The sequence below is a fragment of the Micromonospora mangrovicola genome (assembly GCF_047200535.1).
Taxonomy (GTDB): Bacteria; Actinomycetota; Actinomycetes; order Mycobacteriales; family Micromonosporaceae; genus Micromonospora.
Genome location: NZ_JBJZOG010000048.1, coordinates 1 through 49844, shown reverse-complemented (window position 1 = coordinate 49844; position 49844 = coordinate 1). Strand labels below are relative to the sequence as shown.

Sequence of the window (49844 nt, the reverse complement as noted above, 5' to 3'; positions counted from 1 at the left end):
CCATTAGGCACGGCTATGGCCTGGTCCATCGCGGACGTGGCCCGGATGTCCGGGGTGACGTCCCGGACGCTGCGGCACTACGACGAGATCGGGCTGCTTGTTCCTGCGTACATCGGAAGCAACGGCCACCGCTACTACGAGGAGGCAGAGCTGCTGCGGCTGCAGCAGGTCCTGCTGATGCGGGAACTCGGTCTGGGACTGCGCGAGATCGCGGCGGTCCTGGAGCGCCAGGTCGACCAGGTGGCCGCGCTGCGGGAGCACCACCGGAGGCTGCTGGCGGACCGGGAGCGGCTTGATGTGCTGGCCGCCACAGTCGGCCGCACCATCGCCGAACTTGAGGAAGACAAGGACACCCACGACATGGCGAAGATCAGCAGGCCGGAGAACCTCTTCGAGGGCTTCGATGCCGCCCGATACGAGGCGGCCGCCGGCGAGCAGTGGCCTGACGAGGTGGAGCAGTCGAGGCAGTTCGCCGGCACGCTCACCGACGAGGACCAGGCGCGGCTGCAGCGGGAGGCGACCGCGGCAATGGTCCGCATGTCCGAGTTCGCGGCATCCGGCACGCCGGCGACCGACCCGGCAGTGCAGGCTGAGGTCGATGCCCACTACCGGGGCATCTGCCGGATGTGGACCCCGAACGCGGCCGCGTTCAAAGCCCTCGGGCAGACGTATGTCGAGGATCCACAGTGGCGCGCGGCGTACGACCGGGTCGCTGACGGGCTCGCCGCCTACCAGCGGGACGCGATGGCCGCCTACGCGGACGCCCGCCTGAGCTGACCGGGCTACCGGCAGCTGGAGGGCTGCAGACCTCCAGCTCGGGCATCTTCCACGCGATCTGATCCACCACTCGGCGATGCCCTGTCCACGCGATGCGGCATCGCCGCACACCCATTGGAGCATCCGCCGTGATCCCCGCCCACTGGGCCCGCCACCACCGCCGTGAGGACAGCGAACTCCTCGGCTACCTGCGCCCGGTCGACGACAACCCGCTTCTGTTCACCCCGGTCACCGTCTTCGGCCACCCGCTCGGCGCACCCACCAACGAGCATCACGCCCGCCAGTGCCTTGACCGCATGGGGCTGAGCTACCTGGCCCAGGACTGGCTGCTGTCCCTGCCCGGCCGCCCGGACCCCATCGCCGTCCAGATCGTCGAAGCCACCCCGCAACAACTCCGAATGAAAAACGTCGACTATGGCTACGCAGACGCGAACATCGGCCACATCTTCGTCCTCGACGTTCCCGCCGCCGGGCAACTCCACCCGCGCTGACCCCAGCCCAGCAGCCCCGGTCGCATCAGCAACGCTGGACGGGACGAGAGCGGCGGCACCACAAGTCGGCGTCATCCCCTCCCGGAGATCTCGTGCCCGTCCTGCCGTCCTGCCGGCTCGAACCCTTGTGGGACCAGTTCGCGGCGTTGCTGCCTGAGCATGTGGACACACACCCGCTGGGCTGCCACAACCCGCGCATACCCGACCGGGTGGTCTTCGACCATGTCATCGCCGCGCTGGTGCACGGCCCCGGCTACGAACGCATCGCCAGTCCCGGCTGCTCGGACCGCACCATTCGACGCCGCGTCAAGTACTGGGCCCAGCTGGGAATAGCCGAGCAGATCCACGCGCTCGCCCTGCAAGCGTATGACCGCATGATCGGCCTGGAGCTCGACGAGCTGTCCGTGGACGGCTGCATCACCAAGGCCCCGTGCGGCGGCGAGGCCGCCGGGCGCTCCCCGGTGGACCGGGGCAAACAGGGCCTAAAGCGCTCAATGGCCGCCGAGGCCACCGGCGTCCCGCTCGGCATCGTCTCGGCTGGGGCCAACCGTCACGACTCCCCGGTGCTCGTGCCCACCCTCAAGGCCGCCGACGAGCAGGTCGGCGGGCTTCCCGACCAAATCAACGTGAACCTGGACCGCGGCTACGACAGCGACAAGACCCGTTGTGCCCTACGGGAGTTGGGCTTCACCGGCGAGATCGCCCGCAAGGGCGTCCCCGCCTCGATCCGGGCCGGCAGGAGGTGGGTGGTGGAACGGAGCCACGCGTGGATGAACGGCTTTGGCAAGCTGCGGCGCTGCACTGAGAAGCGCAGCCGCGTCGTGGATTTCTACCTCTACCTGTCCGCCGCGATCGTGACACTGCGTATGCTCATCCGCCGCGCGACCCCGCGCTACCGCTGGGACGGCCGCCCCACCACCAAGCGCTTGAAGTGACGCCTACTGCCGGGCGCTCTAAGGTCTCGTCCGGCCGTCGGTACGGCGGCTGGCCGACACGGGGAGGTGTCGTGCGGCGTCGTCAACTGCTGGCATCCGGGATGCTCGCGGCGATCGGGCGCCGGGGAGCTACTGAAAGCGGCACCGGCCGCCGCCGAGGCTTCCGTGCTGATGACCGCGCCCCGCTGATGCGGAAGTACCGCGACCAGTGAGGTGCTTCGGCGGGGATGCAACCGGCCCGTTGATCGCGCCGGCACGCGTAACCGGAAATCCTTGCCAGACCGGTGTGGTTGTGCACGGCGGTGGCCGCACGGGCGTAGGGTCGGTGCCGTGGCGGGGCCGGGGCGTCGATACCGGTACGTCGGGCCGGCGGAGGTGCGGGCGTCGGTCGCCGACGCTCCCGAGGGCTGCCCGATACGATCACCGGCCGACCTCGACACCTACCTGGCGGCCGCGGATCCGCGCGACCGTGACGAGCCGTTCACGTACGTCATCGACCCTGCCGGTACGTTGCGGCTCGCGCCGAGACGCAGCGAGCACGTCGCCTGCGCCGGCGGTGGGGAGGTCCTCGGCGCGGGGGAGATCGCCCTCACCGGCGAGCGGGACGGCTGGGTCGTGGCCGAGGTGAGCAACCAGTCCACCGGCTACTGCCCCGATCCCGTTTCATGGGCGGCGGTGGCGGACGCCCTCGACCGGGCAGGTATCGGCCGCCCGGAAGGCTTCACCGCGGCTGTCGTCTTCCGGCGCTGCCTTGACTGCGGCGAGCGCAATGTCGTCCGCGACGACGACTACATCTGCGCGCTGTGCGGTGCTGAACTGCCAAAGGATGTGGAACCTCGGCTGACGGCCCAGCCGTCGACCGACCAGCGTCGGCGATGACGAGCACTCCGCGAGGCAGCGCCGGTGCCAGCGGGCCAACCCCACCCACTGGCCCGCGGGCGGTCCTGAGCCAGCGGCGCGCCCGCCCGGCCCGGCTGGCTGTCAACGGTCCCCGCGCGGCCGGGCTCTCCTCGGCGACGCCAGCGTTTGGTGACCATGTCGGCGGGAACTTCGCGGATTTGCGACAACAGGGAGAGGAAGCCGCATGACGTCGACGAGCCTGCCCGGCGGGACGTTCAGGATGGGGGATCTGCCGGTCACCCGGATGGGGTACGGCGCGATGCAGCTGGCCGGCCCGCACGTCTTCGGTCCACCGGCCGACCGCGCCGCTGCCGTCGCCGTGCTGCGCGAGGCCGTCGACCTGGGGATCAACCACATCGACACGGCCGACTTCTACGGCCCGTACGTCACCAACGAGATCATCCGGGAGGCTCTGCACCCCTATCCGGATGATCTGCACATCGTGACCAAGGTCGGGGCGCTGCGGGACGCCGAGGGCAACTGGCCGCAGGCCCTCGCGCCGGAGCAGCTGCGCCAGGCCGTGCGCGACAACCTGGACCGCCTCGGGCTCGACGTGCTCGACGCGGTTAACCTGCGCGTCGGCGGGTTCGACCGGCCCACCCCCGGCTCGATCGAGGAACCGTTCACGGTCCTGGCGGAGCTGCAGCAGCAGGGGCTGATCAAGCATCTCGGGCTCAGCACGGTCAACGCCGAGCAGGTCGCCGAGGCGCAGTCCATCGCGCCGGTGGTGTGCGTGCAGAACTTCTACAACATCGCCAACCGGGACGACGATCCTCTCGTCGACTCCCTCGCGGCGCAGGGCATCGCCTACGTGCCCTACTTCCCGCTCGGCGGATTCTCCCCGCTGCAGTCCGAGGAAATGCACGCGGTCGCCGCCCGCCTTGAGGCCACCCCGATGGCGGTGGCGCTGGCGTGGCTGCTGCACCGGTCCCCGAACATCCTGCTCATCCCCGGCACCTCGTCCGTCGCCCACCTGCGCGAGAACGTCGCCGCTGCCGCACTGGCCCTCCCCGACGACGCGCTGACCGAACTGAACATCATCGACTGAGAGCTACCGGCCGAGCGGGCGCTGACGGGCCGTGGACCCGGTGCCGTCGGGGTCGACAGCTGGCCGCGAACCCTGGTCGGGGTGGAGGGGCCGGGCGACGACGCCGGGCATTCCGTATATCGCGGGCATATCCAAAAGTGCATACGCCACAGCAACAGCCCTGCGTCTGTAATGGGTGCATGAACCAGAGTGCATCCCTGTCAGGGCCGCCCCGCCGCACGCGCAGGATCGTGCTCGTCGGCCTGGCGATCCTCGGCCTGGCGGGCGCGGCGTTCGTCGTGCGGCGGCCGCTGCTGATGTCCGCTCCGAGGTGCATGGCCGGGCGGTGGCACGGCTGCTTCGACACGTTCAACGGGGTGCTGCTCATGATGCTGGTCGGCCTGCCGTTGGCCGCTGTGCTGGTGGGGGCTCTGGCGCTGCGCCGGCGTGCTGCCGGCGTCACCTCGGCGTGGCGGATGTCGCTGGCCGAGGTGGGCATGGTCTACGGGACGGTGCCGTTCGTGTGGATGACCTTGATGCCGGGCCCGGGGGCCGGCGTCGTCCCGGGTCGGGTGAGCCTGGTCCCGCTGCGGGATCTGGTCACGATGGGGCCGGTCGGGATCGGCGGCAACCTGCTGATCTTCGCGGCGTTGGGGTTCTTCGCCCCGATGCGGTTCGCGGTGCTGGCGTCCGTGCCGCGGATCCTGGCGCTCGGGGCGGGCTGCTCGGCCCTGGTGGAAACCGCACAGTACGTCCTGCGGCTGGACCGGGTGTCGTCGGTGGATGACGTACTGGTCAACGCGGCCGGCGCCGCGTTGTTCGGGCTGGCGTCACGCCACTGGTGGCGTACCACGGCGCAGGTGCCGTCGGACCAGCCGCGTCCCGCGCCGCCGTCGACCGGATGAGTCGCGTGCCCGGTGCCGGCACGTAGGGTTCGGGCATGCGCGTACTGATCGTGGAGGACGAGCCCTACCTGGCCGAAGCCGTCCGTGACGGTCTGCGGCTGGAGGCGATCGCCGCCGACATCGCCGGCGACGGCGGCTCCGCCTTGGAACTGCTCAACGTCAACTCCTACGACCTCGCGGTCCTCGACCGTGACATTCCCGGCCCCTCCGGCGACGAGGTCGCCCGGCGCATCGTCGCGTCCGGCAGCGGTATGCCGATCCTCATGCTCACCGCTGCCGACCGGATCGATGACAAGGCTTCCGGGTTCGAGCTCGGCGCCGACGACTACCTCACCAAACCGTTCGAGCTGCGCGAGCTTGTCCTGCGGCTGAGGGCGCTCGACCGCAGACGCGGGTACGCCCGGCCGCCGGTCCGCGAGATCGCCGGCCTGCGGCTCGACCCGTTCCGCCGGGAGGTCTTCCGCGACGGACGCTACGTGCCGCTCACCCGCAAACAGTTCGCCGTGCTGGAAGTCCTCGTCGCCGCCGAGGGCGGGGTCGTCAGCGCCGAGGAGTTGCTGGAGCGGGCCTGGGACGAGAACGCCGACCCCCTCACCAACGCCGTGCGCATCACCGTCTCCGCGCTGCGCAAGCGGCTCGGCGAACCCTGGATCATCGCCACGGTGCCCGGCGTCGGCTACCGCATCGACACAGCACCCCACACGAGGGCGTGAGGGAGTGCCGTGGACAGAGCCCCTGGTCTGAGTGTTCGCCTCAAACTCACCGCCAGCTACGCCGGCTTTCTCATGCTCGCGGGTACGTTGCTCCTCGCGGCCGTGTGGGTGTTCCTCCTGCGATACGTACCCGAGGCACCCGCCGTACAGCCATTGATCCGCCACCGCGAACTTCCCCCGCTGGCAGGTCCCAGCCGCGACGACCTCCTCCGCGCTTTCGCCCCACGGGCAGCCGAGGTGTTCGTGTTCCTGTTGATATTCGGTCTGCTGGGAGGGTGGCTTCTCGCCGGCCGGATGCTCGCCCCCCTGATTCGCATCACCGACGCCACCCGCACGGCCACGACGGGGTCGCTCTCCCACCGGATCCGGCTGCCGGGCCGCCGGGACGAATTCCGCGAACTCGCCGACGCCTTCGACACCATGCTCGAACAACTCGAATCCCACGTCGCCGAACAGCGGAGATTCGCCGCGAACGCCTCCCATGAACTGCGCACCCCGTTGGCGATCTCCCGGGCGCTCCTCGACGTCGCCCGCAAGGACCCGACGCGGGACCGGGACGAACTCATCGAACGCCTGCACGCTGCCAACACGCGGGCGATCGACCTCATCGAGGCCCTCCTGCTGCTCAGCCGCGGCGACCGCGGAAACTTCACCCGCGAGAGCGTGGACCTCTCTCTCCTCGCCGAAGAAGCCGCCGAAACGTTGCTCCCCCTCGCCGAGCAGCGCCGGATCACGCTGGACGTCACCGGCGGGGCGGCCCCGACCAGCGGCTCCGCCGAACTCCTGTCGCGGATGGTGACAAACCTCGTCCAGAACGCCATCGTCCACAACCTCCCCGCCGACGGCGCCGTGACGGTCCACACCGAGGCGCACCGCGACACCACCGTGCTGCAGGTCGAGAACACCGGTCACCCGATCCCCCCGGAACTCATACCGACCCTCGTCGAACCGTTCCAGCGCGGCACCGAACGCGTACGCACCGACGAGCACGCCGGCGTCGGCCTCGGCCTGGCCATCGTGCACAGCATCGTCCGCGCCCACCACGGGACCCTCGACCTCGTCCCCAGCCCCAACGGCGGTCTCCTGGTCACGATCCGGCTGCCCGGCACGCCGTAGGCGTCCCGAGCCGCCACCCGGTCAGCCGGGGCGGCGGGCGCCGCTGTACGGCATGTTCGCCAGCTGCGCCATGCGGACCACGTCCCCGGTGTGCGGGGCGTGGACGATCAGCCCGTTGCCGACGTAGACGCCCACGTGGTGGTGGTCGGAGTAGAAGAAGACCAGGTCACCCGTGCGAAGGTTCGCCTTGCTCACCGCCACACCCGAGGTCCACTGGTCACCGGTGTAATGGGCCAGCTGCACTCCGGCGGCAGCCCAGGCGTACTGGGTCAGGCCGGAGCAGTCGAACGAGTCCGGGCCGTCGGCCGCCCACACGTACGGCTTGCCGATCTGCTTGCACGCCGTCTTCGCCGCGACGCCACCGCTGCCGGTGATGGCGACGGCGGGACACTGCCCGCCGATGAACAGCGAACTGGTCGACGTGATCGGCGAGGTGCCGCTCGACGTGGCGGCCGACTGCGCGGCGGCTGCGGCCCTGGCCGCCGCGGCCTCCGCGGCCGCCTTGGCCGCGTCAGCCGCGGCGATCTTCTTGCGGAGCGCGTCCAGCCGCTTGATCTCGGCGTCGATGGCCTTCTTGCGAGCCGCCAGCTGGGACTGCTGCCGCTGCTGGATCGCGATCAGCGCGTCGACCTTCTCCTTGTCGGCGTCGTAGCTCGCCTGCTGGGTCGACAGTTGGGTGATCTGTCGCTGCTCCGAATGTGCGACCTGATTCACGAGCGCAAGCTGATCCCCCAACGCGGTCGGCGGCGAGCCGGGGGACAGCAGAGCGTTGAATGTGGAAAGTGACTTCTCCCGTTTGTAGTACCCCGACACAATCTCCTGGACCCGGGCCCGGCCGGCCTCCACCGACTTGCCGAGTGGCTCGATCCGCCGGCTGAGTTCGGCCGATCTCCGCTGGTTCGCGGTCAGGTCCGAGCGGACCTTGTTGTACTGCTCGATGACGGGTTCGAGCTTCTGCGACTCCGCTTCGATCTGCTGCTGCACCTCGGCGGCCGACGGTGCGGCGTGGGCGTGGGCCGCCGGCGCGACGGCCACCATGGCGGCCACCGCGACGGCGAGGATTCTGGCGAGCAGACTTGATCCGGCGGGCCGGGTGCGCACGGATGGCAACGGGTGCGGCTCCTTCCACATCCGGGGAACTCCAGATGGAGACCGACATCCGGAACGGACGCTGGCCAACATTAGTGAGCATGGCCCGAGGAAATCAACGAGCCGGTGAAACCAATTCCCTGCGCGGTCAGGCGGGCACATCGGGTGCCGGAAATGATGTTTGCGTAAGACTCCGCTAATCGAATCCTTAAACATTTCTAATATCGATTCGAGTGACTAGTCCAGCCTGCGGTGGCCCAGGGGCCGCGGTTCGCGGCCGGCGAGCACCCACCCGGCGGCCGCGGCGAGCGCCGGCAGCCCGACGACCGTCGCCGCCAGGTGCGCGACCGGCACGTCGGCGAGCGCGTCGAGGTCGCGGTGCAGCACGCTCACCAACCCGACGTATGCGCCGGCCAGGCCGAGAAGGGCGCCGAGGAACGCGAGCGCCCCGGCGGTCGTGGCGGTCAGGGTGCGCCGGATCCGCCGGGGTGCGCCGGTCGCGGCCAGGGTGCGCAGGTCGCCGGCTGCCTCGCCGCGGATCAGGCCGACGGTCATGGCGAGGATGCCGAGGGCGAGCAGCGCGCCGGCGGCGACCGCCCCGGTCCGCAGCGTCCCGAGCGAGGCCCGCTCCCGGCGGGACTCGACGGTGAGGCCGGCGCTGGCGGCGACGTTCTGCGCGGTGGTCAGTTCCGGCCCGGTGAGGGGATGGTCCGCGTCCACGAGCCAGCCGACCCGTGCGGGCTGCCAGCCGTGGCGGGCCATCATGCTCGCGGTGATCAGCGAGTTCGGCATCGAGGAGTAGCGGCTGTCCGGCAGCGCCTGGGTCTTCGGGTAGACGCGGCGTTCGGGGATGTTCACCAGCTCCAGCGCCCCGGTGCGGACGGTGAGCACGTCGGTGTCGGTGGCGACCGCCGCAGGGTCGAGCCGGTAGAGCCGGAGCAGTGCCGGAGTGGCCACGTAGAGGGGATACGAAGTCATCGTCTGGCCGTCGGCGACCGGAGTGCCGATCTCGACGGCCGGATGGCCCGGCTCGCTTCCGGGCTGGCCCGGCTCGGTGTCCGCAGCGACCACCGCCATGTCGAGCGGGGTCACGGTGGGTGTGCCGAGCCGGCCGGCGATCGCGTCGAGCTGGGCCTGCAGGCTGCCCAGTTCCGCCGGGGTGCGGTCCGGGATCACCGGGCCGGGCCGGCCGATGCGGACCAGGAGCTGGCTGTCGGCCAGGTTGCCCAGCCCGGCCGCGCGCTCGGCCTGGTGTTCGGCGGCGGCTGAGCCGGCGACGACCGCCACGGAGATCCCCAGGGCGAGACTGATCGCGGCGAGTGCCGCGCCGGCCCGGGCCTGGTAGCGGACCAGGTCGGTCAACGCCAGCCGGACGGCCACCGGCATCCCGCCGCGCGCCGCGGCCAGCACCCGGATCGCCGCCGGCCCGGCGAAGAGCACCCCGGCGGCCGTGGCGGCGGTACCCGCGGGGATCAGCAGCGGGTTGGTCCCGCCGGACAGGGTCAGGCAGGTGACGCCGGCGGCGAGCAGGACCCCGGCGGCCGTCGCGGTGCGTCGGGCCGGTCGGGGCCGCGGCGGCCGGGCCGACAGCGCACTCATGATCGGCGTACGCGCGATGGCCCGCGCCGGCCACCAGGCGGCGGCGGTGGCGGTCGCCACGGCCAGCAGCATCCCCGCGCCGATCGTCGGCCAGGGCAGGTCGAACCGGTCGATGCGGTGCCCGGCGGCGGTCTCCACCCGCCCGGCCACCAGCAGCCAGGCGGCGACGCCGATGGCGGTGCCGAGCACCGCCGCGACCGCGCCCACGACGGTGCCGTTGGCCAGCAGCACCAACCGCAGGTGCCGCCGGGTGGCGCCCATCGCGGCGAGCATGCCGAGCTGCCGCAGCCGGCGTTGCGCCACCACGACGAACCCGGCCGCCGCGACCAGCGACACCAGCAGCAGGCCGACGGTGGCCAGCGCCAGGGTGACGGCGGCGATCACGGTACGGGTCGTGCCGGGCCGTGACTCACGTACGAGGGGACCGTCGATCGTGCTGCGGAACGCCTCCAGGGCGGCCCGGTCCCCGGCGACCAGCACGGTGACGGTCTGCGGCGGGTCGGCGTGCGCCGGGTCCACCAGGGCGAACTCGTCGGTCAGGTCCTCGGGGTTCTCCACCACCCCGACGACCAGCCGGTCGTGGCCGTCGATGCTGACCCGCCGGCCGAGCCCGGTCCGCAGCGTACGCGCCACCCCGTCGGTGACCGCCACCTCGCCGCCGCCAGCCGGGTACCGGCCCTGCCGCACCGCCAGCATCGGCGCCCCGTACGCGCCGTGCGGGTCCTGGGCCCGGACGTCGACCGGGTCGAACCGGCCCGGCACCTCCAGGTAGCGGTGGCCGATCGCGTCGATCGTGCCGAACCAGGCTCGGGCGGCGGCGAGCCGGGAGTCGAGTTCGGCCGGGTTGCCGCCGTCGAGCCGGAGGAGGTGGTCGGCGCGCCCGAACGTCGCGTCGCTCGTCGAGGCCATGTTGTAGGTCGCGGAGACGGCGAAGGTGGCCCCGATGACAGCGACCGTGAGTAGCGCGAGGGTCAGCACCTGCTGGCGCCATTCGCGGTGGAACAGCCGTACCGCCCAGCGGATGACGGCCCGGCGGGATGGCAGGCCGCCGCCCGGGGCGCGGCGGGACGCCGGTCGGCCGGTGGCCGGCGGGGTGGTGGTCGCGGTCACGGGGTGACGTCCCCGGCGAGCAGGGTGTCCGGGCCGACCGACGGCGCGGTCTGGTCGACGATCCGGCCGTCGCGCAGGAACACCACCCGGTCTGCCCAGGACGCGAGCTGCGCGTCGTGGGTCACCAGCACGCCGGCGATGCCGCGCTTGCAGGCCGCGCGGAGCATCCGCATGACCGCCTCGCCGTTGGCCGAGTCCAGCGCGCCGGTCGGCTCGTCGGCGAGCAGCAGCCGCCGGTCGCCGACCACGGCGCGGGCGATCGCGACCCGCTGGCGTTCGCCGCCGGACAGGTCGTCGGGGAAGTGCGCGGCCCGCTCGGCCAGCCCCAGCTCCTCGAGTACGCGCAGGCCGGTGGCGCGGGCGGCCCGCGCGCCCAGGCCGTCGAGTTCGAGCGGCAGCGCCACGTTCTCCACGGCGGAGAGCCCGGCGAGCAGGTTCAAGTCCTGGAAGACGAAGCCGATGGCGCGGCGGCGTATCCGGGCCCGCGCGTCGGCGGACATGCTCGACACATCGTCCCCGCAGACCCGCACCGCGCCGTCGGTCGGCTCCTCCAGAGTGCCGGCGATCGTCAGCAGGGTGCTCTTGCCGGAGCCGCTCGGGCCCATGATCGCCACCAGTTCACCGGCTTCGACGGTGAGGTCCACCTGCCGCAGCGCGTGCACCGCGGCGTTGCCCGCGCCGTACACCTTGGACACCTGGCTCATGCTCAGCACGGCGCTCATCGACGGGCCCCCTCGCGGGCGGGCGTGGATCCCGTGGCGTCCGTGCCGGCGGGCTTGGCCCGGTCGCTCGGCGCGTCGGCGGCGGGTGTGGCCGGGAGGCGGCGTAGCCGGGCATCGGCCGCGTCGAGCCAGCGGACCACCGATTCGAGCCGGAACAACTCCGCGTCCACGACGAGACCCAGCGCGATGTCGTCCGGGTCCGCCTCGGCCTTCAGGTGGGTGTACCGCTGCATCTCCTCGACCAGACGCCGGCGGTGGACCTGGAGGATCTCCCGTACGTCGACACCGGGCATGCGCACCGCCACCTGCACTTTGATGACGAGTTCGTCGCGCGGTGGGGGCGTGGCGCCGGGCGGGGTGCGCAACCACCGGTCCAGTTCGCGCTGGCCGTCGGCGGTGATCCGGAACCGTCGCTGCGCGCCGTCACGCCCGGCCTCGTCCGACTCGACGTGCCCTTCGCGTTCGAGGCGCTGCAGCGTGGTGTAGACCTGCCCGACGTTGAGCGGCCAGACCTCACCCGTGCGGGCCTCGAACTCCTGCCGTAGTTGCAGGCCGTACTTCGATCCCTCGGTCAGTAGTGCCAGCAGCGCATGGCGAATGCTCATGGTCCACCACCCAGCGTGAGTATACCGGGTATCATACTCGGTATACTCACGCTGTCCAGCCACTGTGGCCTGAAGCTGTCAGCCCACCGAAGGGTCAGCGGCTCGCCTTCGCGACCAGCGGGATGCCCTCGCGGTAGGTCGGCACCGCCGGAGCCCAGCCCAGCTCGCGCTTGGCCTTGGCGTTGGAGACGCGCATCGAGGTGGTCATCATCGCGTGGGCGTACGGGATGGCCCGCAGCATCCAGCTCGGGACCCGCCACGGCCGGCGCGCGCCGAGTCCGGACGCGAGCGTGTCCAGGTAGTCCCCCCAGCGCACCGGCTCGTCGTCGACGATGTTGTACGCCTGTCCGGCGCGCCCCTTCTCCAAGGCGGCCACGGTCGCCGCCGCGGCGTCCTCCAGGTAGATGAAGTTGGCGAAGCCGCCCGACGAGGGCACCGGCAACCGGCGCTTGCGCAGCAGGTTGACCATCATGTCGGTCATGCTGTCCTGGCCGTAGAAGAATCCGTAGCGCAGCGCGATGCCCTCCATCTCGTCGGCCGAGAACACCTGCTCCTCGGCGGATCGCATGGCTGCGACGGCGTCTCCGAGCTTGCCGCCCACGGGTTCGCCGAACGCAGCGTCCTCGGTGATCACGTGCGGGCCGTGGTCGCGGTAGCCGTACCCGAGCACGATCGACTGGGTGAGGAAGCGGTGGGCGCCGACCGCCCGGGCGGCCGCGAGGAGGTTGGTCGTTCCGGTGGTACGCAGGTTGTTCGTGCCCTGAAGCGCCTCCCGCATGTTCGTGGTGCCCAACGCGGTCAACTCGTGGATGACCGTGTCGGCCCGCACGCCCCTCACGGCGGCGAGCAGCTTCTCGCGGTCCATCACGTCGGCCACCACGGCCTCGGCGCCGGCGTTGCGCAGCCGCTCGGCGTTGGTCTGGCTGCGGCTGATGCCGACCACCTCGTGGCCGGCGGCGATGAGCTGGCGGGTGAGCGGCCTACCGACGGCGCCCGAGGCGCCCGCGAGCAGAACTCTCATGGTTGCGGTTCCCTTCTGCAGGTCTCACCCCTCTGGACGAAGTACCGGTCCGGCATGTGATGACCCGGCGGTGTGTTGCCCCGCACAGCCGGCATCGGCCCTGGCTGCCCTGGCCCCGGGCCGCCAGACGGGTCGCTCGTGACGAGCAGCGGAGAAAGCGTCGGCTCGGGAAACGGGTTCGGGTCGCCCGCCGGCCGTGGTTAGGATCGGATCATGGGCCGGGCCTTCGACATCATCACCCCGCCGCGCTCCTGAGCGGGGCGCCTCTACTCACCGTGGCCAGCCTGTCCCGGCTGGGCGCGCGGTCCGTGCATCGCTGAGTTCGGTACGCCCCGCTTCCGCGACCCCATTCCTCTCGTCGCAGGAGCGATTTCTTCATGCTTGTCTCCGAACAACCGGTGGCCGCCGCCCGACGCTCCGCCACCGGCCTGTGGTCGCTTGTCCTCGCAGGCGTGCTGTGGGGCACCGGTGGCCCCACCGGCAGCCTCCTCGCCCACGAAACGGGGCTGTCACCGCTGGCAGTGGCGGCCTACCGGCTCGCCGCCGGCGGCCTGCTCGTCATCACCTGGCCCTGCGCGGCCCGGAAACCGCTGCCCCGCGGCCGGCGCGCCTGGGCCCGGATGGTTGTGAACGGGGCGCTCGCCGCGCTCTTCCAGGCCTGCTTCTTCGCCGCGGTGTCACTGACCAATGTCAGCCTCGCCACCCTGCTCACCATCGGCGCCTCACCCGCCCTGGTCCTGTCCGCCGAATGGGTCGCCGGACGGCGGCGGGTCAGCGCGTCGATGCTCGCCACGATGGCGCTGGCCGTGGGCGGGCTGGCGCTGCTCGTCGGCACCCCGTCCGGCGGCATCACCGCCACGAGCCTGCTCGCCGGAGCCGGACTGGCGCTGCTGTCGGCAGCCGGCTTCGCCACGATGACACTCATCGGCACCCGGCCCGTCGCCGGTCTCGACGATCTCACTGGGACCGGCGTGAGCTTCGCGATCGGCGGTGCCGTGCTCGCCGCCGCGGCCATGGTGACATCCGGCATGGACTTCGTCCCGACCCCGGCGTCCGTGGGGCTGCTGCTCCTGCTGGGCACCGTACCCACCGCGATCGCGTACGCCCTGTACTTCCGGGGCCTGCGTACCACCCCGGCCAGCACGGCAGCGTTGATCGCGCTGCTGGAACCGCTCGTCGCCACCGTCCTGGCCATCCTGTTCCTCGGCGATCGCCTGAGCGCGACCGGGCTCATCGGCGCCGGGCTGATCACCACGGCCATCGTGCTGAACACCCGCGGCACGCACCGCTGACAAGAGGGGGCCCGGGCAGGACCAACAGGTCCTGCCCGGACCCCTGGTCTCTCAGGCACCTACCGTGGCCTGCCCGAGGGCCGGCTCGTCGTCCCAGGCCAGGGAACTCATCTTCCAACCCGACGGGGTTCTGACGAACTGGGTCGTCTTCATGCCCCGGCCCTCGAACCATTCGCCGTTGAGGTAGCCCGACTTGCGGTACTCGCTGAACCGGTGCGCGATCGAGCCGTAGATCTCGGTGGTCTCCGAGGTTTCCCATTCCCGGAACTCGGTCAGCGTCCCGTCGGTGAGGATCTTCTCGCGAGGTTCGACGAACCGGCGCAGATCGTAGATCACCGGGGTCGCGTCGGCGTTGCTGATGATCATCCCTTCGGGGATGAACACCTCTTCGATGGCCTCGACGCCCGGCCTGGTGCCACCCGGGTTGGCGAAGGCGCCCAGGAAGGTGGCCATCAGGCCGTCGAGTTCGGCCTTCACCTCAGCGGACCTGATGCCCCTGGTGGTGGCAGGGCCCGGTCGGCCGGCGCGGCGGGCCCGCCACTCGTCGGCCAGCACGGACCAGATCTCGAGATCGGTCCGTCCGCCCTCCCCGTCCGGGTGGACCTGACGCAGCGTTCCGTCGCGACTCATGCCCAGCCGCTGCGCGACCGCGATGCTGCGCGCGTTGCGCGACTTGGTGCGCCACTCGACTCGAGCAATGCCGCGTTCCTCGACGGCCCAGTCGATGATCTGTCCCGCGGCGCGGGTGATCAGGCCCTGGCCCTGCGCGCCGGGCTCCAGCCAGCAGCCCGCTTCACAGACACCCAGCGCGGTGTCGAAGGAAACGAACATGACGCCGCCGACCAGGCAGCCGTCCAGCCAGATGCCCCAGATGCCGCCGCTGTCCTGAGCCCGCTTGTCCGCGTAACGCCGCAGCACCGCGCGGGCCTCGCCGACGTCGCGGGCGACGAACGCGGGCGAGACCCACGGCGCGATGTGCTCGCGCGCCCGGTCCAGGTGGGCGAGGAACTCCTCGGCGTGCCCCGGCTCGAGCGGGCGCAGCATGGCCGAGGGGGCGAGGGGCAGCGCGATCATCACAGCCTCCGTACATAACAAACGTTTGGCATGTACGCTAACAGGCCATGACCCCCGCACGAACCGACCACGACTCCCGCCGCCAGGACGTCTCGGAGGCGGTCTGGCAGGTCCTGGCCGAGCACGGCTTCGGCGGTCTCACCATGCGCGCCGTCGCGGCGGCCCTCGGCTCCTCGACCGGACTCGTCACCCACTACTTCGCGGGCAAGCGCGAACTGATCGCCCACGCCCTCGACATCCTCGAGGTACGCACCGCGCAGCGCCCCCGGCAAGCCGCCCCCGCGCCCGGACTGGCCGCACTGCGCACGCAGATCCTCAACATCCTCCCGCTGACCCCCGACGCGGCGGCGATGAACCGGATCTGGGTCGGCTCCTGGGACGTCGCCCTCTCCGACCCCGACCTGTTCGCCGCCCAAGGTCTCCGCTACGAGCGCATCCGGGCAGGCCTGCGCACCGCCATCGAGGAGGCCCAACGGCTGGGCGAGCTTCCCGACGGTGACCCGGGCAGGCTCGCGACGACCGTGTTGGCGTTCACCCACGGCCTGGTGGTCCAGGCGCTGTTCGACCCCGAGCGGCTGCCGGCCGCGAGGCAGACCCGACTCGTCGACGACTTCCTCGCAGCGCTCACCCGCTGAACCGCGACGGGCAACACCCCGGCACGGAAAACGGCCGGCAATCCCGGCGAGCCGACCGGGTGGACCCGGCGGCAGCCCCGAGCAGCAGGCCCGTTACGACGCCGGTTCCGGTTCGGCGGGCAGGCTGTCCATGAACGAGCTGACCGAGAAGACCGCTCGGCCTGGGCCGGCCGGGCCGTACCCGGGCGGGCTGGACAGGCCGTTGGCCTTCATGGTCGCGGCGTAGGCCTCCAGCAGCCGGATGTGGTATTCCAGCGGCGCGCCCTGCGGGTTGGTCCGGCCGAGCGGGGTGGTCGGCTCGGGGCACCAGGTGGTGAACCGTGGGGTGATGCCGCGGGACATGAAGTACCGCAGGCCCTCGGTGGTCGAGTCGATCGCCTCGTCCACGCTGGTGAAGCCGTACGGGGCAGCCATCTCGACGCCGGCGACGAAGTTCGGGATGACGTTACGCGGCCCGAAGACCTCCGCGGAGTCGAGGATCCGCCGGTGCCACTCCTCCCGGCCCACGTACCGCTCCTTGCCGGGGCAGTAGAGCTCGAACAGCCGCTTGTCCCACACCTCGTAGTTGGGGTGGTAGATCCGGATGCCGTAGTCGTGGAACCGCTGCACGTCGGCCCGGGGCAGCGCCTGGGCGACCACCTTGCCGATCCACCGGCCCGGGAACCGCTCCTCGATCGCCTGGGCGTACCGGCCGTAGAAGTCGGCCTCGGCCAGCCCGTCGACCTTCGACGTGATGCTGCCGCCGGTCAGGGTGTAGGCCTGCGACGCGCCCGTGGTGTCGTGCCGGTCGATGATCTCCAGCGCCTCCAGCACCTCATCGACGGGCTTGACCCCGGTGTACGGGCGGCCGGCCTGCTTGTGCTGACGCCAGTTGTGGTTGATGTCGCAGTACTGGCACTCCTCCTTGGCGCCGAAGTACTGGCAGACCCGGAACACGGTCAGGTAGATGAGGTAGCCCCACTGGATCGTCGGCGCCACCTCCATCACCGACTTCCCGTTCGCGAGGGTGTGCCGGTAGTAGTCCGGCATCGGGGGCAGCCCGACGTCGGCGACCGGCCGGCCGTCCAGGAACAACCGCAGCCGGCCGTCGCCGTCGTCCTTGACGCGGTACGGCGAGTCGGGATTGGTGCGGACGGAGACGACCGTGCGGCGCAGCCCGTACGGGCCGCCGGTGAGCACGATCTCCTCCGGCGGCCGGCGCAGCGCGGCGGTGCCCAGGTCCGGCAGGGTCCGGTGGTCGAAGGAGAAGATGAAGTACGACTTGGGCTTGACCGCCCCGCTCTCGTTGTCGGTCAACGCCGAGTCGTCGAAGGCCAGGCCACCACGCAGCAGGTCCTCCTTGATGACCGCCTCTTTCGGCACGTGGGGAAAGCGCCCCATCAGGTCCTCGATGAGATCGGTGCGCGACTGCATGCGCCCTCCCTGGCGGTAGTGCACGAAGACCCCGATGCGGTGCGCGAGGCCTGAGGTGGGTCGGGGGCGACTCCCTGGAGCCTCCAAGCTAGTCAGCCTACGTTGGCCGGCCGGGTCGGCCGGCCGAAGGTTGTTCCCTACGTCACGTCCGGCCAGGGTACGACTCCTACTTGCCGTGCGGGTCGGCCCGGTTGAGGGTCGCCACGACCTGGTCGTAGTCGCCGCGCGCCTCGCCGTACCGGAGGAACTTCACCCGCTCGACCTGGATCTCCTTCGCGTCGGGCTGCGCCTCGATCAGCCCGACCACCTCCGCCACGAACTCGTCGAGCGGCATGGCGAACTCGCTGGTCTCCTGGCCGGGCAGCAGCGCGGTGCGCACGGCCGGCGGCTCCAGCTCCACGACCTTCACGCTGGTGTCGGCGAGCTGCAGCCGGATCGACTCGCTGAGCATGTGGATCGCGGCCTTCGAGGCGTTGTAGCTCGGGGTGACCTTCAACGGCGCGAACGCGAGACCGGAGGAGACCGTCATGATCGTGGCGTCCGGCTGTGCCCGCAGGTGCTCGACGAACGCGGCGATGAGGCGGATCGGGCCGAGCACGTTGGTCGTGATGATCGACTCGGCCGAGGCGAGGAAGGTGTCGGGCTGGTGCCAGTCCTCGACGCGCATGATGCCGGCCATCGTGACCAGCACGTTGAGGTCGGGGTGCTTCGCCAGCACCTCCTTCGCGGCGGTCTCGATGCTCACGGCGCTCGTCGTGTCGATCGCCACGGTGTCGATGTCGGGGTGCTCCGCGGCGATCTGCTCGAGCAGGTCGGTGCGCCGCCCGCCGACGATGACCGTGTTGCCCTTGGCCCGCAGCTCCAGGGCGAGGGCGAGGCCGATCCCGGTCGTCGAGCCGGGGATGAAGATGGTGTTCCCGGAGATGTTCATGTCCCGAGCATGGCCGGTGGCCGGGTGCCGGGGGCAGAGATCGCTTGTCGGGGGATCCGCGATCCCTGGTTGGCCCGCGTGACCGGCGGATACTGGGGCCATGGACCGTGCAGAACTGGCCGATTTCCTGCGCCGCCGTCGCGAGGCGCTGCAGCCCGGGGACGTCGGTCTGGCGGCGGGTGCCCGCCGGCGCGCGCCGGGCCTGCGGCGGGAGGAGGTCGCCGCCCTCGCCGCCATGTCGACCGACTACTACACCCGCCTCGAACAGCAGCGCGGCCCGCAGCCGAGCCCGCAGATGCTCGCCTCGCTCGCCCGGGCGCTGCGGCTGACGGCCCACGAGCGGGACTACCTGTTCCGGGTGGCGGGGCACAACGCCCCGGCGTCGGTGTCCACGGCGACGCACGTCGCCCCGGCGTTGCTGCGGGTGCTGGACCGGCTCGACGACACCCCGGCGCTCATCCTGTCCAACCTCGGCGAGGTCCTGGTGCAGAACCGGCTGGCCGAGGCCCTGTTCGGCGACAGGTCCGGCTACACGGGCCTGGCCCGCAGCGAGATCTACCGCTGGTTCACCGACCCCGCCGAGCGGCTGCGCTACCCGGAGGACGACCGCGACCGGCAGAGCCGCGCCCAGGTCGCCAACCTGCGCGCCGCGTACGGGTCGATGGGCCCCCGGTCGCGCGCCGGTGAGCTGGTGCGCACCCTGCAGAAGCTGAGCCCGGAGTTCGCCGAGCTGTGGGAGCGGCACGAGGTCGCCCAGCGCTTCGCCGACCACAAGACGCTCGTCCACCCCGAGCTCGGCCCGATCGAGCTGGACTGCCAGGCGCTGTTCACCGAGGACCAGTCCCAGGCGCTGCTCGTGCTCACCGCGCCGCCGCGCAGCGAGGGCCACGAGAAGCTGCAGCTGCTCGCCGTGCTGGGCCACGAACGCTTCCCCGCCGACATGGGACCCCGTTAGCTCCGGGATTGCGCCGACACCAACCCTAGAACTACTATGCATTGCAGTTCTAGGGTTGGGGTGGTTACATGCGCATCACCAAGGATCTGGTCGCCGCTTCGGCGACCCCGCTCGTGCTGGGGATCCTCGCCGAGGGCGAGAGCTACGGCTACGCCATCCTCAAGCAGGTCAACGAGCTGTCGGACGGGCAGCTGGAGTGGACCGACGGCCTGCTCTACCCGCTGCTGCACCGCCTGGAGCGGCTCGGCCACGTCGAGTCGGCCTGGGAGACCCCGCCCGGGGGACGCCGCCGCAAGTACTACCGCATCACCGACCAGGGCCGGGTCGAGCTCGCCGAGCAGCGCCGGCAGTGGGCCACCGTCGTCGACGCCCTGCGGGGCATCTGGACCACGGCCCAGTCCATCAAGCCGATCCCGGCACCGGTCTGGGAGGCAGGGCGATGACCGTCGACCGCGACCACGATCTGGAGGGCCAGATCGCCGAGTGGCGGGCCTACATGCACCGCCGCCGGGAGCTGCACCACACCGACGCCGAGGAGCTGGAAGACCACCTCCGCAGCCGGATCACCGAGCTGACCGAGGGCGGCCTGCGAGACGACGAGGCGTTCCTCATCGCCGTCAAACGCATGGGCAGCCTCGACGAGCTGTCGCGGGAGTTCGCCCGCGAGCATTCCGAGCGGCTGTGGAAGCAGCTCGTGCTGCCGGGGGAGCCGGACGCGGCCACCGCCGCCCGGTCCCGGCGCGAGCTGCCGGTCATGGTGCTGTGCGCGGCCGTCGCGGCGCTCGCGATCAAGGTGCCGGGCTGGTTCGGGTTCGACCTGTCAGCGGACGACGACGTCGCCTTCTACCAGCGCAACTTCAGCCTCTTCGCGCTGCCGGCGCTGGCCGCGTACTTCGCCTGGCAACGCCGGCTCGGCCCGCGCGTCATCGGGGTGCTCGCGTCGCTGTTCGTCATCGGCGCGGTCGCCGCGAACGCGTATCCGCTGGCCGACGACTCGCAGAGCAGCACGCTCACGGCGATCCACCTGCCGATCGCGTTGTGGCTGTTGGTCGGCGTCGCCTACATGGGCGGGGACTGGCGTTCCGGCCGGCGGCGGATGGACTTCATCCGGTTCACCGGGGAGTGGCTGATCTACTTCGCCCTCCTCGGGCTGGGCGGCGGCGTGCTCACGGCCTTCACGGCCGGCACCTTCCGCGCCATCGGGGTCGACGCCGAGGAATTCATCGGATCGTGGCTGCTGCCGTGCGGCGCGATGGCCGCGGTCGTCGTGGCGGCCTGGCTGGTGGAGGCCAAGCAGAGCGTCATCGAGAACATGGCACCGGTGCTGACCCGCGTCTTCACGCCGCTGTTCGCGGCCACACTGCTGGCCTTCCTGGTCGCCATCATCTGGACCACCAGCGGCATTCACGTCGAGCGCGACGTGCTCATCCTCTTCGACCTGCTGCTCGTCGTCGTGCTGGGCCTGCTGTTGTACGCCATCTCCGCCCGCGACCTCACGGCCCGGCCCGGCCTGTTCGACCGTCTGCAGCTCGCGCTGGTCGTCAGCGCTCTGATCATCGACGTCATGGTGCTGCTGGCGATCACCGGTCGGATCACCGAATTCGGCTTCAGCCCCAACAAGACGGCGGCTCTGGGCGAGAACCTCATCCTGCTCACCAACCTGGCGTGGTCGGCATGGCTGTTCCTCGGCTTCGTGCGTGGCCGCATGCCCTTCGCCCGGCTGGAACGCTGGCAGACCCGCTACATGATCGTGTACGCAGCGTGGGCCTGGACGGTCGTCCTCGCCTTCCCGCTCGTGTTCGACTTCGCCTGAGCCGGGCCGGTCCCGGCGGCCGGTTCGACCGGGCAGACGGCCGGGTAGGGTCCCGAGGACACACGTTCGGGGAGGTGGCGTCGATGCGCACCGGGATCCAGGTGCCGCCCGCCGTCGAGGCGGAACGGGTGATCACCGCCGTGCTGGCCGACCTGCGCGCCGGCGACCACCGGGGCGTCGTCGTCGACTCCCCACCCGGCGCCGGCAAGTCCACCCTCGTGGTCCGCGCCGCCACCGAACTCGCCGCCACCGGCGACCCGCTGATCATCGTCGCGCAGACCAACGAGCAGGTCGACGACCTCATCGACCGGCTCGCCCGCAAGGCCCCCGAGCTGCGCATCGGCCGGCTCTCCGCGACCGACTACCGGCCGTCGGACCGGGTGAGGGAGCACGCCACCGTCCGGGTCGCCGCGAAGGTCGCCGACCTCGGCGGTCCGGCCGTCGTCATCGGTACGGCCGCCAAGTGGGCCACGGTCCCCGAGGGCACCTGGCCGTGGGCGATCGTCGACGAGGCGTACCAGATGCGCTCGGACGCCCTGCTGCGCGTGGCCGGACGGTTCGAGCGGGCGCTGTTCGTCGGCGATCCCGGCCAGCTCGACCCGTTCTCCACCGTCGAGACCGCCCGCTGGACCGGGCTGACCTGGGACCCGATGCAGTCGGCGGTGGCCACCCTGCTGCGGCACAACCCCGAGCTGCCCGTACACCGGCTGCCGGTGTCGTGGCGGCTGCCCGCGACGGCGGCGCCGGTGGTCGCGGCGGCGTTCTACCCGTTCACCGGGTTCCGGGCCGGCACCGGGCCGGCCGACCGGGCGTTGACGTTCACCGGGGCCGGGCCCGGGGATGCGATCGACGCGACCGTCGACGTCGCGGCGAGCACCGGCTGGGGGCTGTACGAGCTGCCGGCCCGGCACACCCTGCGTACCGACTCAGAGGCCGCGGCGGCCTGCGCGGAACTGGCGCTGCGGGTGCTGCGGCGCGGCGCGGTCGCCGTCTCCGAGCAGGCCCCCGGCGGCGCGCCGGTGACCGCGGACCGGATCGCCGTCGGCGCCGCGCACCGCGACCAGGCGGCGGCGATCCGGTCGCAGCTCGGCGCGGCCGGCGCCGGCATCACCGTGGACACCGCCAACCGCCTGCAGGGCCGGGAGTACGACGTGACGATCGTGCTGCACCCGCTGTCCGGGCGGCGCGACGCCACCGCGTTCCACCTGGAGTCGGGGCGGCTGTGCGTGCTGGCGTCGCGGCACCGGCACGCGTGCCTGGTGGTGGCGCGGGCCGGGATCCCGGAGCTGCTGGACGCCCACCCGTCGACCGAGCGGGTACACCTGGACGCGCCGGTGAAGTTCCCGGACGGCTGGGAGGCCAACCAGACGGTCCTGGCCCACCTGGCCGCACACCGCCCCCACTGACCGCGCGGGCCGGACGCCGAGCCGCCCCCGCCGGGGCTTGACTGTGACGTCACGTCACAGTCGACACTGGCCGGGTGCGCATCAAGGAGCTCGCCGCTCTGACCGGCACCACCGTCCGCACGATCCGGTACTACCACCAGATCGGCCTGCTGCCCGTCCCGGCGCGACGGGACGGGGCCCGCGACTACGACATGACGCATCTCGCCCGGCTCGTGCGGGTGCGCTGGCTCGGCCAGGCTGGGATCCCGCTGGCCACCATCGCCACGATGCTCGACGGTCAGGCCGCGGCCGGGTCGCGCGCGGACGACGCGGGCCGGGAGTCGGCCCTGGCCGACCTGCGGGCCGGCGTCGCGGCGCTCGACGAGCAGCTCGCCGAACTGTACGCCCAGCGTGAGCGCCTCACCGGGCTGATCGCGGGCGTCGAACGGGGCGGCCAGCTGTCGCCGATGCCGCCCGTCATCGCGCGCTTCTACGACCAGATGGCGGCGCGCGCCACCGACGAGAAGGCGCGGCGGGTGATCCGCCGGGAACGCGACTTCATGGAGCTGGCCTTCTACCGGGGTGACATGCCGGCGGAGTCGGCGATCGTCTATGCCGGGCTCACCGACGCGGGGCTCGCCGAGAGCCTCGACCTGTTCCAGCGGATCGCCGAGCGGGCCGAACGTCTCGAACTGCTCGACGAGCGGGAGATCGCGCGGATCGCCGACGGCGTGGTCGACCGCCTCAGCCGGCAACTGGGGACTGAACTGCCCGGCATCGTGCGGTCACTGGACCTGGACGTGGCCCGCCGGGCCGCCGATCTCTACGTGCGGCTCGCCGACCCGCGCCAGCGCCGGCTGCACCGCGCCATCGCCGACGCGCTGATCGCCGTCATCGAGAAGGGACGAGCAGAGTGACAGAACCGGCCATCCACGTCGCGGGCCTGGTGAAGCGGTTCGGGACGTTCACCGCGGTCGACGGTCTCGACCTGGACGTCGCCGCGGGCACCGTACACGGGTTCCTGGGGCCCAACGGCGCGGGCAAATCGACCGTGATCCGTGTCCTGCTCGGCCTGTACCGGGCGACCGCCGGCCACGTCCGGGTCCTCGGGCTCGACCCGGCCGGTCACGCCGCCGAGGTGACCCGGCGGATCTCCTACGTCCCCGGCGACGTCTCCCTCTGGCCGAACCTCACCGGCCAGGAGGTGCTCGACGCCCTCGCCGGCCTGCGGGGCAGCCGGGACACCCGGGCCGAACGCCGCCTCGTCGACGACTTCGCCCTCGACACCCACCGCCGGGTCGGCACCTACTCCAAGGGCAACCGGCAGAAGGTGGCGCTGGTCGCCGCATTCGCCGCGCGTACCGACCTGCTGCTGCTCGACGAGCCCACCTCCGGGCTCGACCCGCTGATGGAGGAGCTGTTCCGGCGCTGCGTGCGCGAGGCGGCCGCCGCCGGGCGGACCGTCCTGCTGTCCAGCCACATCCTCGCCGAGGTCGAGGAGCTGTGCGAGGTGGTGACCATCGTCAAGGACGGCCGGCTGGTGGAGGCCGGCCGGCTGGCCGACCTGCGTCACCTCGCCGCCTCCACGATCACCGCCCGGCCCGGGGCCGAACACGCCGACGTCGTCGCCGACCGGCTGCGACAGCTCGGGGTCGACGTCCGGCACGAGGCCGGCGTGCTGCGGCTCAGCGTGCCGCGCGACCGGGTGCCGGCGGTGCTCGGGGTGCTCGCCGACGCGGAGGCCGAGGACATCACCTGCACCCCGGCCCGGCTGGAGGACCTGTTCCTGCGGCACTACGCGGTGGCGGCGCGATGACCCTCACCCGCCTGCTGCTGCGCCGGCACCGGCTGCTGCTCGGGTCGTGGCTGCTCCTGCTGGTCGGGCTCGGCGGCACCGTGTGGAGCTACCAGCACACCTACGCCACCGACGGGCAGCGCCGCACGGCCGCCGAACTCGCCCGGCACAACCCGGCCACGACGCTGCTCTACGGCCGGCTGCCCGAGCCGGGCACACCCGCGCAGCTGTTCGCCTGGGAGATGGGCGCCTTCGTCACCATCCTGGCCGCCGTGCTGGCCGTGCTGGTGACGGTGTCGCTCACCCGGGCCGCCGAGGACGACGGCAGCCTCGAACTGGTCCGCGGCTGCGGCGTCGCGCCGCACCAGCCGCTGCGCAGCGCGTCGACCGTGCTGGCCGGCGTCGCGACCGTGCTCACCGTCGGCTGCGCCGCCGTCCCGGGCCTCGCCGCCGGGCACGTGGACGGGATCACCTGGCCCGGGTCGGTGGCGCTCGGCGCGGTCGTCGGGCTGACGTTCCTGCTCGTCAGCGCCCTCACCGCCGGGCTGGCGCAGGTGGCGGCGTCGGCCGGGCAGGCGCGGCTGCTCGGCCTCGCCGCGGTGGGCGCCGCGTTCGCCCTCCGGGCGGTCGCCGACGTGCGGCAGGTCGGGACCTTGAACTGGTTCACCCCGCTGGGGCTGCGGGCGGCGGTCCAGCCGTACACCGGTGACCGCTGGTGGGCGCTCCTGCCCGCCGCGCTCGGCGCGGCGGCGCTGGCCGGGCTGGCCGGGCTGCTGTCCGCCCGGCGCGAGTTCGGGGCCGGGCTGCTGCGCCGCCGGCACACCCGGCCCGGCCGGCTGCGGCTGCGCGGCACGGTCGGGCTCGCCGCGCGGCTCGGCCGGGCGTCGCTGCTCGCCTGGACCGTGGCCGTCGCGGCCATCGGCACCCTCTTCTCCGCGATGGGCTCCGGCGTCGTCGCGCAGCGCCGCGACGGCGACATCGGCGGGTTCCTCGGCGCCCAGCTCGGCGCCGGCGACGCCGCCGCCGGCTACCTGGCCTACTCCGGCACCGTCGTGGGCATCGTGGTCTGCGGGTACGCGGTGCTGTCGGTGCTGGCCGGCGCGCACGCCGAGCGGGCCGGGCTGACCGACGTCGTGCTGGCCGCCGGCGTACGCCGGTGGGCGCCGCTGGCCGCCCAGTTCGCCGTCACCGTCGCCGGCTGCGCGGTGATCCTGGCGGCCACCGGGCTGCTCGGTGCGTTGATCACACCGGTCGCCATCGAGGGCGACGACATCGCGGCGCGGGCGTTCGCCTACTCCGTCGGGCAGTGGCCGGCGGCGGTCGCGACGGCGGGCTGCGCCGTCCTGCTGGTCGGGATCAGCACGCGGCTGGCCGGCCTCGCCTGGCTGCCGCTCGTCGCGAACGCCGGCCTGGCGCTGCTCGGCGACCTGCTCGACGTGCCGCGGCGGGTGCAGGACCTCGGCTTCTTCCGGCACGTGCCGGACATCGCCGGTCCGCAGCCGGACGGCGGGGCGCTGCTGATCCTGCTCGGGCTGGGCGTCACGCTGTCCCTCGCCGGTGTCGCGGCCGTCAACCGGCGCGACGTCGTCACCGGATGACCGGGCCGCCTCAGTTGGCCGGCGCCGGGCTCACCGCCGCGCACGCGGTCAGGGCCGCCTTCGTCTTCGCGTCGGATGCGTCGATCTTGTCGAGGTCGACCCCGCGTCCGCCGAGGCAGGTGCGGTAGGCGGTCTGCCGCCCGTCGTCCTGCCCGCCGCCCGGCGCGGCCGAACCCTCGGGCCCGCCCCGCCGGCCGGGCCGCCCGCTCGGTCGCAGCGACGAACACGCCTCCTGCGCCTTCTGCCAGGTGGCCTCGTCGACACCGTCCGGGCGGCCCATCCCGGGGAACCCGCGGCCCGGCCCACCGGACCCGGACGGCCGCGGGAACCCGGACGGCCGCGCCGTGGGGAAGCCGGACGGGCGGGCGGTCGGGAAGCCGGACGGAAAGCCCGACGGGCGGGCCCCACGGGAACGGGACGGGTCGGCGGACGGCAGGGTCACGCCGTGCTCGCGCAGGCAGGTCTGGTACGCCGCGAAGGCGTTGTCGCCCTGCCCGCCCTCGGCCGCCGTGGTGGGGGTGCCGTTCGAGCCGCAGGCGGCCAGCAGCACCGAGGCGGCGGCGGTCAGCACGGCCGCCAGCAGGCGACCCTTTCCAGTCTTCGACACGGAAACTCCTCGGCCGGTTCCGGGACCCGCCCAGGTAACCGGCCGCAGCTCCGGGCCGCCTCGGACCGGACTGGGAGTTGCCTCGGAGCCTCCCCCGGCGGACACCGGGCCGAGCTGCCGGCGGGCCGCCGCTTTGAGGCAACTCCGAGCTGGGACCGAGCCCGTGGAGAGGAGCGGGCCGCAGACTGACCCGTCATGGGAAACGGCCTGACCCGACTGTGGCGTGTCCGGCGGGTCCGCTGGGGTGCCGCCGTCGCCGCCGGCGTGCTCGCGCTCGGCGCCGCCGGCGCCGTGGCGCTACGCACCGACGCGGGCGAGGCGCCGGCCCGGCCGGTCACCGTCGCGGTCGACCGGGGCGCCGTCGAGGTCGACGTCGCCACCACCGGTACGGTCCAGCCGGCGACCACCCGGGCGCTGGGCTTCGCCCTCGCGGGCACGGTGGCCAAGGTCGCCGTCCGGCCCGGCACCGTGGTGCAGGCCGGTCAGCAGCTCGCCACGCTCTCCGACGCCGACGCCGCCGCGGCGGCGGACGCGGTCGAGCAGGCCCGGCAGGAGTTGGCCGACGCGCAGGACGCGCTCTCCCAGGCGCGGGAGTCGACCGGCGCCGCGACGAACTGCGCGACCGGCGCCGTTCAGCCGGTCGCCTGGCCCCCACCACACACCAGCGCGACCCCGACCCCGACTCCCACCCCGTCCGGCTCCGCCTCCGCCAGCGCTTCGCCGGCCGCCTCCGCCTCCCAGCCCGCCGCCACCCGCCCCGCCCCCACCTCCACCGGCGGCGCCCTGCCTCCCCAGGACCGGCCAGCCACCGGCGCCACCACCTGCTCCGGCGGGTCCCGGGGCGGTGGCGGCGACCCGATCCTCGACGCGGAGCGCAAGGTCAACCAGGCGGAGACCGTGCTCACCGAGGCGGAGGGCGCGCAGTCCGGCACGGAGATCACCGCGCCGATCCGCGGCACCGTGCTGACCGTCGCCGGGAAGGTGGGCACCAAGGTCGGCCGCGGCGCCACCTTCATCACCCTGGCCGACACCTTCGCCATGCAGGTCGGGGCGAAGTTCCCGGAGGCGGACGCCGCCGCCGTCGCCGTCGGTCAGCACGCCACGGTGGGCCTCGCCGACCAGCCGGGCCGCACGTTCCCGGCGACCGTCGTGCAGGTGGACCCCGTCGGCACCGCGGACGGCAACATGGTCCGCTACGGCGTGCTGCTCTCGTTCACCGACGCCCCGGAGCACCTGCTGCTGGGGCAGACCGCGGCGGTGACGGTACGGACCGGCTCCGTCGCCGACGCGCTGCGCGTGCCGTCCACCGCCCTGCACGACGTGACCGACGGCCGGGGCACCGTGCGGCTCGGCGCCGGGGAGTCGCGCACCGTCACCATCGGGCTGCGCGGTGACCAGTACACCGAGGTCACCAGCGGGCTGGCCGCCGGTGACCTGGTCCTGCGGTCGTGGTGACAGCTGGCACACAGGTTCCCCACAGGCCGCGCCGAGGCGGATCCGGTAGGTAATGCCGGTGCGAACCGACATCCTCCGGCCGCCGGGCGACGGCCCGTCCCCGGCCCTCGACGGCTCCACCGGCACCGCCCGGGTGCTGGTGGTCGACGACGAGCCGAACATCTCCGCGCTGCTCGCCGCCACGCTGCGCCTGGTCGCGTACGACACCCGGGTGGCCGCCACCGGCCGGGCCGCACTGGCCTGCGTCGAGGAGTTCGACCCACACCTGGTCGTCCTCGACGTGATGCTGCCCGACCTCGACGGGTTCGAGGTGGCCCGGCGGTTGCGCGCGGCCGGCCGGCCGGTGCCGGTGCTCTTCCTCACCGCCCGCGACAGCGTGGAGGACCGGGTGACCGGGCTCGTCGTCGGCGCCGACGACTACGTCGCCAAGCCGTTCAGCCTCGAAGAGGTGGTGCTGCGGATCCGGGCCATCCTGCGCCGCAGCCGGCCGGAGACGCCGGCCGCGCCGGAGGAGAACCCCACCCTGCGCTACGCCGACCTGGAACTCGACGACAACGCGCACCAGGTACGCCGCGCCGGCCAGCCGGTGGAGCTGTCACCGACCGAGTTCCGCCTGCTGCGCTACCTGCTGCTCAACGCCGGCCGGGTGGTGAGCAAGGCGCAGATCCTGGACCGGGTGTGGCACTACGACTTCGGCGGCGACGGGCGGATCGTCGAGTCGTACGTCTACTACCTGCGCCGCAAGATCGACGTGCTCGGGCCGCCGCTCATCCACACCGTCCGTGGCGTGGGCTACACCCTGCGGCTGCCGCACGGGGACGAGTGAACCGCCGGCTGCGGGGGCTGCGCCCGTGGGCGCGCTGGACCCTGCGTTCCCGGCTGGTCCTCGTGCTCGGTGCGCTCACCACGGTCGCCCTGCTCGGCGCGAACACGGCCGGTTTCATCCTGCTCCGCGGCTACCTGCTGGAGCGGGTCGACGACCAGCTGGCCACCCAGGCCCGGCCGTTGCGCGCCGGACCCCGGCCGGGAACGCTTTCCGGCGGTCCGCCGTCGATCGCCGAGCCGTCCGCGCGCCCGACCTCCGGCGGGGAACCGGCGTCCGGCACCGGCCGGGGCCTGGCCGGCCGGTTCGCCCGCCTGGGCCAGGACCAGCTGGTCGTGCTCTACCGCGCCGACGGCAGCCGGGACACCGAGCGCAGCAGCACACCCACCGCGGCCGGCCCGGATCCGGGCACGTTCGCCGAGGTCACGAGGCGAGCCGCGACCGGAGGGCCGTACACGGTGCCCGGCGGGGACGGCGCGGCCGAGTGGCGGCTGCTGGCCGTGCCGCTCGGGCGGGACGGCGCGGTCGTGGTCCTCGGGGTGTCGCTCGGGGAAGCCGACCGCACCGCCGACAGGCTGCTCCTCATCGACGCGGCGGTCACCGGCACCGTGCTGCTCGGGCTGGGCCTGCTCGCCGCCTCGGTGGTGCGGCTGGGCCTGCGCCCGCTGACCCGGATGGAGGGCGTCGTCGCGGGCATCACCGGGGGCGACCTGACCCACCGGATCGACGGGGCCGACCCGCACACCGAGCCGGGCCGGCTGGGCGCGGCGGTGAACCTGATGCTGGACCGGATCGCCGCCGAGATGACCGCCCGGGCCGCCTCCGAGCGGCGGCTGCGCCAGTTCGTCGCGGACGCCTCGCACGAGCTGCGCACCCCGCTCACCTCCATCCGCGGCTTCGCCGAGCTGTACCGGCGCGGCGGCGCGCCGACCGGGCCGCTGCTCGACGAGACGATGAGCCGGATCGAGGGCGAGGCGGCCCGGATGGGCGTGCTGGTCGACGACCTGCTCCTGCTCGCCCGGCTGGACCAGCAGCGGATCCCCACCCTGCGGCCGGTGGACCTACTGGAGATCGCCGCCGACACCATCCGCGACGCGCACGCCCGTACGCCGGACCGGCCGGTCCGGCTGACCACCCTCGCCGACCGGGACGACACGTTCGAGCCGCCGAGCGTGCTCGGCGACGAGCACCGGCTGCGTCAGGTCGCGGCGAACCTGGTCGCCAACGCACTCCAGCACACCGGGCCGGACGCCCGGGTCACCCTCCGCGTCGGGCGGCTGCCCGCCCCGCCGGCCGACCCGGCCGTCCGGTCCGCCCCGCCGCCCGCGCCGACCGCCGGCGGCCTCGCCGTGCTGGAGGTGCACGACGACGGGCCGGGGATCCCGGCGGAGCACGCGGGCCGGGTGTTCGAGCGGCTCTACCGGGCCGACGCCAGCCGGGGCCGGGCCAACGGCGGCGGCTCCGGACTGGGGCTGTCCATCGCGGCCTCGATCGTGCACGCCCACGGCGGCTGCATCGACCTGGACAGCACGCCGGGCTCGGGCACCACCTTCCGGGTGCTGCTGCCCGTCGCCCCCGAGCGGCCCGCCCCGCCGGCCACCACCGACGGCGGCGACCCGGGGCAGCGCACGGGGCTGCGGGCCGCGATTCCAAGCCAGCTCTGAGCTTGCCCGAACCCTCCTCCCAGCCGGCCGGGCGAAGCTGTCGGCCATGCGAGTGCGCCTGCCGGCCGTCCTGCACCGACCTCCCGTGCTGGTGAACGCCGCCCTGGTACTGCTGCTGGCCGCCGGCGGCTACTGGGCCTGGTCCTCGGTGACCGCCGGCTCCGCACCGGCGGAACCGGCCCGGGGCGCCCGGACCGTCCAGGTGTCGCGGGGGACGGTGACCGCCACGGTCACCGCCGACGGCTCGCTCGAGAGCGCCACCACGGCCAGCGCCAGCTTCGCCACCGCGGGCACCGTCACTGACATCCGGGTCCGGGTGGGCCAGCGGGTCAAGAAGGGGCAGCTGCTGGCGAAGGTGGACCCGGCCGCCGCCGAGCGGGCGCTGAACGTGGCCGAGGCGAACCTGGCCGCCGCCGAGGACGCGCTGGACCGGGCCCGCGCCGCCGACAGCGACACGTCGTCCGCCGAGAGCGCGGTGACCCAGGCGAAGCTCGCGGTCGACGAGGCCCAGGCCGGCGTCGACGGCACGAAACTGACCGCGCCGATGGCCGGCACCGTCGTCGCCGTCAACGGCACCGTGGGCAGCTCCTCCGGCGGCTCCGGATCGTCCGGCGGCTCCGGCAGCTCGGGCGGCCAGCAGGGCAGCGGCGCCGGGCAGAGCGGTGGCACGTCGAGCACCTCCGCGGGCTTCGTGGAGCTCGCCGACCTCACCCACCTCCAGGTCAGCGCGGCGGTCGCGGAGGCGGACGCCACCCGACTCAAGACCGGCCAGCCGGCCACCGTCACCTGGAACGCGCTCGCCGGCGCCCGGGCCACCGGCAAGGTGGTGGCGATCGACCCGTCGGCCACCACCAGCAACAACGTGGTCACCTACGGGGTGACCGTCGGCCTCGACGACCTGCCCACGGGCGCGAAGCCGGGGCAGACGGTCAGCGTGTCCGTGGTCACCGGCACCGCCCAGGACGTGTTGCTGGTCAGCTCGGCCGCGGTCAGCGGCACCGGCGACCGGCACACCGTCACCGTGGTCACCGAGACCGGCCAGGAGACCCGCCGGGTGGAGATCGGCCTCGCCGGTGACCAGGCGTACGAGATCACCTCCGGGCTGGCGGAGGGCGACCGGGTCCTGTTGCCCGAGACCAGCACCGGCACCGGCGGCACCGGCACCGGCGGCTTCCGCGGCGGGGCGGGCTTCCCCGGCGGCGGCGGGTTCCCGGGCGGCGGCGGCTTCCCCGGCGGCGGCACCCAGGGCGGCCGGCGCGCCGGCAACGGAGGCGGCTGATGGACCCCCGGGGCACCCCGCGCCGTCCCGTCCTGGACGTCCGCGGGCTGACGAAGGTGTACGGCGAGGGCGACGCGACGGTGCACGCGCTGCGCGGCGTCGACCTCGCGGTCCACGCGGGCGACTACGTGGCGATCATGGGCTCGTCCGGTTCCGGCAAGTCCACCCTGATGAACATCCTCGGCTGTCTCGACGCGCCGACGGGCGGGCGGTACCTGCTCGACGGGGTCGACGTGGGCAGCCTCGCCGACCGGCAGCTCGCGCTGGTCCGCAACCGGCTGATCGGTTTCGTGTTCCAGGCGTTCAACCTCATCCCCCGCACCAGCGCGCTGTCCAACGTGGAGCTGCCGCTGGCGTACGCGGGTGTGCCGGCGGCGCAGCGGCGGCGCCGGGCGCTGGACGCGCTGGCGGCGGTCGGCCTCGCCGAGCGCGCCCACCACCACCCCAACCAGCTCTCCGGTGGCCAGCAGCAACGGGTGGCGGTGGCCCGGGCGCTGGTCACCGAACCGGCCCTGGTGCTGGCCGACGAACCCACCGGCAACCTGGACAGCCGCTCCACGGAGGACATCCTGACCATGTTCGAGCAGCTCAACGCGGCCGGACGGACGATCGTACTGATCACCCACGAGCCGGAGGTCGCCGCCCGGGCCCGCCGGCTGGTCCGGCTCTTCGACGGGCAGGTCCGCTCCGACCAGCGGCAGGACCTGGTGGGCCGGCGCGCCGCGGGGGTGCCGCGGTGACGGTCGCCGAGACCCTCCGCTTCGCCCTGCGCGGGGTGAGCGCGAACAAGCTGCGCTCGGCGCTGACGATGCTCGGCATCCTGATCGGTGTCGCCGCGGTGATCCTGCTGGTCGCGGTCGGCAACGGGTCCGCGCAGGCGATCACCCGCCGGATCGAGGCGCTGGGCACCAACACGCTCACGGTCACCGGCACCAACCGGCAGGCGGGCACCGGCGGGCTCACCCTGGAGGTGGCCGACGCGCTGCTCGACCCGGTGCTGGCCCCCGACGTGCGGTCGGTCTCGCCGCTGGTCACCACCTCGGCCGTGGTCACCTACCAGGACACCGAACACGAGGTCAGCCAGTTCGTCGGCACCCGGCCGAGCTGGTTCGACGCGTCGAACTCGCCGGTCGACAGCGGTGCCGCGTTCAGCGCCGACGACGAGGCGCAGGGCCGGCGGGTGGTGGTGCTCGGGCGTACCGTCGCCGACGAACTGTTCCCCGACGCCGATCCGATCGGGCAGCGGGTCACCGTCGGCGGCGCGCTGTTCACCGTGGTGGGCGTGCTGGCGGCGAAGTCCGGCACCGGGTTCCAGGACGCCAACGACGTCGCGGTCGCGCCGCTGCGGGCGGTACGCGAGGTGCTGACCGGCTACGGCGCGCTCAGCTCGATCCTGGTGGAGGCGGCCGACCCGCAGCAGGTGGACGCGGCCCAGGCGGAGATCACCACGGTGCTCGTCCAGCGCCTGCCCAGCACCCGCGCCGGCAGCACCCCGTACCGGATCCAGAACGCCGCCCAGCTGCTCCAGACCCAGACCGAGACCGCCGACACCTTCACCGTGCTGCTCGGCGCGGTCGCCGCGATCAGCCTGCTGGTGGGTGGCATCGGCATCACGAACATCATGCTCGTCACGGTCACCGAGCGGACCCGGGAGATCGGCATCCGCAAGGCGCTGGGCGCCCGGCGGCGGACCGTGCTGACCCAGTTCCTGACCGAGGCGACCCTGCTGAGCCTGATCGGCGGGGCGCTGGGCGTGGCCGCCGCGCTGATCGGGTCCCGGTTCACCATCGTGGGCGTACAGCCGGTGATCGTGCCCAGCTCCGTCGTGCTGGCCCTCGGCGTCTCGGTCGCGATCGGGCTCTTCTTCGGCGGCCTGCCGGCGGCCCGCGCCGCCCGGCTGCGCCCCATCGACGCCCTGCGCTACGGGTAGCCCATGCGGAGAGACGAGGACATGGACACCGACACCGTCATCTTCGACCGGATCGAGGACGAGCCCCCGGCGGCGCCGGCCCAACCGGCCGACCGGGACCTCACCGCGGCGCTCGCGGCTGCCGCGCCGCGCCGCTGGTGGAACCGGGGCACGGTGGTGCTGGCCGGGTTGCTGCTGGTGCTGGTCGGCTTCCTCGGCGGCACGCAGGTGCAGCAGCGGTGGGGGGAGACGCCGACGGCGGCGCGGGCCGGCCGGGCGGGCGGGTTCCCCGCCGGCCTGTCCAGCGCATTTCCCGGCGCGGGTGCCGGCCGGGTCGGGTCCGGCGCCGGGGCGAGCCCGACCGCCGCCGCGCCCGCCACCACCGGGAAGGTGAAGCTCGTCGACGGCGGCGTCCTCTACCTGGAGACGGCCGACGGCAACGTGGTGACGGTACGCACCGACGACCACACCGCCGTGCGTACCAGCCGGGCCTCCGACCTGGCGAAGCTCAAGGCCGGCCAGACCGTCAGCGTGGAGGGCACCCGCGCGGCGGACGGCACGGTCACCGCCACCGCGGTCACCGCCACCGCGGTCACCGCCACCGGTTGACCGGGGCGGGCCGGGGTCGGCGCGTGCCACCGACCCCGGCCGCCTCCGTCAGCGCAGGGTGCCGGCCGTCGCGGGGGCCGGCCAGCTGTCGGTGAAGACCTGGCTCGTCGTCGCGCTGCGGACGGCGAAGCCGAAGTACGAGTCGACCGCCGCGGCCTCACCGGCGCTCGGGTACGGGTTGGTGCAGCCGGTGCGCGGACTTCCTCGGCCATTGAAATAACTGACTGTGTCGCGATGCTGCCGCGGCCTTCGGCCCGGCTGCGCGGCGGCAGCCACTTGTGAATGCGTGCAAGCTTGATGCCGCCCAATGTGGTGGCTTACTCTCGCAGACAGGACAACAAGTGAACGGCTGCTAGTGAGGAGTGGCGATGAGCCGGCGAGCGCTCGTGGCGGGCGTGGGGATGGTCCCGTTCGCCACGCCGAGGACCAGCCAGCCGTATGACGTGCTGGGTGAGCAGGCCACCCGGGCCGCGCTCGCCGACGCCGGCATCGACTACCCCCAGGTGCGGCAGGCGTACGTCGGCTACGTGTACGGCGACTCGACCTGCGGCCAGGCGGCCCTGTACCGGGTCGGCCGGACCGGCATCCCGGTGGTGAACGTCAACAACAACTGCTCGACCGGCTCGACCGCGCTGTTCCTGGCCCGCCAGGCCGTCGAGTCCGGCGCGGTGGACTGCGTGCTGGCGCTGGGGTTCGAGCAGATGCAGCGCGGCGCGCTGACCACGCACTGGTCGGACCGGCCCACCCCGTTCGACCGCTTCCACGAGGTGTCGGACCGGATCCAGGGCGCCGGCGACGCCCCGCTGGCCGCCCGCTACTTCGGCGGCGCGGGCGCGGCCTACGCCGAGCAGTACGGCACCCGGCCGGAGACCTTCGCCGCCATCGCGGTGAAGGCCCGCCGGCACGCGGCCAACAACCCGTACGCGGTGTTCCGCGACCCGGTCACCGTCGAGGAGGTGCTCGCCTCGCCGCCCATCCACGGCCCGCTGACCCGCCTGCAGTGCTGCCCGCCGACCTGCGGCGCGGCCGCGGCGGTGCTGTGCAGCGAGGACTTCGCCCGCGCGCACGGCCTGCGTACCGACGTGGCGATCCGGGCACAGGCGATGACCACCGACTACCCGTCCACCTTCGACAGCGGCGACCTGCGCCTGCTCGTCGGTTACGAGATGTCCCGGGCCGCCGCCCGGCAGGTGTACGAGGAATCCGGGGTGGGCCCCGAGGACCTGCGCGTGGTGGAGCTGCACGACTGCTTCACCACCAACGAGCTGCTCAGCTACGAGGCGATCGGGCTGACCCCGGAGGGCACCGCCGAGAAGTTCATCGCCGACGGCGACAACACCTACGGCGGCCGGGTGGTCACCAACCCGTCCGGCGGCCTGCTGTCCAAGGGGCATCCGCTCGGCGCCACCGGGCTCGCCCAGTGCGCCGAACTGGTCTGGCAGCTGCGCGGCCAGGCCCGGGCCCGGCAGGTCGACGGCGTCACAGTCGCGTTGCAGCACAACATCGGCCTCGGCGGGGCCGCCGTGGTCACCCTCTACGAGAAGCGGAGCTGAGGCGATGCCCCTCGACCCCGACAAGGCCCGGGCGCTGGCCTTCCCGCCGGTCACCGTCACCGTGGAGCGTGGCCGGCTGCGGTTCTTCGCCCAGGTCGTCGGCGAGACCGACCCGGTGTACGTCGACCCGGCCGCCGCCCGCGCGGCGGGCCACCCGGACCTGCCGGTGCCGCCCACGTTCTTCTTCAGCCTGGAGATGGAGTCCCCGGACCCGTGGTCGTACGTCGCCGAGCTCGGCGTCGACCTCCGCCGGGTGCTGCACGGCGGCCAGGAGTTCAACTACCACGCGATGGTGTACGCCGGGGACACCGTCGAGCTGCGGCCCCGGATCGTCGACGTCTACACCAAGAAGGCCGGTGCGCTGGAGTTCCTGGTCAAGCGGACCGACGTCCTGCGCGACGGCCACCTGGTGGCCGAGGCGACCGCCGTCATCGTCGTACGCAATCCGGAGGTGGCCGGGTGACCACGATCGACGACCTCCAGGTCGGCGCCGAGCTGCCGCCGCTGCGGCTCCCCCCGATCACCCGGACCACGCTGGCGCTGTTCGCCGGCGCCTCCGGTGACCACAACCCGATCCACATCGACCTCGACGTGGCCCGCTCCGCCGGCCTCGACGACGTGTTCGCCCACGGCATGCTCTCCATGGCGTACCTCGGGCGGTTGCTGACCGGGTGGGTGCCGCAGCACCGGATCCGCAGCTACCGGGTCCGGTTCGCCGCCATCACCCCGGTGCACGCCGAACCGACCTGCACCGGGCGGGTGGTGTCCGTCGCGGACGGGCTGGCCACGCTCGAACTCGCCGTCACCCTCGCCGACGGCACCACCACGCTGACCGGCGACGCCGTCATCGACCTCAACTGACCTCCGCGTACGAAAGGGCCGCCCATGGCAAAGCTCGACGGCAAGGTCGCCATCGTCTCCGGCTCCGGGCGCGGCATCGGCCGGGAGATCGCCCGTAAGCTCGCCGCCGAGGGTGCGGCGGTCGTGGTCAACGACCTCGACGAGGAACCGGCCGCGCAGACCGTCGCCGACATCGAGGCCGCCGGCGGCCGGGCGGTCGCCTGCGTCGGCAGCGTCACCGACGGCGGCTTCGCGGACCGCTTCGTCGGCACCGCGGTGGACCGGCTCGGCGGCCTGGACATCATCGTCAACAACGCCGGCTACACCTGGGACACCGTCATCCAGAAGATGACCGACGAGCAGTGGGACGCCATCCTCGACGTGCACCTCAAGGCGCCGTTCCGGATCCTGCGCGCCGCCCAACCGGTGATCTCCGCCGCCGTCCGGCAGGCCCGGACGGCCGGCGGCCCGGTCCCGGTGCGCAAGGTCGTGAACATCTCCTCCGTCGCCGGTCTGCACGGCAACGCCGGCCAGGTCAACTACGCCGCGGCCAAGGCGGGCGTCACCGGACTGACCCGGGCCCTGGCCAAGGAGTGGGGCCGCTACCAGGTCACCGTCAACACGGTCGCGTTCGGGCTGATCCGGACCCGACTGACCGAGGCGACCGCCACCGCCGACAGCACCATCGACGTGCAGGGCCGGCAGATCAAGGTCGGCGTCAACCCCGACCTGCTCGCGGCGGCGGAAACCATGATCCCGCTCAACCGGGCCGGTACCCCGTCCGACGCGGCCGGCGCCGTCTACCTGCTGACCATCCCCGAGTCCGACTACGTCACCGGCCAGACCCTGGTCTGCGACGGCGGATTCATGATTTGACGGCCCGCCATGCGACGGAGGCTCTTCGCGACGGCGCACCAGGCTTACCGGGCCAGCGTGCGGGTCCTGCTGGAGCAGGAGGTCGTCCCCCACTTCGCGCAGTGGGACCAGGACGGCAGCACGCCCCGCGAGCTGTTCACCAAGCTCGGCGCGCTCGGGGCGCTGGGCTTCGGGGTGCCCGACCGGTTCGGCGGCACCGGCATCACCGACTTCCGCTACAACACCGTCCTGTCGGAGGAGGCCGCCCGGCTCGCCGTGGCCCCGGCCGTCCTCGGCCCCAGCCGCCAGGCCGACATCTGCGTGCCGTACTTGCTCGACCTGGCAGACGACGAGCAGAAGGCGCGCTGGCTGCCCGGCATCACCTCCGGCCGGCTCGTCACGACCGCCGCGACGACCGAGCCGGGCACCGACTCCGAGCCGCCCGGCATCCGCGTGACGGCGCTGCGCGGCGGCGACCACTACGTGCTCGACGGCCACACGACCTTCTTCTCCGACGGCAGCAACCCGGACCTGGTGATCGTCCCGGTCCGCACCGGCGAGCACCCGCACCACGGCATCAGCCTGATCGTGGTCGAACGGGACACGCCCGGCCTCGCCCGCGGCCGCCGGATGAAGAAGGCCGGCCCGCACGATCGGGACAGCGTCGTGCTCTCCTTCACCGCGGCCCGCGTCCCCGCCGCCAACCTGCTCGGCGGCGAGGGCGAGGGGTTGCGCGGCCTGACCCGCAACCTCGCCCGGGAACGGCTGTCCGGCGCGGTCGCGGCCATCGCCCAGACCGCGGCGGCACTGCGGTGGACCATCGACTACGTCCGCCAGCGCCACGCCTTCGGCAACCCGGTCGGCACCCTGCAACACACCCTGCTCACCCTCAGCGAGCTGGCCACCGAGATCGACATCACCCAGGCGTACGTCGACCTCTGCGTGCTCGCCCTCAACGCGCGGGAACTGGACCCGGCCGACGCGGCGAAGGCCAGATGGTGGAGCACCGAACTGCAGGGCCGGGTCATGGAGACCTGCGTCCGGCTGCACGGCGGACCCGACTACCTCACCGAGTACTGCATCGCCCGCGCGTGGCTGGACTCGCGGGCCTCACGGATCTGCGCCGGCACCACCGAGATCATGAAGCAGATCATCGGCCGGTCGCTGCACCTGGGAGCGTCATGACCCCGCACCTCGCCCCACCACCCGCCCGCCCGCCGCGCGGCACCCGGCCCCGCAACCGGCGCGGCCTGATCATCGCCGCCGCCGGGGAACTCTTCCACCGCCGGGGGTACGGCCAGCTCACCATGGGCGACCTGGCCGAGGCGGTCGGTGTCGGCCCGTCCGCCCTGTACCGGCACTTCTCCGGCAAGCAGCACCTGCTGCGGGAAGTGCTCACCGCCGGGCTCGCGCCGGTGCGGGAGCTGCTGACCGGCCTCGACCTGACCGACCGGCCGACCGCGCTGCGCCGGCTCGGCGCCCTCGCCCTCGACCACCGGCAGCTCGGCCTGCTCTGGCAGCGGGAGGCCCGACACCTGACCCCCGAGGACCGCGCCGCCTTCCGCCCCGAACTGCACGGCATCGGCGGCCTGTTCACCCGGCAGGTACGCGCCGCCCGCCCGGACCTGGACCCGGCCGCCGCCGAACTCCTCGCCTGGGCGATGATCAGTGTCCTGACCAGCGTCTCCTTCCACCGGCTCGATCTGCCCCGCCCCGCCTACGACGAGCTGATCGCCGAGCTGTGCGGGGCCGTGCTGGATGCGCCCCTGCCCGATCCCGGTGCGCCGCCACCACGACCGGAGCCGGCCGGCCTGGTGCCGGCCTCGCGCCGTGAGGCCCTGCTCTTCCAGGCCGTGCGGATGTTCGCCACGCACGGCTACACCGAGGTCGGCATCGAGGACATCGCCGCGGCGGTGGGCATCGCTGGGCCGAGCGTCTACCACCACTTCCCCAGCAAGCTGGACCTGCTCGTCACGGCCCTCCGGCGCGGCGCGGCCGTCCTGCTCACCGACGTCGCCACCGCGTACCGCACGGCCACCGACCCCGCCGACGGGCTGCGCACGCTCGTCCGCGGTTACGTCGGCTTCACCCAGGCCCACCACGACCTCGTCGGCCTGCTGATCACCGAGGTGGATCACCTGCCGGAGGACGAGCGGCGCAGCAGCCGGCAGACGCAGTACGACTACATCAGCGAGTGGGTGCACCTGCTGGGGGCCGGCCGTCCCGGGCTCGACCCCATCGCCGCCCGGGTGCGGGTACAGGCGGTGCTCACCGTCGCCAACGACGCCGCGCGCACTCCTCGCGTCCGCGCGTACCCGGCGCTGCCGGCCGCGCTTGAGGTCATCGCCGCGCACCTGCTGCGGCTGCCCTGACAGTGGGAGCTGCCCGGCCACCGGCGGCACCGTCCGGTGACCGGGCAGCCGTGGTGCCGGCGGGCGGCCGGACCGCGCCGGCCACCCGGCCGGCTCAGCGCGAGATCGCCTCCAGAGGCCGGTGGCGGGTCTCGATGCCCGCCGCCACCACCACGACGAGCGCGACGGCGCAGGCGAGCGCGAAGGACAGGAACACCGCCCCGGCCCCGAGGCTGGTGCCGAGCAGCGCGCCGACGAGCAGCGGCGAGAGGATGCTGGCCAGCCGGTTGAGGCTGCTGCACGTCGAGGTGGCCCAGGCGCGCATCCGGGTCGGATACAGCTCGGCGGTGTAGAGGTAGAGGGCGCTGGTCGGCGCGGTGCCGCCGACGGCGAACAGCGCCGCGGTGGCGAGCAGCATCGGCCAGGCGTGCACGCCCAGCACGCCGACCCCGACGAACCCCACCAGGGCGCCGGCCGTCATGATGACGAAGCCCCAGGTCAGCAGCGGCTTGCGGCCGACCCGGTCGGCCAGGAACGCGGTCACGTAGACCATCGCCAGCTGCACCACGCCGACCAGGACGGTCAGCCCCAGCGCCTGGGTGGTCGCCAGCCCGCCGACCCGCACGTACAGCGTCGGCATCCACACCGCGTACCCGTAGCCGACGAAGAAGGTCAGGAACCAGATCGCCGCCAGCATCAGCGTGCGCCGCCGGTAGGCCGCGGCGAACAGCTCCCCGAGCCGCAGCCGGCTGCCGGCCGCCGGCGGTGACGCCTGCGGTGGGGGCAGGTCGACCCCGCGTACCCTCGCCTCCTGCTCCATCCGAGTCACGTACCCCTCCGCCTCCGCGCGGCGGCCCCGCTCCGCCAGCCAGCGGGCGGACTCCGGCAACCGGAACCAGGCGTACGCCGCGACGAGGACCGGCAGCGCGCCGGCCGCGAGCAGCACCCGCCAGCCCGAGTCCTCGCCGAAGCCCTTCAGCGCGACGATCCCGACGACCGGGGCGGCGAGCAGCCCCCAGTTGAAGGTGGACTGGTAGGCGACGGCGATCCGGCCCCGGTTGCGGGCCCCCAGGTACTCGTTGATGAGCGTCGCCGCGACCGGCACCTCGGCGCCGAGGCCGATGCCCTGCAACGCGCGGAGCACGCCGAGGCTGGGGGCGCTCCAGGCGGCGGCGCAACCGGCGGAGAGGACCCCGAAGGTGACCAGGGACAGGAGGAACGCCGGCCGCCGGCCGAACCGGTCGGCCAGCGCGCCGATGACCAGCGCGCCGAGGAACTGGCCCAGGTATCCGGCGGCGACCAGGATGCCGGCCTGCGTGGTGCTGATGTCGAAGTACGCGATGACCACGGTCAGGATGACCGCGATGCTGGTCGAGTCGAACCCGTCGAAGAAGGTGCCGACGCCGAGCGTGCCGGCGAGCCGGTAGTGGAACCGGCCCACCGGGATGCGCTCGATGCGGGCCGGGATGTCGTCGCCCGTCGCCGGCGCGACGGCCGGCTCAGTGTGCCGAAGCTGACCTCTCTGTGACATCGGGGGCTCCTCGTGCTGGCATTGCGCTAGACCCGGCGCGCCCGCCCGGCCCAGTACTCCTCGCGCAGCTCGCGCTTGAGCACCTTGCCGACGGCGGACCGGGGAAGTTGACGGAACAGGACCTCCTTCGGGGCTTTGACGCTGCCGACCCGTTCCCTGCACAGTGCGATCAGGTCCCCGGCGTCGACCTCGGCGCCGGGCTTGACCTCGACGACCGCGGTGACGCGCTCGCCCCACTTCTCGTCCGGCAGCCCGATCACGGCGCAGTCCTTGACGCCCGGATGGGCCCAGATGACCTGCTCGACCTCGCTCGGGAAGACGTTGAAGCCGCCGGAGATGATCAGGTCCCGCTTGCGGTCCACGATGTACAGGTAGCCGTCGTCGTCCAGGTGCCCGACGTCCCCGGTGGCCTGCCAGCCACCGTCGAGCTGGACCGCGGCGGTCTGCTCGGGCTCGTGCAGGTACCCGCTCATCCGTAGCGAGCTGCGCACGGCGATCTCGCCGGGCTCGCCCGCCGGGCAGGGGCCGTCGTCGCCCAGCACGGCGACGTTCGCGACCACGGTCTGCCGCCCGCAACTGGCCAGCCGCCGGTGCAGCGCCGGGTCCGCGACGGCCTCGGCGTGCTCCTCCGGGCTCAGGAAGGTGCACATCATCGGCAGCTCGGTCTGGCCGTAGAACTGGGCCAGCACCGGTCCGAAGACGACCAGCGCCTCCTTCAGCTTCTCCACCGACATCGGCGCCGCGCCGTAGAGGAGGTAGCGCAGGCTGGACAGGTCCCGCCGGCGTACGTCGGGGTCGGCGAGCAGGGCGTAGATCGCCGTCGGCGGCAGGAACAGCCGGGTGACCCGGTGCCGCTCGATCGACTCCAGCAGCTCCCCGGGCACCACCGTGCCGTGCACCACGTTGGTGCCGCCGGCGCTGAGCACCGGGAACACCATGGCACCGGCGGCGTGGGTCATCGGCGCGGCGACCAGGTGCACCGGCTCGCGCTCCGGCATGTGCGCGTGGAACCCGGCGAGCATCGTGGCGAAGGCGCGGTGCGAGACCTGGACGACCTTCGAGCGGCCGGTGGTCCCGCCGGTGCCGATCAGGGCGGCGATCGCCTCCTCGTCGAGCGGGGGCAGCGGCACCCGGCTGCCCTCCGGCGCCAGCCAGCTCTCCAGGGCCGGGTCGTCGCCGGCCGGCCCGTCGATCGCGACGAAGTGCTCGATGGTCGGCACGGTCTCCCGCAGGTGCTCCACGGGGGTCCCGGCCGCGTAGAGCAGGGCGCGGGCCTCGACGGTGCGCAGCAGCGTGGCGATCTCCCGCGGGGTGGACCGGGCGTTGACCGCCACCCAGGTGCAGCCGGCGCGCAGGACACCGAGCACGCACGGGAAGACGATCGGCGAGTTGGGGCTGGCCACCGCGACGGGCGCGCCCGGGGGCAGGCCGGCGCCCCGCAGCGCCGCCGCCACCCGGTGGGTGACGGCCGCCGCCTCGGCGTACGTGACGGCGCCGGTCCCGTCGGGGCGGACGAACGCGATCCCGTCCGGGTTGATCCGTACGCCGCGGTCGAAGAACTCGATCAGGTGCATCGGACTCGGACCTCCCGTCGGCTCATGCGGTGACGCACCGGTTCGCCTGCTCACCGAGGCCGGTGATCCCGGTCCGCAGGGTCTGGCCGGCGGCGAGGAAGACCGGCGGCTTGCGGGCCGCGCCGATCCCGGCCGGCGTGCCGGTGGCGATCAGGTCACCGGGCACCAGGGTGATGATCGAGCTGAGGTAGGAGATGATCTCGCCCACCGGGAAGATCAGCTCGCCGGTGCTGGCCTTCTGCATGACGGTGTCGTCCACGGCGCAGGTCATGTCCAGGGCGCGGGCGTGGTCGACCTCGTCCGGCGTGACGAGGAACGGACCCACCGGCGTCGACGCCTCGAACGTCTTGCCCTGCAGGAACTGCGAGGTCCGCAGTTGCCAGTCGCGCATCGTGACGTCGTTGACCACGGTGTAGCCGGCCACGGCGGCCAGCGCCTCCTCGGCGTCCGCGTGCCGGACCGGGGCGCCGATCACCACCCCCAGCTCGACCTCCCAGTCGACCGCGTGGGACTGCGGCGGCAGCACGATGTCGTCGTACGCGCCGATGAGGCTGCGGCTGTACTTCGCGAAGATCGTCAGGTGCTGCGGTGCCGGCAACCCGACCTCGGCGATGTGCGAGGCGTAGTTGACGCCCACGCAGATGATCTTTTCCGGCCGGAGCGTGAGCGGGGCGAAGTCGGCCTCCGCGAGGGGGATGGACGGCGAGGCCGGGGCGGCGGCCCGGGCGCGCCAGTCGGCGCCGGCGGCGAGGAGTTCGCCGACGTCCCGGAACGGCAGGAGGATCACCTCGCCGCCCTCCACCCGCCCCGCGTGCGTCTCCCCGTCCCGGCGGATCGTCGTCAGTCGCATGCTCTGTCCTTTCTGGCCGCCGGGCGCCGGCGGCGCCGGCGGCGGGCGAGGATCTATCGACGTCTACACATGCCTGAAGGTGAACTGTAGACTACGAAGCGCCATCTGGATACAGTTGCGGCGCGACCGGATGCAGGTTGAGGCCGGCGCGGACTGTCGAGGGGGATGACATGCCGATCAGGGCAGCGGTCGACATCGGAGGGACCTTCACCGACGTGGTCGCGTACCACGAACAGACCGGTGAGCTGCTCCTGGGAAAGGCCCTCAGCACCCCGCGCGACCTGATCCAGGGCGTGTTCGACGGGCTCTCCACCGCCGACGTCCCGCTCGACGAACTCGCCTTCCTCATCCACGGCAGCACGATCGTGGTGAACGCGCTGATCGAGCGCCGGGGCGCGCGTACCGCCCTGGTGACCACGGCCGGGTTCCGCGACGTCTACGAGATCGGCCGGATCAACCGCCCGGACGCCTTCAACCTCTCCTTCACCCGGCACCGGCCGCTCGTGCCCCGGGAGCTGGTCCTCGAGATCCCGGAGCGGATCGCGGCGGACGGCATGGTCATGCGCCCGCTGGACGAGGAGCGGGCGCGCGCGGTGGCCCGGAAGCTGGCCGGGCTGGGCGTCGAGGCGGTGGCCGTGGCGTTGCTGCACGCCTACCGCAATCCGGCGCACGAGCGCCGCCTCGGGCAACTCCTCCGCGAGGAACTGCCCGACGTCTACGTCACGCTGTCGCACGAGATCAGCCGCGAGTACCGCGAGTTCGAACGCACCTCGACCGTCGTCGCCAACGCCTTCGTCGGACCGATCGTCAGCGACTACCTCGGCCGCCTCGACCAGCGGCTCCGCCAGGGTGGCGCCCGCACGTCCGTGGCGATCATGCAGTCCAACGGTGGCGTCTCCGACGTCGCCACCGCCTCGGCGCAGTGCGTGCAGATGCTGGAGTCCGGGCCGGCCGGGGGAGTGGTCGGCACCATCGCACTCTGCGAAGCCCTCGGCTACCGCGAGGCGATCGCCTTCGACATGGGCGGCACCACCGCGAAGTCCGCGGTCATCCGGGACCTCACCTTCCCCGTTGCCAGCGACTACTTCCTGGGCGGCTACCGCACCGGGTTGCCCATCCGGATCCCGTGCCTGGACATCGTCGAGGTGGGCACCGGCGGCGGCAGCGTCGCCTGGCTCGACGAGGCGGGTGGCGTCCACGTCGGCCCACGCAGCGCCGGCGCCGAACCCGGCCCGGCCTGCTTCGGGCGCGGCGGCACCGAACCGACCATCACCGACGCCGCCGTGGTCCTCGGCCACCTGTCACCCGACGGCCGGCTCTCCGGCGACCTGCCGATCGACGGCGAGGCCGCGCACCACGTGGTCCGCACGCTCGCGGAACGGCTCGGCCTGGACATCGTCACCGCCGCCGCCGGCATCATCGCCATCGGGGCCGCCGCCATGGCCAACTCGGTCCGCGCGGTCACCACCGAGCGGGGCCTGGACCCGCGCGACTTCGCCCTGTTCGCCTACGGCGGCAACGGGCCGCTGCACATCTCCCTGGTCGCCCGGGAACTCGGCGTCACCCGGGTGGTGATCCCGCCGGTCCCGGCGGTCTTCTCCGCGCTCGGCATGCTCATGGCCGACGCCCGCCTCGACCTGGTGCAGACCGGTGTCCGCACCCTCGGCAGCACCGACCCGGGCGAGATCGAGGAGGCGTACCGGACACTGGAGGTCGAGTGCGCGCAGCGGCTGCGCGGCAGCGCGATCGGCTTGGACCAGTTGGAGTTCCTGCGCGCCGCCGACATGCGCTACGTCGGTCAGGAGCACACCGTGACGCTGCCCGCCCCGGCGCTGCTCGCCGCCGACGACGGGGACGACCCGCTCAAGCGGGCCTTCGACGCGGCGCACGGGCAGCGCTACAGCCACAGCGCCCCCGGCGAGCCCGCCCAGGTGGTGAGCCTGCGGGTGTCGGCGGTCGGCAAGCTCGGCAAGCCGGACGTCCCGAAGGTCGCCGCGGGGGATCTCGCCCCACCCGCGCCGGCCCGCACCGGCGCCCGCGACGTGGTCTTCGACCCGGTCGCCGGTGCGGTGCCGACCGCCGTGTACGACCGCGCGCGACTGCTCGCCGGCAACCGGGTCGCCGGACCGGCCGCGATCGAGGAACCGACCACCACCACCCTGCTGCGGCCGGGCGACACGGCCCGGGTGGACGAGTTCGGCAACCTGCTGGTCGAGATCGGAGCGGGCGCGTGACCCCGCCTCCCGGCGCGGCGCCCGAGCCGGCGGCGGCCCCCGCGGTCGACCCGATCACCGCGGAGATCATCCGCGCCGGCTTCGTCTCCATCACCGAGGAGATGAAGACGAACCTCATGCGCACCGCCTACAACCTGATCATCTACGAGGCCCAGGACTTCACCGTCGGGCTGTTCGACGCCGCGGGCGATCCCATCTCGATCGGGCTCGGCCTGCCGATGTTCATGGGCGGCCTGTCCGACGCCATCAAGGCCAAGCTGGCCTTCTACGGGCCGGACGGCATGCAGCCCGGCGACATCCTGCTCACCAACGACGCCTACATCGTGGGCAGCCACCTCAACCACATGATCTTCACACTGCCGATCTTCCACGACGGCGAGCTGGTCGCCTTCGCCTCGTCGATGGCGCACTGGATCGACGTGGGCGGCGTGCTCGGCGGCACCACCACCGACATTTACGCCGAGGGCCTCCAGGTCCCGATCGTGAAGATCTTCAAGGAGGGCGTCCAGGACGACGAGCTGACCCGGCTGATCGCCACCAACGTCCGCTTCGCCCACCTCGCCATGGGCGACCTGCGGGCCCAGATCGCCGCCATCCGTACCGGGGAGACCCGGATGCGCGCGATGCTCGCCCGGTACGGCGTCGCGGCGGTCAGGGCGAGCATCGCCGACCTGTTCCGGCGCAGCGAGGAACTGGCCCGCCGGGCGGTCGCCCGCATCCCCGACGGCGAGTACGCGGCCGAGGCGTACATGGACGACGACGGGGTCAGCCCGGGGCGCCGGATCCCGGTACGCGTCCGGGTGGTGGTCGAGGGCGACACCTTCACCGTGGACCTCAGCGGAATGAGTCCCCAGGTGGCCGGCTACTTCAACTCCGGCGCCACGGCGGGCCGGTCCGCGGCCCAGGTGGCGTTCAAGTGCCTCACCTCGCCGCTGGAGCTCCCCATCAACGAGGGCTCGCTGCGCCCGCTGGAGGTGATCCTGCCGCCGGGCACCGTGGTCAGCGCCACCAAGCCGGCGGCGATGCGGTGGTGGATGACCTATCCGATGACCGTGGTCGACTGCGTCTTCCGGGCGATGGCCGAGGTGCTGCCCGACGCCTGCGTCGCCGGTCACCACGCCGAGCTCGGCATGACCCACACCTACGGTGTCGACCAGCGGACCGGCCGGTTCTTCCAGTTCGTCGGCGGGCCGCAGGGCGGCGGCTGGGGCGCCACCTCGCGGGCGGACGGCCAGAACGCCACGATCTGCGTCAACGACGGCGACACGCACAACGCTCCCGTCGAGGTGCTCGAGGTCAAGTACCCGATGGTCACGGTCGACGAGTACGCCCTGCGCGAGGACTCCGGCGGCCCCGGACGCCACCGGGGCGGTCTCGGCACCCGGCTGCGGGTGCGCCTGCGTACGCCCGCGCAGGTCGACACCTGGGTCGAGCGCACCGCCTGCGCGCCCTGGGGGCTCGCCGGTGGCGGGGACGCCGCGCCGAACCGGGTGTGGGTCGAGCGGGCCGACGGCGAGCCGGTCCACTTCGACAACGGCAAGGTCACCGCGTTCGCGCTGGCCGCCGGGGACAGCCACGTGGTGGAACTCGGCGGCGGGGGCGGGTTCGGGCCGCCGCGGCAGCGTCCCGCCGAGGAGGTCCTCGCCGACGTGCGGGCCGGCTACGTCTCGGTCGACGCCGCCCGGACCGCCTACGCCGTCGCCGTCGTCGACGACGGGAACGGCGGGTACACGGTGGACCGGGCGGCGACCGAGGCCCTGCGGAGCGCGCCGGAGCCCGGCGTATGACCCGAATCGCCACCACCTCTGTGTATTCACGAAGTATGCAGGTGCGTACAATCGATCACGCTGGGTTGTGTCGTCCGGGGAGGTGCCCGACTGTGGGTTCGGTGAATGGCCCAGGTGGTGCGGTGACCGCCGAGGACGGGGCGGGTGCCGGTGCCGGAACACGTTCCGTCTACGACGCGCTGCGCCGGCTCATCCTCGACGGTGAGCTTCAACCCGGTGCGGAGATCTCCCAACCGGAACTCAGCCGCCGGCTCGCGGTCAGTCGCACCCCGCTGCGCGAGGCGCTGCGCCTGCTCGAACGGGAACGCCTGGTCGTCGACACCGGTCCGTACCGGTCGACCCGGGTCAGCTCGCTCAGCCCGGCCGACCTCGACGAGCTCTACTCCCTGCGGGTCATGGGGGAGGGGCTGGCGATCTGGCTGACCGTGCCGATGCTGCGCGCCGCGGACATCGAACGGCTGGAGCAGGACGCCGTGCTGACCGCGTCCGGGGACGCCGAGGCGCACCGCCGCTTCCACGCCGGCCTGCGGATCGGCGCCGGGCCGCGGCTGGCCGAGCACCTCGAACAACTCGCCGACCACGCCGAGCGGTACCAGCGCTCCTTCGTGCAGCACGAGCCCGACCGGGAGTTCGTCGCCGCCAAGCTGGCCGAGCATCGGGAAATCGTGGCCGCGTGTGCCGCGGGCGACCGGCAGCGGGCCCGGGAGTTGCTCGTCGACCACATCGCCGGTACCGCGATGGCCCTGATGACCGCGGAGCGGCACGCGCCGTTCACGCTGCCGTCCGCGGTGGCGATGGCGAAGGGCCGGTAGCCGGCCACCGGGGTCGGCGGCTCAGGCGCCCGGCGGCGTGTATCCGGTCGGCATCCGGGCCGCCTCGTCCACCTCCGTGGGGTTCAGCAACGGCGTGACCTGCACCCGCAGCCCGCGCGCCGCGCCGATCGCCATCGCCAGCGAAGCGGCGGCCCGATGGTCGGGCAGGTCGCACAGCACGTAGGTGTCCTGTTCGGCGAAGGCGAAGTGCAGCGAGGTCATCTCTCCGCCGGCGTTCTCCACCAGGGCCCGCACGACCTCCGCCCGCTTGGTGCCACCGTCCCGGAGCAGCCCGTTGAGCCCCTCCGGGGTGTAGGTCGACTTCAGCAGGAACGTGGGCACCTCAACGGTTCCCCTGCCGCTGGACCCGCTGCGCGCCTTCGACCCTGGCGCGGCCGTGGTCGCGTTCGCTACCCGACGTCCCGGTCGCCGCGCGCAGGTGCCGCCGCTCCGGGGAGCGTTCCACCGGGGAGCCCTGCCGGCCCCGGGCCCCGCTGCCGGCGTGCCGCCCCGCCCGCGCCGACTCGCCGCCCGGGTCATGCTTGTTCTGCTTGTGGCTACCCATGGGACGCGGGTACCCGCCAGGCCGACGGGTAGTCGTCAGTCCCGCCGGGTGGGGCGGGAATCTCGTAAACCGACTGGTTGAATGTCGTGGGCCCGGGGTGGAATGGCGGCCATGACCGAGGTACGTATCGAGCGGTGGAGCAGCGACGATCTGGAACTGCTCCGGCAGCTCAACACTCCTGAGGTGCGGCAGCACACCGGCGGCCCGGAGACGGACGAGCAGGTGCTCGCCCGCCACGAGCGGTACCTGCGCGGCCCGGGCCCGCGCAGCGGGAACATGTTCGCCGTCGTGCTGCCCGACGGGGCGAAGGTCGGCAGCGTCGGCTACTGGCCCCGCGAGTGGCGCGGCGAGCCGGTCTACGAGATGGGCTGGGCGGTCCTGCCCGCGTACCAGGGGCGGGGGCTGGCCACGGGGGCGGTGCGCGCGGTGATCGTGGCGGCGGCGGCGCACGGGGACCGGCGCTACGCGCACGCCTACCCGTCGGTGGACAACCCGGCGTCCAACGCGGTCTGCCGCAAGGCGGGCCTGGTGTTGCTCGGTGAGACCGAGTTCGAGTACCCGCCCGGGCACCTGATGCGCTCCAACGACTGGCGTATCGAGCTGCGGAAGTGACGGCCACGGGGGGGGGGGGGGGGGGGGGGGGGG

At 73.0% G+C, this 49844-nt stretch carries 48 protein-coding genes and 1 pseudogene; 34 read left to right on the top strand and 15 right to left on the bottom strand.

Annotated elements, in window-relative coordinates; translation table 11 throughout:
- The 8 genes from ACL02O_RS19875 to ACL02O_RS19840 form a co-directional block, all read left to right on the top strand.
- Positions 1–777, top strand: a 777-nt coding sequence (locus ACL02O_RS19875) for a MerR family transcriptional regulator (protein WP_412819604.1), incomplete at its 5' end; no start/stop codon positions are given.
- Between the two features lie 128 nt (positions 778–905).
- On the top strand, positions 906–1268 hold the full coding sequence (locus ACL02O_RS19870; RefSeq protein ID WP_412819603.1) for a hypothetical protein: 363 nt from the start codon (positions 906–908) through the stop codon (positions 1266–1268).
- A 92-nt stretch (positions 1269–1360) separates the two neighbouring features.
- Complete coding sequence (locus ACL02O_RS19865) at positions 1361–2203, top strand: IS5 family transposase (RefSeq protein ID WP_412819602.1); 843 nt, start codon at positions 1361–1363, stop codon at positions 2201–2203.
- 330 nt (positions 2204–2533) lie between these two features.
- Complete coding sequence (locus ACL02O_RS19860; protein WP_412819601.1) at positions 2534–3082, top strand: hypothetical protein; 549 nt, start codon at positions 2534–2536, stop codon at positions 3080–3082.
- 205 nt (positions 3083–3287) lie between these two features.
- Positions 3288–4151 (top strand): aldo/keto reductase family oxidoreductase, encoded by an 864-nt coding sequence (locus ACL02O_RS19855; RefSeq protein ID WP_412819600.1) that lies wholly within the window; start codon positions 3288–3290, stop codon positions 4149–4151.
- A 179-nt stretch (positions 4152–4330) separates the two neighbouring features.
- Complete coding sequence (locus ACL02O_RS19850) at positions 4331–5035, top strand: VanZ family protein (protein ID WP_412819599.1); 705 nt, start codon at positions 4331–4333, stop codon at positions 5033–5035.
- A gap of 35 nt (positions 5036–5070) precedes the next feature.
- Positions 5071–5748, top strand: a complete 678-nt coding sequence (locus ACL02O_RS19845) for a response regulator transcription factor (RefSeq protein WP_412819598.1) — start codon at positions 5071–5073, stop codon at positions 5746–5748.
- Positions 5749–5991: 243 nt separating this feature from the next.
- Positions 5992–6864, top strand: coding sequence for a sensor histidine kinase (locus ACL02O_RS19840; RefSeq protein WP_412819597.1), 873 nt, complete (start codon positions 5992–5994; stop codon positions 6862–6864).
- A 21-nt stretch (positions 6865–6885) separates the two neighbouring features.
- Here the strand turns inward: ACL02O_RS19840 and ACL02O_RS19835 are convergent, their stop codons facing one another.
- The 5 genes from ACL02O_RS19835 to ACL02O_RS19815 all read right to left on the bottom strand — a co-directional run bounded on the left by ACL02O_RS19835 (position 6886) and on the right by ACL02O_RS19815 (position 13010).
- On the bottom strand, positions 6886–7965 hold the full coding sequence (locus tag ACL02O_RS19835) for a C40 family peptidase (RefSeq protein ID WP_412819605.1): 1080 nt from the start codon (positions 7963–7965) through the stop codon (positions 6886–6888).
- A gap of 225 nt (positions 7966–8190) precedes the next feature.
- On the bottom strand, positions 8191–10662 hold the full coding sequence (locus ACL02O_RS19830) for an FtsX-like permease family protein (protein WP_412819596.1): 2472 nt from the start codon (positions 10660–10662) through the stop codon (positions 8191–8193).
- A complete protein-coding gene (locus tag ACL02O_RS19825) occupies positions 10659–11384 on the bottom strand; it encodes an ABC transporter ATP-binding protein (protein ID WP_412819595.1) in 726 nt (241 codons plus the stop codon). Before ACL02O_RS19825 ends, ACL02O_RS19830 begins: the two co-directional genes overlap by 4 nt.
- The gene (locus ACL02O_RS19820; protein WP_412819594.1) at positions 11381–11989 is read right to left on the bottom strand and encodes a PadR family transcriptional regulator; all 609 of its coding nucleotides are present in this window, start codon (positions 11987–11989) and stop codon (positions 11381–11383) included. Before ACL02O_RS19820 ends, ACL02O_RS19825 begins: the two co-directional genes overlap by 4 nt.
- Before the next feature lie 94 nt (positions 11990–12083).
- Positions 12084–13010, bottom strand: coding sequence for an NAD-dependent epimerase/dehydratase family protein (locus ACL02O_RS19815; protein WP_412819593.1), 927 nt, complete (start codon positions 13008–13010; stop codon positions 12084–12086).
- Between the two features lie 377 nt (positions 13011–13387).
- On the opposite strand from ACL02O_RS19815, the gene ACL02O_RS19810 reads away from it, so the two are divergent.
- On the top strand, positions 13388–14302 hold the full coding sequence (locus ACL02O_RS19810; RefSeq protein WP_412819592.1) for a DMT family transporter: 915 nt from the start codon (positions 13388–13390) through the stop codon (positions 14300–14302).
- Between the two features lie 525 nt (positions 14303–14827).
- On the opposite strand, the pseudogene ACL02O_RS19805 reads toward ACL02O_RS19810, so the two are convergent.
- Positions 14828–15376: pseudogene (locus ACL02O_RS19805) on the bottom strand (GNAT family N-acetyltransferase); the annotation flags it as partial.
- A 47-nt stretch (positions 15377–15423) separates the two neighbouring features.
- Between ACL02O_RS19805 and ACL02O_RS19800 the strand changes: the two are divergent.
- On the top strand, positions 15424–16011 hold the full coding sequence (locus ACL02O_RS19800) for a TetR/AcrR family transcriptional regulator (protein ID WP_412819591.1): 588 nt from the start codon (positions 15424–15426) through the stop codon (positions 16009–16011).
- Between the two features lie 93 nt (positions 16012–16104).
- Here the strand turns inward: ACL02O_RS19800 and ACL02O_RS19795 are convergent, their stop codons facing one another.
- Together ACL02O_RS19795 and ACL02O_RS19790 are read right to left on the bottom strand one after the other, a co-directional pair.
- Positions 16105–17424 carry a radical SAM protein gene (locus tag ACL02O_RS19795; protein WP_412819590.1) on the bottom strand — a complete coding sequence of 440 codons (1320 nt, stop codon included), beginning with the start codon at positions 17422–17424 and terminating at the stop codon, positions 16105–16107.
- Positions 17425–17590: 166 nt separating this feature from the next.
- The gene (locus ACL02O_RS19790; protein WP_412819589.1) at positions 17591–18355 is read right to left on the bottom strand and encodes an SDR family oxidoreductase; all 765 of its coding nucleotides are present in this window, start codon (positions 18353–18355) and stop codon (positions 17591–17593) included.
- A gap of 100 nt (positions 18356–18455) precedes the next feature.
- Between ACL02O_RS19790 and ACL02O_RS19785 the strand changes: the two genes are divergently transcribed.
- From ACL02O_RS19785 to ACL02O_RS19755, 7 genes are all read left to right on the top strand, one after another.
- Positions 18456–19310 carry a helix-turn-helix transcriptional regulator gene (locus ACL02O_RS19785; protein WP_412819588.1) on the top strand — a complete coding sequence of 285 codons (855 nt, stop codon included), beginning with the start codon at positions 18456–18458 and terminating at the stop codon, positions 19308–19310.
- Between the two features lie 68 nt (positions 19311–19378).
- Entirely contained in the window at positions 19379–19753 is a 375-nt protein-coding gene (locus ACL02O_RS19780; protein WP_412819587.1) for a PadR family transcriptional regulator, read from the top strand.
- A complete protein-coding gene (locus tag ACL02O_RS19775; protein WP_412819586.1) occupies positions 19750–21123 on the top strand; it encodes a permease prefix domain 1-containing protein in 1374 nt (457 codons plus the stop codon). The genes ACL02O_RS19780 and ACL02O_RS19775 overlap by 4 nt, the downstream gene beginning before the upstream one ends.
- Positions 21124–21206: 83 nt before the next feature.
- A complete protein-coding gene (locus tag ACL02O_RS19770) occupies positions 21207–22529 on the top strand; it encodes an AAA family ATPase (RefSeq protein WP_412819585.1) in 1323 nt (440 codons plus the stop codon).
- Between the two features lie 74 nt (positions 22530–22603).
- On the top strand, positions 22604–23425 hold the full coding sequence (locus tag ACL02O_RS19765; protein ID WP_412819584.1) for a MerR family transcriptional regulator: 822 nt from the start codon (positions 22604–22606) through the stop codon (positions 23423–23425).
- The gene (locus tag ACL02O_RS19760; RefSeq protein ID WP_412819583.1) at positions 23422–24324 is read left to right on the top strand and encodes an ABC transporter ATP-binding protein; all 903 of its coding nucleotides are present in this window, start codon (positions 23422–23424) and stop codon (positions 24322–24324) included. The genes ACL02O_RS19765 and ACL02O_RS19760 overlap by 4 nt, the downstream gene beginning before the upstream one ends.
- Positions 24321–25901: a hypothetical protein gene (locus ACL02O_RS19755; RefSeq protein ID WP_412819582.1), complete on the top strand. Its 1581-nt coding sequence runs from the start codon at positions 24321–24323 to the stop codon at positions 25899–25901. Before ACL02O_RS19760 ends, ACL02O_RS19755 begins: the two co-directional genes overlap by 4 nt.
- A 10-nt stretch (positions 25902–25911) precedes the next feature.
- Here the strand turns inward: ACL02O_RS19755 and ACL02O_RS19750 are convergent, their stop codons facing one another.
- A complete protein-coding gene (locus tag ACL02O_RS19750; RefSeq protein ID WP_412819581.1) occupies positions 25912–26508 on the bottom strand; it encodes a hypothetical protein in 597 nt (198 codons plus the stop codon).
- Between the two features lie 195 nt (positions 26509–26703).
- On the opposite strand from ACL02O_RS19750, the gene ACL02O_RS19745 reads away from it, so the two are divergent.
- The 7 genes from ACL02O_RS19745 to ACL02O_RS19715 are packed head-to-tail and all read left to right on the top strand — an operon-like array spanning position 26704 to position 34247.
- Positions 26704–27963 carry an efflux RND transporter periplasmic adaptor subunit gene (locus tag ACL02O_RS19745; protein WP_412819580.1) on the top strand — a complete coding sequence of 420 codons (1260 nt, stop codon included), beginning with the start codon at positions 26704–26706 and terminating at the stop codon, positions 27961–27963.
- 52 nt (positions 27964–28015) lie between these two features.
- Positions 28016–28789, top strand: coding sequence for a response regulator transcription factor (locus tag ACL02O_RS19740; RefSeq protein ID WP_412819579.1), 774 nt, complete (start codon positions 28016–28018; stop codon positions 28787–28789).
- Positions 28786–30450: a sensor histidine kinase gene (locus ACL02O_RS19735; RefSeq protein WP_412819578.1), complete on the top strand. Its 1665-nt coding sequence runs from the start codon at positions 28786–28788 to the stop codon at positions 30448–30450. Before ACL02O_RS19740 ends, ACL02O_RS19735 begins: the two co-directional genes overlap by 4 nt.
- Before the next feature lie 46 nt (positions 30451–30496).
- Positions 30497–31729 (top strand): efflux RND transporter periplasmic adaptor subunit, encoded by a 1233-nt coding sequence (locus ACL02O_RS19730; protein WP_412819577.1) that lies wholly within the window; start codon positions 30497–30499, stop codon positions 31727–31729.
- Positions 31729–32469 (top strand): ABC transporter ATP-binding protein, encoded by a 741-nt coding sequence (locus ACL02O_RS19725; RefSeq protein ID WP_412819576.1) that lies wholly within the window; start codon positions 31729–31731, stop codon positions 32467–32469. Before ACL02O_RS19730 ends, ACL02O_RS19725 begins: the two co-directional genes overlap by 1 nt.
- Entirely contained in the window at positions 32466–33659 is a 1194-nt protein-coding gene (locus ACL02O_RS19720; protein WP_412819575.1) for an ABC transporter permease, read from the top strand. The genes ACL02O_RS19725 and ACL02O_RS19720 overlap by 4 nt, the downstream gene beginning before the upstream one ends.
- Before the next feature lie 3 nt (positions 33660–33662).
- Positions 33663–34247, top strand: a complete 585-nt coding sequence (locus ACL02O_RS19715) for a DUF5666 domain-containing protein (RefSeq protein WP_412819574.1) — start codon at positions 33663–33665, stop codon at positions 34245–34247.
- Positions 34248–34295: 48 nt separating this feature from the next.
- On the opposite strand, the gene ACL02O_RS19710 is transcribed toward ACL02O_RS19715, so the two are convergent.
- A complete protein-coding gene (locus ACL02O_RS19710; RefSeq protein WP_412819573.1) occupies positions 34296–34523 on the bottom strand; it encodes a hypothetical protein in 228 nt (75 codons plus the stop codon).
- 92 nt (positions 34524–34615) lie between these two features.
- On the opposite strand from ACL02O_RS19710, the gene ACL02O_RS19705 reads away from it, so the two are divergent.
- From ACL02O_RS19705 to ACL02O_RS19680, 6 genes are read left to right on the top strand one after another with little or no spacing between them, the layout of a single operon-like run.
- Complete coding sequence (locus tag ACL02O_RS19705; protein ID WP_412819572.1) at positions 34616–35800, top strand: lipid-transfer protein; 1185 nt, start codon at positions 34616–34618, stop codon at positions 35798–35800.
- Between the two features lie 4 nt (positions 35801–35804).
- Entirely contained in the window at positions 35805–36263 is a 459-nt protein-coding gene (locus tag ACL02O_RS19700) for a MaoC family dehydratase N-terminal domain-containing protein (RefSeq protein WP_412819571.1), read from the top strand.
- Complete coding sequence (locus tag ACL02O_RS19695) at positions 36260–36661, top strand: MaoC/PaaZ C-terminal domain-containing protein (RefSeq protein ID WP_412819570.1); 402 nt, start codon at positions 36260–36262, stop codon at positions 36659–36661. Before ACL02O_RS19700 ends, ACL02O_RS19695 begins: the two co-directional genes overlap by 4 nt.
- Positions 36662–36685: 24 nt before the next feature.
- The gene (locus ACL02O_RS19690; protein WP_412819569.1) at positions 36686–37516 is read left to right on the top strand and encodes an SDR family NAD(P)-dependent oxidoreductase; all 831 of its coding nucleotides are present in this window, start codon (positions 36686–36688) and stop codon (positions 37514–37516) included.
- A 9-nt stretch (positions 37517–37525) separates the two neighbouring features.
- Positions 37526–38680, top strand: coding sequence for an acyl-CoA dehydrogenase family protein (locus ACL02O_RS19685; protein ID WP_412819568.1), 1155 nt, complete (start codon positions 37526–37528; stop codon positions 38678–38680).
- Positions 38677–39867 (top strand): TetR/AcrR family transcriptional regulator, encoded by a 1191-nt coding sequence (locus ACL02O_RS19680; RefSeq protein WP_412819567.1) that lies wholly within the window; start codon positions 38677–38679, stop codon positions 39865–39867. The genes ACL02O_RS19685 and ACL02O_RS19680 overlap by 4 nt, the downstream gene beginning before the upstream one ends.
- 94 nt (positions 39868–39961) lie before the next feature.
- On the opposite strand, the gene ACL02O_RS19675 is transcribed toward ACL02O_RS19680, so the two are convergent.
- From ACL02O_RS19675 to ACL02O_RS19665, 3 genes are read right to left on the bottom strand one after another with little or no spacing between them, the layout of a single operon-like run.
- Positions 39962–41377, bottom strand: coding sequence for an MFS transporter (locus tag ACL02O_RS19675; protein WP_412819566.1), 1416 nt, complete (start codon positions 41375–41377; stop codon positions 39962–39964).
- Positions 41378–41403: 26 nt separating this feature from the next.
- A complete protein-coding gene (locus ACL02O_RS19670) occupies positions 41404–42951 on the bottom strand; it encodes an AMP-binding protein (protein ID WP_412819565.1) in 1548 nt (515 codons plus the stop codon).
- Positions 42952–42973: 22 nt separating this feature from the next.
- Positions 42974–43801: a fumarylacetoacetate hydrolase family protein gene (locus tag ACL02O_RS19665; protein WP_412819564.1), complete on the bottom strand. Its 828-nt coding sequence runs from the start codon at positions 43799–43801 to the stop codon at positions 42974–42976.
- Positions 43802–43971: 170 nt separating this feature from the next.
- On the opposite strand from ACL02O_RS19665, the gene ACL02O_RS19660 reads away from it, so the two are divergent.
- From ACL02O_RS19660 to ACL02O_RS19650, 3 genes are all read left to right on the top strand, one after another.
- A complete protein-coding gene (locus ACL02O_RS19660) occupies positions 43972–46035 on the top strand; it encodes a hydantoinase/oxoprolinase family protein (RefSeq protein ID WP_412819563.1) in 2064 nt (687 codons plus the stop codon).
- Positions 46032–47822, top strand: coding sequence for a hydantoinase B/oxoprolinase family protein (locus ACL02O_RS19655; RefSeq protein ID WP_412819562.1), 1791 nt, complete (start codon positions 46032–46034; stop codon positions 47820–47822). The genes ACL02O_RS19660 and ACL02O_RS19655 overlap by 4 nt, the downstream gene beginning before the upstream one ends.
- 122 nt (positions 47823–47944) lie before the next feature.
- Positions 47945–48634, top strand: a complete 690-nt coding sequence (locus tag ACL02O_RS19650; protein WP_412819561.1) for a GntR family transcriptional regulator — start codon at positions 47945–47947, stop codon at positions 48632–48634.
- 21 nt (positions 48635–48655) lie between these two features.
- Here ACL02O_RS19650 and ACL02O_RS19645 read toward each other — a convergent pair whose 3' ends face one another.
- Together ACL02O_RS19645 and ACL02O_RS19640 are read right to left on the bottom strand one after the other, a co-directional pair.
- Complete coding sequence (locus ACL02O_RS19645) at positions 48656–48976, bottom strand: GYD domain-containing protein (protein ID WP_412819560.1); 321 nt, start codon at positions 48974–48976, stop codon at positions 48656–48658.
- Position 48977: 1 nt separating this feature from the next.
- The gene (locus ACL02O_RS19640; RefSeq protein WP_412819559.1) at positions 48978–49199 is read right to left on the bottom strand and encodes a hypothetical protein; all 222 of its coding nucleotides are present in this window, start codon (positions 49197–49199) and stop codon (positions 48978–48980) included.
- A gap of 111 nt (positions 49200–49310) precedes the next feature.
- Between ACL02O_RS19640 and ACL02O_RS19635 the strand changes: the two genes are divergently transcribed.
- Entirely contained in the window at positions 49311–49811 is a 501-nt protein-coding gene (locus ACL02O_RS19635) for a GNAT family N-acetyltransferase (RefSeq protein WP_412819558.1), read from the top strand.
- Positions 49812–49844 lie beyond the last annotated feature (33 nt).

Coding starts and splice junctions, on each gene's coding strand:
- ACL02O_RS19855 (WP_412819600.1), top strand. CDS start 3,288: ATGACGTCGACGAGCCTGCCCGGCGGGACGTTCAGGATGGGGGATCTG.
- ACL02O_RS19850 (WP_412819599.1), top strand. CDS start 4,331: ATGAACCAGAGTGCATCCCTGTCAGGGCCGCCCCGCCGCACGCGCAGG.
- ACL02O_RS19845 (WP_412819598.1), top strand. CDS start 5,071: ATGCGCGTACTGATCGTGGAGGACGAGCCCTACCTGGCCGAAGCCGTC.
- ACL02O_RS19825 (WP_412819595.1), bottom strand. CDS start 11,384: ATGAGCGCCGTGCTGAGCATGAGCCAGGTGTCCAAGGTGTACGGCGCG.
- ACL02O_RS19820 (WP_412819594.1), bottom strand. CDS start 11,989: ATGAGCATTCGCCATGCGCTGCTGGCACTACTGACCGAGGGATCGAAG.
- ACL02O_RS19815 (WP_412819593.1), bottom strand. CDS start 13,010: ATGAGAGTTCTGCTCGCGGGCGCCTCGGGCGCCGTCGGTAGGCCGCTC.
- ACL02O_RS19810 (WP_412819592.1), top strand. CDS start 13,388: ATGCTTGTCTCCGAACAACCGGTGGCCGCCGCCCGACGCTCCGCCACC.
- ACL02O_RS19800 (WP_412819591.1), top strand. CDS start 15,424: ATGACCCCCGCACGAACCGACCACGACTCCCGCCGCCAGGACGTCTCG.
- ACL02O_RS19795 (WP_412819590.1), bottom strand. CDS start 17,424: ATGCAGTCGCGCACCGATCTCATCGAGGACCTGATGGGGCGCTTTCCC.
- ACL02O_RS19790 (WP_412819589.1), bottom strand. CDS start 18,355: ATGAACATCTCCGGGAACACCATCTTCATCCCCGGCTCGACGACCGGG.
- ACL02O_RS19785 (WP_412819588.1), top strand. CDS start 18,456: ATGGACCGTGCAGAACTGGCCGATTTCCTGCGCCGCCGTCGCGAGGCG.
- ACL02O_RS19780 (WP_412819587.1), top strand. CDS start 19,379: ATGCGCATCACCAAGGATCTGGTCGCCGCTTCGGCGACCCCGCTCGTG.
- ACL02O_RS19775 (WP_412819586.1), top strand. CDS start 19,750: ATGACCGTCGACCGCGACCACGATCTGGAGGGCCAGATCGCCGAGTGG.
- ACL02O_RS19770 (WP_412819585.1), top strand. CDS start 21,207: ATGCGCACCGGGATCCAGGTGCCGCCCGCCGTCGAGGCGGAACGGGTG.
- ACL02O_RS19755 (WP_412819582.1), top strand. CDS start 24,321: ATGACCCTCACCCGCCTGCTGCTGCGCCGGCACCGGCTGCTGCTCGGG.
- ACL02O_RS19745 (WP_412819580.1), top strand. CDS start 26,704: ATGGGAAACGGCCTGACCCGACTGTGGCGTGTCCGGCGGGTCCGCTGG.
- ACL02O_RS19740 (WP_412819579.1), top strand. CDS start 28,016: ATGCCGGTGCGAACCGACATCCTCCGGCCGCCGGGCGACGGCCCGTCC.
- ACL02O_RS19730 (WP_412819577.1), top strand. CDS start 30,497: ATGCGAGTGCGCCTGCCGGCCGTCCTGCACCGACCTCCCGTGCTGGTG.
- ACL02O_RS19725 (WP_412819576.1), top strand. CDS start 31,729: ATGGACCCCCGGGGCACCCCGCGCCGTCCCGTCCTGGACGTCCGCGGG.
- ACL02O_RS19715 (WP_412819574.1), top strand. CDS start 33,663: ATGCGGAGAGACGAGGACATGGACACCGACACCGTCATCTTCGACCGG.
- ACL02O_RS19705 (WP_412819572.1), top strand. CDS start 34,616: ATGAGCCGGCGAGCGCTCGTGGCGGGCGTGGGGATGGTCCCGTTCGCC.
- ACL02O_RS19700 (WP_412819571.1), top strand. CDS start 35,805: ATGCCCCTCGACCCCGACAAGGCCCGGGCGCTGGCCTTCCCGCCGGTC.
- ACL02O_RS19690 (WP_412819569.1), top strand. CDS start 36,686: ATGGCAAAGCTCGACGGCAAGGTCGCCATCGTCTCCGGCTCCGGGCGC.
- ACL02O_RS19685 (WP_412819568.1), top strand. CDS start 37,526: ATGCGACGGAGGCTCTTCGCGACGGCGCACCAGGCTTACCGGGCCAGC.
- ACL02O_RS19680 (WP_412819567.1), top strand. CDS start 38,677: ATGACCCCGCACCTCGCCCCACCACCCGCCCGCCCGCCGCGCGGCACC.
- ACL02O_RS19675 (WP_412819566.1), bottom strand. CDS start 41,377: ATGTCACAGAGAGGTCAGCTTCGGCACACTGAGCCGGCCGTCGCGCCG.
- ACL02O_RS19670 (WP_412819565.1), bottom strand. CDS start 42,951: ATGCACCTGATCGAGTTCTTCGACCGCGGCGTACGGATCAACCCGGAC.
- ACL02O_RS19665 (WP_412819564.1), bottom strand. CDS start 43,801: ATGCGACTGACGACGATCCGCCGGGACGGGGAGACGCACGCGGGGCGG.
- ACL02O_RS19660 (WP_412819563.1), top strand. CDS start 43,972: ATGCCGATCAGGGCAGCGGTCGACATCGGAGGGACCTTCACCGACGTG.
- ACL02O_RS19640 (WP_412819559.1), bottom strand. CDS start 49,199: ATGGGTAGCCACAAGCAGAACAAGCATGACCCGGGCGGCGAGTCGGCG.
- ACL02O_RS19635 (WP_412819558.1), top strand. CDS start 49,311: ATGACCGAGGTACGTATCGAGCGGTGGAGCAGCGACGATCTGGAACTG.